This window comes from Muricoccus vinaceus (assembly GCF_042433125.1).
GTDB lineage: Bacteria > Pseudomonadota > Alphaproteobacteria > Acetobacterales > Acetobacteraceae > Roseomonas > Roseomonas vinacea.
On the sequence record NZ_JBHLVZ010000084.1, the window covers coordinates 115,009 to 169,869 of the forward strand.

The following is a 54,861-nucleotide window of genomic DNA, read 5'->3' on the forward strand; positions in this document are numbered from 1 at the left end:
CTGCTCGCGGGACGGGCTGGTGCTCTGCCCTTCCCTGCACCGCGACCACACGGTTGCCGAGGTGGCGGAGCTGCTGGAGCGCATGCGCGCCGCCGCCCTGATCGCCGAGCCCGGCCACGGCGCCGATGCCGACCGCCACGACATCTTCGCGGCGGCCCGGGGCCTGCCCGCGATCAGGCGCGTGATCCGCCTGGAAAAGGCGTCGGGCGACGGCCTCTGGCCGGAAGAAGGCGCGCCGAACGACGCACCGCCCGTTCCCGATCCGGACGGCGTGGTCTACCTCGCCTTCACCTCGGGCACGACAGGCCGGCCCAAGGGCGTCCTGCACAGCGACAACACCCTGCTCGGCAACGCCCGCGCAATCGTTGCCGACTGGCACCTCGGCGGAGAGGACGTGATCGCCACGCTCTCCCCCCTCTCCCACAATCTCGGCTTCGGCTCGATGGTCATCGCCCTGCTCTGCGGCGCGGAGCTGGTGATCCACGACCTGCCGCGCGGCCGATCCCTGCTCGACCGCCTGGTCGAGACCGACACCAGCTACCTTGTCGGCGTGCCGACCCACGCCATCGATCTGCTGGCCGAGTTGCGTGCGCGCGGAATGACGGCCCTCGGCCGCGTCCGCGGCTTTCGCGTTTCCGGCGCCGCCGTGCCGCGCGCGGTTGTGGCGGGGCTGCTGGAGCACGGCGTCACCCCGCAAAGCGGCTACGGCATGACCGAGGCCTCCTCCCATCACTACACCCTGCCCGGCGACCCCCCGGAGCGCATGGCCGAAACCTCAGGCCGCTGCTGCCCCGGCTATGAGGTGCGCGTCTTCTCCCCGGACAACCCGGAGCAGGCGCTGGCCCCGGGCGAGGTCGGCCAGATCGGCGGGCGCGGCTCCTCCCTGATGCTCGGCTACTTCGACGAGCAGGGCGCAACCGAGGACAGCTTCAACGCCCAGGGCTGGTTCATGACCGGCGATCTCGGCTGGGTGGACGAGGCGGGCTATATCCGCATCACCGGCCGCAAGAAGGACGTGATCATCCGCGGGGGACACAACATCTTTCCCGCGAAGATCGAGACGCTCGCCATGCAGCACCCCGCCGTGCTGCGTGCCGTCGCGCTGCCGGTGCCGGACGAGCGCCTGGGCGAGAAGGTCTGCCTGGCCGTGCAGCTTCGCCCCGGAATGGCGGCGGAGGCGGAGGAGATCCTGCTGCACCTGGACGCCGCCGGCCTCTCGAAATACGACCAGCCCGAATACTTCCTGGCCCTGCCGGAGATACCGCTGACCCCCGGCGGCAAGGTGCTCAAACGGGCTGTCGCCGCCTGGCTCGAGGCCGGCGAGCTTCACCCCCGCCCCGTGCGCCTGCCCGCGCGCGCCTGAGGAGAGGATGCCCATGCAGGCCGCGGTGGTGAGGGAGTTCGGCCCGATCGACAACGTCGCCGTGGAGGAGCGGCCGGACCCTGTGCCCGGCCCGGGCGAGGTGCTGGTGCGCGTCGGCGCCGTGGCCGTGAACTTCGTGGACACGCTGGTCATCGGTGGCACCTACCAGTTCCTGCCAGACCGCCCGTTCACGCCGGGCAAGGGCCCCGCCGGAACGGTCGTGGCGCTCGGCGCGGGCGTGACGGCGCTCGCCGTCGGCGACCGCGTGCTCGCCATGGCGGAGATCGGCGGCTACGCGGAACTGGCCGTGGCGCCCGCGGCCCAGTGTTACCGCCTGCCCGACCGCATGGGCTTCGAGGAGGCGGCGGCCCTGTCGCTCGCCGCCGACACCGCCTGGTTCGGCCTGCGCGAGCGCGGACGCGTGCAGGCCGGCGAAAGCGTGCTGGTGCTCGGCGCGACGGGCGCGGTGGGGATCGCGGCCATCCAGCTCGCCAAGGCCTTCGGCGCGCGGGTGCTGGCGGGCGTGTCCTCGATGGCGAAGGCCGAACTGGTGCGGGAGGCCGGCGCGGAGGCGGTGATCGACCTGTCCCGCGCGAACCTCCGCGACTCCCTGCGCGAGCAGGTGCGGGAGGCAACGGGCGGCGCGGGCGCCGACGTGGTGCTGGACATGCTCGGCGGCGATCCCTTCGACGCCGCGTTGCGTGCACTGGCCTGGCGCGGGCGGCTGGTGGTGATCGGCTTCGCCGCCGGGCGCATCCCCTCGGTCAAGGCGAACTACCTGCTGGTGAAGAACATCGAGGTCTCCGGGTTGCAGATCAGCGATTACCGCAAGCGCATGCCGGAACTGGCACGGCGCTGCTTCGAGGAAATCTTCAGCCTGCACGAGGCCGGGCAGCTGCACGCACCGGCCTACCGCACCTACCCCCTCCCGCGCGCACGCGAGGCACTGGGCGCGCTGCTGGACCGCACGGTGAAGGAACGGATCGTGATGACGGTGCTTGGCGGCTAGTCGAGCGCGCGGCGGATGCGGTGGCCGGGGCGGACGAGTCCGCAGGCGCCTTTGGCTGCATCTCGACAGTGGCAAAGCGGACCTTTCTCCCCTGCGCGGCAACCGCCCTCGCGGGGAATAGGCCTCAGACAGCGCGGGCGAAGCAAACGCCCCGGCGCGACTTCTCGCGGCGGCACCCACCTCCGGGCCGGCGCGGTGCAACCGCTCGGAAAGGCGATCCATGAAGCTTCCGGTACAGCAACGCTACGGCCACAGTGCCCTGCCGCAGCGGCCGACCTATGACTGGCCGGGCGGCAAGCGCCTCGCGCTCCTGGTGTGCAACAACATCGAGCACTTCGCGTTCCGCGCCGGGCTGGGCAGCGACAGCGCCACGGTCGGCGCGCCGCAGAACCAGCGCAACTACGCCTGGCGCGACTACGGCAACCGCGTCGGCCTCTGGTACCTGCTGGACCTGCTCGATGAGCTCGGCCTGCCCTGCGCGCACAACGTGAACACGGCCGCCCTCGACGCCTGCCCGGAGATCGCACCGGCCCTGCTGCGGCGCGGGGACGAGTTCGTCGGGCATGGCCGCACGAACTCGGAGCGCCAGGACGGATTGTGGGAGGAGGACGAGCGCCGCCTCATCGCCGAAAGCGCCGAGGGCATCCGTCGCCACGCCGGCAATGCTCCGAAAGGCTGGATGGGCCCCTGGCTCGCGGAAAGCAACGTCACCCCCGACCTCCTGGTGGAGGAGGGTTTTGAATACGTGATGGAGTGGCCGGCGGACGACCAGCCCTTCTGGATGCGCACCCGCTCCGGCCCGCTTCTCTCCGTTCCCTATTCCATCGAGATCAACGACAGCCCGGTCCAGGTCTACCGGCAGCATTCCGGCCGCGAGTTCGCGGACATGATCACCGACCAGTTCGACGAGCTGCTGCACCAGTCCGCGAAGTACCCGCTGGTATGCAGCATCGTTCTGCATCCTTTCGTGGTCGGGCAGCCCTACCGCCTGCGGCAGCTGCGCCGGGCTCTGGAGCATGTGCTGAAGCAGCGCGACAGGCTTTGGATCACCCGCCCGGCCGAGTTGGCCGCCTTTATCCGCAGCCTGCCGAAGGGCGTGGTGCCCGGGAGCGAGGAGTTGCCCTGAGCCGCGGGCGTGCCGGGATCGGCGGCGGGCCGAGGCGCTCGCACAGCGTCGCCGCCCTGCAGGCTGTGCGGAACAGACCTCGGCTTCGCCGTTCTGGAACCACGTACCCCACGAAGGCGTCGGTGTTTCACGGCGGCTCCGCCAGCAGGATGCGGAGCCCGTCACCGCGCCTTCGGTAAAGGCACTGCCTCATCATCCCGGCGATTTCCGTGGCCGGCCTCACGACCTCCTCGTGCACGCCGTTGACGAAGGCATGCTCGAAAGGGCTGCCGGATCGAGCAGCTCATGCACGGCGTTCGCTCGGGATAAAGGCCGCTCCGCCCCCGGCCCGAAATCAGCCTCGCCTCGTCGGGAAGCGGGCCGCCGAAGCCGTCGTTCGGAAGATCGCCGAGGTCTTGGCCGGGCCGCGTCAGGCCGACGAGAGAACCCAGTTCTCTCTGCAAGCCTTATGGCTGCGCCAAGCTCTCCGACCGTGGCCATGTACGGCGTGCCGTACATGGCGTGAGCGCTTGCCGCGTGGCACTGGCTGAGTTCTGGAAGTGCGGCAGGACGAGGGCGTCTCCCACATCCTGCCCAACATCAGACCTTGCCGATTCACCCGAACGCGCAACCGGAACCAGTGCCCCGATCGCGGGACTCCCGCGATCGCACAGGTGTTCGCGATCAGGAAGACACAGCTGACCGGCGGCGGCCGGTGGGATGGACCACCGTCTTCCGTCGCCTTAATCAATCCTCGGCCGCGGCGCACGCCTGCGCGGATCACACAGGGAGGCCAGAGCCGTTGCAACCCAATCCCCCCGTGCCGTCCGACGATGATCCCGTCGGCTTGTGCTTGGCAGGCGCCATCTCGCCCGAGGTGGCGCTGAGCCGCCTGCTGCTCGGCCACGTCACCGGAGCCGGCATCGCGGCGATGCTGGAGCAGCGGCGCTCCGAGCCGCCGGCGCCACGCTGGCAGGCGCTCGCCGACCTGATCAGGGCGCGGCGCCCGGAACTGGAGCGACTCTCGGCCGAGGTCGTGCGAGCGGGCAGCAATCACGCACGTCCGGCAACCGACCCACTGGCCGGCGCGGCCGAGATCGCCGGCTTCTTCGACCGCGCGGTGGCGAACTCGCCCGAAGCCAGCGTGGCGCTCTACTCGCTGGGCGACCCCGCGATCCTCGCCACCGCCACCGCGGAGATCCTCGACTGGCTCGACGCGCGCGGGTTGCTGCGCGCTGGCGCCGACGTGCTCGACCTGGGCTGCGGCATCGGCCGCCTCTCCGCCGCGCTGGCGCCGCGCGTGCGCTCCGTGCTGGGCCTGGACGTCTCGGAAGGCATGCTGGCCGAGGCGCGGACGCGCTGCGCGCCCTGGCCTCACGTGCATCTGGCGCACACCTCCGGCCAGGACCTCGACGGCCTGGCGGCCAGCAGCCTCGACCTCGTGCTGGCCGTCGACAGCTTTCCCTACATCGTGCGGCTGGGCCCGGCGGTGGTCGCGCGGCACGTCGCGGGCGCCGTGCGGGCGCTTCGGCCAGGCGGCGCGCTGGTGGTGCTGAACCTGTCCTACGGGCGCGATTCGGCGGCCGACGCGGCGGATGCGCGCGCTTGGGCGGCGGCGCACGGCCTGGCCCTGGAAGTGGCGGGCGAGCGGCCTTTCGCGCTGTGGGACGGCACCGCCTACGTGCTGCGCCGCCCCGGCTGAACCAACCGCGCACCGGACGCGATTGCCCAAAAAGAACCGCAACCAGCAAGGACTGCATGACGCGGTCCCGCCTCCTCACGCAGCATCCCCAGGGGCAGCCGCGCTCATGCGTTGCGATCGTTCCCGGGCTGCCCGCGCAAGGATGCGGATGGGCACTGCGGCGGCGCCGGTCAGTTCGGTGGCGCGTGCCCCCGAGAGCCACCCGAGGCTCCCTCGGCCCCGGAGACCCGGCTCAGCCGGGAGCGGCTTCTCTCTCATGCCAGCCTCCCCGCCTGCTCGGAACGCTTCCCAAGGAACAGGCGCAGGCTCCCGGCCGCGCCGCGAAGCCCCTGCCCTACTCCGGCAAGCTCAGGAGCCAGGGGCCCGGCGCGCAGCCCTGCAACGCGGGCGCGCGGTCAGCACTGCCAGGGGGATGGCGAAGAGCAACCCCATCAGCGCAGGCAGAGCCACCAGTGCCGCAAAGCCGCCGGCCAGGCTGAAGCCGGTAAGAATCACGACTCCCGCGGCGGTGTGCCAGCCGAACCGCTGCGCTGCCGCCGCCCAGGTGACCTCCCGCGCTGCCCGGGGCTGCACGGTCCAGCCGGCAAAGCGTCCGCGCGCCAGTTGCAGCAGGGTCAGCGAACGCTCCAGGGCCTCCAGCGTATCGAGCATCAGGCCAAGCACCATCTCCTGCGCCATGCCGCGCAACAGCGCAGCGCGCCGGAAGCGGCCGGGCCGCAACAGCACTTCGCCGTAGCCGGCCAGCTTCGGCAGGTTCGACACGACGAAGCCGAACAGGAGCAGGAGCAGGAGCGCGCCGCGCGGAGTGCCCTCCCCGCCTCCGGTCGCTGCGTTCAGCGCGGCAAGCGGCAGCAAGGCGAAGCGGAGTGGCGCCAGCGCGTAATGCAGGATGGCCTCGAGCATCTGGAAACGGCCCAGCCTGCCGAAGTCCGTCCGGAGCAGCAGGTGACGGTACTGCAGGTTTCCCGCGGCCCAGCGCAGGTCCCGGGCGAAGAGCGCCGGCAGGTCCGGCGGGTGGCGCTCCCAGGAGCCGGCATTCTCCGGCAGCACCCGCACGGCCCAGCCGCCCGCGTGAAGCCGCGCTGATTCAGCGTAGTCGTGGCTGAGGATGTGGGTGCCGTCCGGTAGTGCCGGCAGCCTCGCATCGCGGCGGAAAGCGGCGATGCGGATAAGCGCGTTATGCCCCCAGTAGAGCTGCGAGGGCCCCTGCCACCAGGCCTGCCCCGTGACCCAGGCCCCCGTGCCATGCCGCAGCCCGAGGCCGAAGAGCCGCGCAAACCGCGTTTCCGCGCCGCGGCCGGAGATCGTCGTCTGCAGGATCGCCAGGCCCGGATCAGCCTGCATGGCGCAAACCAGCCGCGCGACGGTTTCCGCCGACATCGTGGAGTCCGCATCGAGCACCAGGGCATGATCGAAGCCGACGGCCTGGTGGTCGAGGAAGTCCATCAGGTTGCCCGCCTTGAACCCGGCATTCTCGACGCGGCACCGGTAGCGCACCGCGCCGGCCGGAAACCGCGCGGCAAGCACGGCGACCGCTTCCGCTTCTGCCTCCGCCGCGCGTCCGGGCGGCGTGTCCGAAAGAATGCCCAGGACGAAGCGGTCGCCATGCCTCGCCCTCAACTCCCGCAGCAAGCGGCCCGAGGGCGGAAGAACCGCATCCATGTCCTCCGACCGCACGCACAGCGCGAGCAGGGTCCGGTCGTGGACCACGGCATCCACCCGCTGCAGCGCCGGAAAGACAAACGCCGAAGGATCGCGCACACAGAGCCGGATGGCGAAACCGGCCAAGCCGGTTGCGGCGGTGAGGCCGAGCCAGGGGGCATTCGCGGCGAGGCTGCCCATCATGAGAGCCTCCCACAGCGTCCAGCCGCCGGCCGCCAGCACATTCCAGCCAAGCACGGCAAGCGCGAGCGCGATCCCGCCAGCCAGGGCCGCAACGACGGCGCGGCGTGCGCCGAACCACTCGGCCGCGGAGGTCGCAACCACCACCGGACGTTCGATCCAGCGAGCCCCCGTGGCCTGGCCACCATCCGCGGAGGAGGCTCCGATCCTTGCGTCCTGGTCTATCAAAGCCCCGTCCTGCCACGCCTGCGGTGACTGCAAGCTTAGAGGCCTGCAACGCACCACAAGCCACCGTTACGTCACGAATGTGTTTGCAAGCACGGCCTGGAGCGCAAGATGCAAACTCGGTCACCATGGGCATATGCTACGTGCGGGGATGGGGGAGCAATGGGCATGCCGGCAGATGGGCGCGTCAGGGGTGAGCCGGCGGACCTGGGGCAGCCCTACGATGCGGTGAGCCGCGCCTTCCACTGGCTCGTGGTCGCGCTGGTGCTGGCCCAGATCACCATCGCTCTCGTGCTACCCGCCGTCCTGCCCAAGTCGGCCGAGGACAGCATCACGGCCTGGCACCTCGCCACCGGCTCGACCATCCTCCTCGTGATGCTGCTGCGTCTCGGCTGGCGGCTGTCCCATCCCATGCCTCCGGCACCGACAGACCTTCCGGCCGCCTTGCGCATACTCGCGCGTGGAACGCACTGGGCCTTCTATGTCGTACTCATCCTTCTGCCCCTGCTCGGCTGGATGGCAGCGAACGCCTATGGCGCGACGCCGCGGCTGCTCGGGCTCCTTCCCTTGCCGAGGCTCCTCGCCCCCGATCAGGCGACCGCGGAGACGATAGGGGGCGTGCACAAGGCCACGGCGACCCTCCTGTTTGTGCTCATCGTGCTGCACGTCTCGGGCGCGCTCTATCATGCGCTGGTCAGGCGGGACGGCGTGATCCGGCGCATGCTCCCCGGATAAGGGCTTGACGACAATCAGGGTGAAGCGACAAGGCCGGCCGCAAGGTCGACGGCCGCGCGGAGGCCGGCCTTCGTTCCACTGCCCCGGATCGCGACGGCGCCGGGCGGTCCGCGCTGCATCGGCGGCGTTCGGCGACGCATCCTCGGCGGCACGGATCGCATCCGGCTTCAAGGTGAGACGGCCAGCCTCTAATCCGGCTTGATGCCGGCCTGCCGGATCAACTGTCCCCACATCTCCGTGTCCTCGGCCAGCAAGCGGCGCAGTGCGGCAGAGTCGCCCGCTTCGGCCGCAACGCCCTGCGCGGCCATGGCAGCCCGCAGGTCGGGATCCTCGGTCGCGGTGCGGAGGGCCTCCGTGAGCCGCGCAACGACCTGTTCAGGCGTACCGACCGGCACGAAGAGGCCCTGCCAGAACACCGCATCGAATCCTGCCAGGGTTTCGGCGACCGCCGGCACATCCGGCAGAAGCGCGAGGCGTGCGGCGGAGGAAACGGCGAGTGGTCGCGTCCTGCCGTCGCGGATCACCGGGATCGCCTCGAGCGCCGCCTGGAACATCGCCTGGATGCGTCCCGCCTGGAGGTCGATGAGCGCCGGTGCGCCACCGCGATAGGGGATATGCACCACCTCCATTCCGGCGCGGCTGCGGAACAGCTCAAGGCAAAGATGGTTGACCGCCCCTGTGCCGGAGCTGCCGAAGTTCACCTTGCCCGGGTTCGCCTTCGCATAGGCGATGAACTCCGCCGTCGTCTGCGCGGGCACGGCGGGATGGACATGCAGCACGAAGGCGCTGCGATAGGCCATGCCAACCGGCAGCAGCTCCTTCAGCGGCTCGCGCGGCGTCAGGCCAGGCTGCAGGGTCGGGTTGATCGCGAGCGATGAAGCCCCCATCAGCGTGACATAGCCGTCCGGCGCGGCACGAGCCACAGCCGTGGAGGCCACGGAGGTCGCGCCACCCACTCGGTTCTCGACCACCAATGGCTGGCCCAGTTCCCTCGACATGCGTGCGGCGATCAACCGTGTCATCACATCCGTCAGGCCGCCCGGAGCGTAGCCCGTCATCATGGTGACCGGCCGGGCAGGCCAGTTCTCCTGCGCGCGGACCATGGCGGGAGCGGCGAGCAGAAGGGAAAGTGCGGTGCGGCGGCCGGCTGGCATGGTGCTTTGTTCCTCCCTGGATGCCAAAGCGATACAGCATCCAGCCCCAGCACTGAACATGGCGGCATGCCGCAGCCGTGCCGGTGGGTCGCGCGGCCAAGCCAAGGACGTCTCCAGGCCGATGAAACAGAACGGCGTGCACCGAGCCCGGGCGAGCACCTTGCTATGGGCAAGTTCCAGCCCGGCATTCAGGATGCTGGCGAGGGCTGCCCGGCGGTGAAACGGTTGGGGTGGGTGACGCGGCGGCGCGAATGCTAATTAAAAAAAAGCGCCACGAAATCCAAACTCTCGCGGCGCCTGATACAGGGGAAATGGCGGAGGGGATGGGATTCGAACCCACGATAGGACTTGACATCCTATAACGGTTTAGCAAACCGCCGCCTTCGGCCACTCGGCCACCCCTCCGCAGGAGTGGAAGTCACACGGCGTTGCAGGCGCCGCTTCTAACCGCCCCTCGCTCCCCCGTCAAACCGTCCCTCCACCGCTTCCAGCAAAAATCCGCATCAGGAAAGCGCCACCTCGAAGCCCCGCTGCACCCCCGGCCGCGCCATCATCCGCTCGTACCAGGCTCCCACGTTCGGCAGGTCGTCGAAGGGCACCAGATGGCGCTCGTGCCGCCAGGCCCAGCCCAGGATCGCGAAGTCGGCGATGCTCGGCTCCCCCCCGGTCGCGACGAAGTCCCGCCCGGCCAGGCGCTTGTCCAGCACCCCGTAAAGCCGCCGCGTCTCCTTGCCGTAGCGCGCCATCCCGTACTCCCTGGCAGGCCCCTCCGGCTGCATCAGGAAATGGTGCACCTGCCCGGGCATGGGCCCGAAGCCGCCCATCTGCCACATCAGCCACTCCATCACCGGCATCCGCTCGCGCAGCCCCCGCGGCATGAACCGCCCCGTCTTCTCCGCCAGGTAGATCAGGATCGCCCCGGACTCGAAAACGCTGATGGGCTGCCCGCCGGGCCCGTCCTCATCCACGATCGCGGGAATCCGGTTGTTCGGGCTGATTGCCAGGAACTCCGGACGGAACTGCTCGTCCTTGCCGATGTTCACCGTCTTCACGGTGTAGGGCAGACCCATCTCCTCCAGCGCCACGCTGATCTTGCGGCCGTTCGGGGTGTTCCAGCTATGCAGGGTGATCATCGGCTTTCTCCTTGCCGCCACCATCGCCGTCCCTGCCCCGGAGGAAAAGGCCAGCCCCCGGAACATCCACGCAGCTTGCCCCATGTAACAGACGCCGCAACCGGCCCACCCTAAGCCCAGCGCGAAGCACCCAGCAGGAACACCCATCCATGGCCGAACCCGGCCCCCTCGACTGCCTGATCATCGGCGCCGGCCCGGCCGGCCTCACCGCCGCCCTCTACCTGGCCCGCTTCAACCGCCGCATCGCCGTGCTGGACGGCCGGGAAAGCCGCGCCGCCTGGATTCCCACCACCCACAACTTTCCCCTCTTCGCCGAGGGAATCGCCGGCCCCGCCCTCCTGGACCGCCAGCGGGAGAACCTCGCGCAGTACGGCATCACCCCCCGCCACGCCCGCGTCACCGCCCTTCACCGCAAGGACGGCGGCTTCGAGGCCGTGCTGGAGGATGATCCCACCCCCCTCCGCGCCCGCCGCATCCTGCTGGCCACCGGCGCCGTGGACGTGGAGCCCGCCCTGCCCGACCACCCGGACGCCCTGAAGCGCGGCCTCATCCGCTACTGCCCGATCTGCGACGGCTTCGAGGCCCGCGGCAAGCGCGTCGCCGTCCTCGGCCACGGCGCCCGCGGCCTCGGCGAGGCCGTCTTCCTGGCCCGCTCCTACACGAAGGACGTCACCCTCCTCACCCTCGGCCAGGCCCTCTCCGAGGAGGACGAAGCCCGCGCCCGCGAGCACGGCATCCAGCTTCTCACCGCGCCCATCGAGGCCCTGGAGGTGGAAGGCGACCGCATCGCCGCCATCCGCGCCGGCGGCGCCGAGCACCGTTTCGAAACCCTCTACTCGGCGCTCGGCCTCAAGGTCCGCTCCGACCTCGCCCTCGCCCTCGGCGCCGGGCACGACGAGGCCGGCGCCCTCATCGTGGACGATCACAACCGCACCACCATCCCCGGCCTCTACGCGGCCGGGGACGTGGTGCGCGGCCTCAACCAGGTCGTCGTGGCCATGGGCCATGCCGCGGTCGCCGCCACCGACATCCACAACCACTGCGAACTGCCCACGGAGGACGAGCCGGGCGGTCCCGGCCGCCCCGTCAGGCGTCCAGCTTCGCCTTGAGCACCTCGTTCACCAGGGCCGGGTTCCCCTGCCCCTTCATCGCCTTCATCACCTGGCCCACGAACCACCCGAACAGGGTCGGCTTCTCCCGGTACTGCGCGATCTTGTCGGGATTGGCCGCCAGGATCGCGTCCACCGCCGCCTCGATGGCGCCGGTATCCGTCACCTGCCGCAGACCGCGCTCCTCGACGATGGTGCCGGGCGCCTTGCCCGTCTCGCCCATCGCCTCCAGCACCTCCTTGGCCATCTTCCCCGACAGAGTCCGGTCGGAAATCAGGTCCAGCAGCGCGCCCAGGTGCTTCGCCGAAACCGGGCTGTCCTCGATCCCCTTCCCCATGCGGTTCAGCATGGCGAAGAAGTCCCCCATCACCCAGTTCGCGGCCACCTTCGGATCGCGCCCTGCCGCCACCTCCTCGTAGAAGGCCGCCGTCTCCTTCTCCGCCACCAGCACCGAGGCGTCATAGGCGGAGAGCCCGAACTCGTTGACGTAGCGCGCCCGCCGCGCATCCGGCAGCTCCGGCAACCCCGCCCGCAGCTCCTCGATCCAGGCGGGATCGATCACCAGCGGCGGCAGGTCCGGATCGGGGAAGTACCGGTAGTCATGCGCGTCCTCCTTGGACCGCATGGAGCGCGTCTCCCCGCGCACCGTGTCGAACAGCCGCGTCTCCTGCTCCACCGTGCCGCCGGACTCCCAGACCTCGACCTGGCGCCGCGCCTCCGCCTCCACCGCCTGCATCACGAAGCGGATCGAGTTGACGTTCTTCACCTCGCAGCGCGTCCGGAACTCCTCGCCGCTCTTGCGCACGGAAACGTTCACGTCCGCGCGCAGCGAACCCTCCTCCATGTTCCCGTCGCAGGTCCCGAGATAACGCAGGATCTGCCGGAGCTTCGTCAGGTAGGCCCCCGCCTCCTCCGGCGAGCGCATGTCCGGCTCCGACACGATCTCCATCAGCGCCACGCCCGAGCGGTTGAGATCGATATACGACTTGGACGGATGCTGGTCGTGCAGCGACTTCCCCGCATCCTGTTCGAGGTGCAGCCGCGTGATCCCGATCTCCTTCACGCTCCCGTCCGACAGCTCCACCGGGATCACCCCCGTGCCCACGATCGGATGCGCGAACTGGCTGATCTGGTATCCCTGCGGCAGGTCCGCATAGAAGTAGTTCTTCCGGTCAAACCGCGACCACGGGTTCACCTGGGCATTCAGCCCCAGCCCCGTGCGAACCGCCTGCGCCACGCATTCCCGGTTGATCACCGGCAGCATGCCCGGAAACCCCGCATCCACGAAGCTCACCTGGCTGTTCGGCTCCGCCCCGAACTCGGTGGCGGCGCCGCTGAACAGCTTGGCCCGGCTGGTCACCTGGGCATGCACCTCCAGCCCGACCACCAGCTCCCAGGGGCCCGTCTCGCCCTCGATGGTAAAGCTCATGCGAAAGCCCTCACCTGCGGCAGCGCGGTCAGCTTCGCCGCGTGCTCGATCGCCGTCCCCACCGCGAACACCGTTTCCTCGTCGAAGTCCCGCCCCAGCACCTGCAACCCAAGGGGCAACCCCTGCCGGTCGAACCCCGCCGGCACGGCCAGCCCCGGTATGCCCGCCAGGTTGGCCGTCACCGTGAACACGTCGTTCAGGTACATCGCCACCGGATCGTCCTGCTTCTCCCCCGCCGCAAATGCCGCGGATGGCGTCGCCGGCGTCACGATCGCATCCACATCGCGGAACGCCTCGTCGAAGTCCCGCTTGATCAGCGCCCGCACCCGCTGCGCGCGCACATAATAGGCATCGTAGTACCCGGCACTCAGCACATAGGTGCCGATCATGATCCGCCGCTTCACCTCGGCGCCGAACCCCGCCGCCCGCGTGCGCTCGTACAGGTCCTTCAGGTCCGCGCCATCCACCCGCTGCCCGAACCGCACGCCGTCATACCGCGCGAGGTTCGAGGACGCCTCCGCCGGCGCCACGATGTAATAGGTCGGCAGCGCGTACTTCGTGTGCGGCAGCGAGATATCGACGATCTCCGCACCCTCCGCCCGCAGCCAGTCCAACCCCTGGCTCCACAGCGCCTCGATCTCGTCCGGCATCCCCTCCAGCCGGTATTCCCGGGGAACCCCGATCCGCAGCCCCTTCACGCCCCGCGCGCAGGCCGCCGCGAAATCCGGCACGGCCACCTTCGCGCTCGTTGCATCGCGCGGATCATGCCCCGCCATGCTCTCCAGCAGGAGCGCGCAATCCTCCACCGTCCGTGCCACCGGCCCCGGCGTGTCCAGCGAGGAGGCGAAGGCCACCACCCCGAAGCGCGAGCACCGCCCATAGGTCGGCTTCATCCCGGCAATGCCGCAGAAGGCCGCCGGCTGCCGGATGGACCCGCCCGTGTCCGTCGCCGTCGCCCCCATCGCCAGCCGCGCCGCGACCGCCGCCGCCGACCCGCCGGAGGACCCACCCGGCACCAGCCGCGTCCCGTCGTCGTTCCCCCGCTTCCACGGGTTCTCCACCTCGCCGAAGGCCGAGGTCGCGTTGGACGACCCCATCGCGAACTCGTCGAGGTTCGCCTTGCCCAGGAACACCGCCCCGTCCCGCAGCAGGTTGGCGGTCACGGTGCTCTCATAGGGCGGCACGAACTCGCCGAGGATCCGGCTCGCAGCCGTGGTCCTCACCCCCTCCGTGCAGAACAGGTCCTTGATCGCCAGCGGCACGCCCTCGAGCCTGCCGGCGATCCCATTGGCCCGCCGCGCGTCGGACGCCCGCGCCGCCTCCATCGCCCGCTCCGCCGTCACGGTGACAAAGACGTTCAACCGCGGGTTCAGCGCCGCGATCGCCTCCAGATGCGCCGCCGTCAGCGCCTCGGAGGAAACGATCCCCTCGGACAGCGCCTCGAGCGCGCCGCGGATGGTGAAATCGGTCGGATGCATCACTCAACCACCTTCGGAACGGCAAAAAAGGCACCCGCGCGGTCCGGCGCATTGCCCAGCACCGCCTCCGCCCGCCCGCCATCGGTCACGACGTCCTCGCGCATCGGCATCGCCGTTCCTCCCCCGCCGGAGAGCGGCTCCACCCCCGAGACATCCACCGCCTGCAACTGCTCGATCCAGCCGAGGATGCCGTTCAGCTCCGCCTGCAACCGCGCATCCTCCCCCTCCTCCAGGTGCAGCCGGGCGAGGGAGGCCACGCGCCTCACGGTCTTCAGGTCGAGCGACATGGTCGGGCGAAATCCCAGGTTTGTCCGGACGCGGCCAGGAAGCCGCCGCGCCCGCCCAAGTCAAGCCCGCCGGACGCCGCCTTGGAACTGGAAACCACAGGTCCCGTCCGCGCACGCGGAGCCCCGCCCATTCCGCTATATTACGCCTGACAGAACACCTACTCAGGCCCGCCCATGCCGAACCGACGATCCCGGCCCAACCGCAGGCAACCCGCCAACCACCGCGCGGCGGCGCTGATCGCCTTGCAGCCGGACCGGATCGACTGGATCGACACCGTCAAAGGCATCGTCCTGCTGGTCATCTGCCACTCCACCCACAGCACGATCCAGGGCCTGATCTACCTCTACCACATGCCCCTCTTCTTCGTGGCCGCTGGCATGCTCTTCCGCCCGGCCCCACCCCCGCCTATGTGCTGAGGCGGGCGCGCAGCCTGCTGGTCCCCTACACCACCTTTCTCGTGGCCCTGAGCCTGTTCGAGGTCCTCCTCCAGGTGCCATCCCGCCTTCACCCGCGTCCTCGTTCCCCTTCGGGCAGGCCTCCCTCGCCATCCTCTTCCTGCACCGCTTCTTCGTGCTTCGCCTGCTGAACAAGCTGCCCGTGCCGGCGGTGGTGGCCATCGCCACCACCCCTCCCTTTCGCGCCTGGCTGATCCTCCACCGTCTCAGCCCCCTGGGCCGCTTCCTCTTTCCCGGAGATCAGCCACCCCCGCAGCGCCGCGCCGCCTTCGCCTGATCCCCATCGCCAGAGGCGACCGGCCGAGGCAAGCGAACCGGCCGCGCCGCTCCCGGCCACGCACCCCTGCGCCATCCGCGCTACAAGGCACCGGCCATGCCCATCACCCCCCTCCCCGCCCTGCGCGCCGCCCTCCCCCGCCACGCCCGCCTGATCGGACTGGACCCCGGCCGGGTGACCATCGGGATCGCCCTCTCCGACGTCCTGCTGATGCTCGCCTCTCCCTACGCCGCCCTCCCCCGTGCCAAGCTCGCTCCCAACGCCGCCGAGATCCGCCGCATCGCCGAAAAGGAGGGCGCCGCCGGCCTCGTCTGCGGCCTTCCCCTGAACATGGACGGCTCCTTCGGCCCCGCCGCCCAGGCCGCCAAGGACTGGGCCATGGCCATCTCCGACGCCACCCAGCTCCCCGTCGCGCTCTGGGACGAACGCCTCTCCTCCTCGGCGGTGAACCGCATGATGATCGAGGCCGACCTCAGCCGGGCGAAGCGCGCCAGGGCCGTGGACGCCGCCGCCGCCGCCTACATGCTCCAGGCCGCGCTGGACGCCACCCGCCCCCCGCCGGATGCCCTCTCCATGTAGCGCGCGCGCGGGTCATACCCCCGCAGCAGCGCCTCCAGCGCCGGGTCCGCCACCGCCCGGAAGCCCTGCCGCCGCCAGAACGCCTCCGTGCCCCCCACCGCCACCAGGGCCAGCGGCAGCCCGCCGGCCAGGCCGGCCACGCGCCGCACCGCCTCCCGCCCGGCCCCGAGCCCCCGTGCCCCCGGCAGCAGGGCCAGGTCGTGCAGCAGCATCGCTCCAGGCCCGGCGGGCAGCGCCCCCAGCAGCGTGTCCAGCGCGGGCGGCGCCGCGCGCACCCAGGGATGCGCCACCGCGTAGCCCAGCACCGCCCCATCCCCCTCCAGCACCAGGCACCCCGCCGGAAACAGCCGCAGCCGTTCCGCGAACACCGCGTCCGACTCGGGATAGGCCGGGTGAACCACCGCCGCCACCGCCGAAACCGCGCCCAGGTCCCCCGCCGCCATGGGCCGCCACCCAACCATCTTCCCCGCCACTCCGGCCTCCCCTAAACAACACCAACCGGCCCACGCCTTCCTTCGGCCCCGCAGCCCCGAGGTCCCATGCCCCTCTACCCGCACCGGCACCTCCTCGCGCTGCAAGGGCTGGAACCTCCCTACATCGCCGAGCTCCTGGACCTCGCGGAGTCCTACGCGCTCCTCAACCGCGGCGGCAAAGCCCAGCGCGACCTGCTGCGCGGCCGCACCCTGATCAACCTCTTCTTCGAGGACAGCACCCGCACCCGCACGAGCTTCGAGCTGGCCGGCAAGCGCCTGGGCGCCGACGTCATCAACATGTCCGTCAGCACGAGCAGCGTGAACAAGGGCGAAACCCTGCTGGACACCGCCGCGACGCTGAACGCCATGCAGACGGACCTCCTGGTGATCCGCCATTCCCAGTCCGGCGCCCCGGCCCTGCTCTCGCAGAAGGTGGATGCCGGCGTCATCAACGCCGGCGACGGCACCCACGAGCACCCGACCCAGGCCCTGCTCGATGCCCTCACCATCCGCCGCCGCAAGGGCACGCTGGAGAACCTCACCGTCGCCATCTGCGGCGACGTGCTGCACTCCCGCGTCGCGCGCTCCAACATCCACCTGCTGCTCGCCATGAACTGCCGCGTCCGCATCGTCGGCCCGCCCACCCTCATCCCCGCCGAGGCCGAGGCGCTGGGCGTCGAGGTCTTCCACGACATGCGCGCCGGCCTGAAGGATGCCGACGTCGTCATGATGCTCCGCCTGCAAAAGGAACGGATGCAGGGCGGCCTCGTCCCCTCGGCCCGCGAGTTCTTCCGCTTCTACGGCCTCGACGCCGCCAAGCTGCGCCACGCCAAGCCCGACGCCATCGTCATGCACCCCGGCCCCATGAACCGCGGCGTGGAGATCGACAGCGCCGTCGCCGACGACCCCGCCCGCTCCGTGATCGGGGAGCAGGTCGAGATGGGCGTCGCCGTCCGCATGGCCGTGCTCGACGTCCTTTCCCAGAACCAGCGGCGGAACGCCCGATGAGCCCCGCTCCCCAGACCGTCCTCCGCGCCCGCCTGGTCTGCCCCGCGACCGGCCGCGACGCACCCGGCAGCCTCCTCATCCAGGCCGGCCGCATCGCCTCCGTCAGCGGCCCCAACGAGCCCGCGCCCGAGGGCGCCACGGTGATCGACAAGCAGGGCCTGGACGGCCAGGGCGCCATCCTCGCCCCCGGCCTCATCGACCTCCGCGCCTCCCTCGGCGAGCCCGGCCACGAGCACCGCGAAACCATCGAGACCGCGGCCGAAGCGGCGGCCGCCGGCGGCATCACCACCCTCTGCGCCCTGCCCGACAGCACCCCCGCGCTGGACGACCCCGCCCTGGTCGGCTTCATCCTCCGCCGCGGCGAATCCACCGGCAGCCTCTCCATCCTCCCCTACGGCGCCGCCACCCGCGGCTGCGAGGGCGCGGACCTCACCGAGTTCGGCCTCCTGCGCGAGGCCGGCGCCATCGCCTTCACCGACGGGGCGCGGGCCATCGCAAGCGCCCGCACCATGCGCCTCGCCCTGTCCTACGCCCGCGCCTTCGGCAGCTTCATCGTCCAGCACCCCGAGGAACCCTCCCTCGCCCGCAACGCCAGCGCCACCGAGGGCGAGATGGCGACCCGCATGGGCCTCCCCTCCAGTCCCGCCGCCGCGGAAGCCATGATGGTCGCGCGCGACATCGCCCTCGCGCGCCTGACCAGAGGCCACGTCCACTTCGCCCATGTCTCCACCGCGGCCGCGCTGGACCTCATCCGGGCCGCGAAGCAGGAAGGCCTCGGCGTCACCTGCGACACCGCGCCGCCCTATTTCGACCTGAACGAAACCGCCATCGGCGACTTCCGCACCTACGCCAAGCTGTCCCCGCCCCTCCGGCGGGAGGAGGACCGCCGCGCCGTGGTGGCGGCGCTCGCCGACGGCACGATCGACGCCATCGCCTCCGACCACCAGCCGCGCGACGCCGACGACAAGCGCGTCCCCTTCGCCCAGGCCGAGCCCGGCGGCGCCGGCCTCGCCACCCTGCTCGGCATCACCCTGGCCCGCCACCACGCCGGCGACCTGCCGCTGCTGCGCGCCCTCGAACTCCTCACCGCCGCCCCCGCGGAACTGCTCGGCCTGGAAAGCGGCCGCCTCGCCCGCGGCGCCCCCGCCGACCTCGTCCTGATCGACCTGGACCGCGCCTGGAAGGTCGAGGCCGGCCGCCTGCCCGGAAAGGCCCAGAACTCCCCCTTCGACGGCCGCGCGCTCGAGGGCCGCGTGCTCGGCACCTGGAAGGCCGGCCAAAGGGTCTTCGGATGAACGATCCCACCACCGCCCTCCTCTCCGCCGCCATCGGCTTCCTGCTGGGTTCGGTTCCCTTCGGCCTTCTTCTCACCCGCGCCGCCGGGCTGGGCGACATCCGCGCCATCGGCTCCGGCAACATCGGCGCCACCAACGTCCTGCGCACCGGCAACAAGAAGCTCGCCGCCGCCACCCTCGCGCTCGATTTCGGGAAGGGCGCGGCCGCCATCTGGATCGCCCGCGCCCTGCTCGGCCCTGAGGCAGCGGGCATCGCCGCCGTCGCCGCCGTGCTCGGCCACTGCCATCCGCCCTGGCTCGGCTTCCGCGGCGGCAAGGGCGTGGCCACCGCCCTCGGCGTCTTCCTCGGCCTCGCCTGGCCGGTCTTCGTCGCCGCCGCCCTCACCTGGCTCGCCATGGCGAAGCTGGTGAAGATCTCCTCCGCCAGCGCCCTCGCCGGCCTGGCCGTGGCGACGGCCGTCGCGGCCGCCTGGGGCGGCTGGCCCCTCTTCTGGCCGGTGGCCCTGATCACCGCCTATGTCTACGCCCGCCACCACGCCAACATCCGCCGGCTTCTCGCCGGCACGGAACCCCGGATCGGCGAGGGGAAGTGATGTGCCGCAGGTGATCCACCGCGCGTGACGCCCGCCGACTGCCTCGCCCGGCTCCGCCTCGCCCGCACCGAGGGCGTCGGCCCCCAGAACTTCCGGCGCCTCCTGCTTCAGCACGGCACCGCCGGGGCTGCCCTGCGGGCCCTGGCCGCCGACCCCGCGAACCGCTTCGCCCCGCCCGGCACCGGCGCGGTCGAGCGCGAGCACGACGCCGTGCTCGCCATGGGCGGCACCTGGCTCCATCTCGGCACGCCCTCCTACCCACCCCTCCTCGCCCAGCTCGAGGACGCGCCCCCCATCCTCGCCGCGCTCGGCAACCTCGCCCTCCTCCCCTCCCGCCAGGTCGCCGTCGTCGGCGCCCGCAACGCCTCCGCGACCGGCCGGCGGATCGCCGAGGACATGGCCGAGGCCCTCGCCGCGGAGGGCGTCACCGTCACCTCCGGCCTGGCCCGCGGCATCGATGCCGCCGCCCACGCCGGCGCGCTCCGCCACGGCCGGACCGTTGCCGCCGTCGCCGGCGGCATCGACATCGCCTATCCCCCGGAGAACCGCGAACTTCAGGACCGGATCGCCGAGACCGGCCTTCTCCTGGCCGAGGCGCCCCTGGGCACCGCGCCGCTGGCCCGCCACTTTCCCCGCCGCAACCGCATCGTCGCCGGCCTGTCGCTGGGCATCGTGGTGGTCGAGGCCGCCCCCCGCTCGGGCACGCTGATCACCGCCCGCCTCGGCGCCGAGGCGGGGCGCGAGATCTTCGCCGTCCCCGGCTCCCCGCTCGATCCCCGCTGCCGCGGCTCCAACGACCTTCTGCGCCAGGGCGCCCATTTCTGCGAAACGGCGCAGGACGTTCTCGAGGTCCTGCCCGCCACCGCCGAGGCGATCCCGGTCTTCACCCCGCCCCGGCCCTCGCGCACGCCCGTGCGTCCCCCCGCCGCCCCCGGGGAATCAAGCCCTTCCGGCCTTCTGTCCCTGATCGGCCAAACACCCGTCACGGTTGACGAGGTGCTCCGCCGCTGCCACCTCTCGTCGTCAACCGCCCGCGCCGCGCTCCTGGAACTGGAGCTGGAGGGCCTGATCGAAGCGCTTCCCGGAAACCGCGTGGTGCGCTCCGGCATTCAGCGCACACAGGAACCGGAGGGCTAATAGGCCCCATATGACAGACGTCGTCGTCGTCGAATCGCCCGCAAAGGCGAAGACCATCAACAAGTACCTGGGCGACGGCTACACCGTCCTCGCCTCCTTCGGCCATGTCCGCGACCTTCCCGCCAAGGACGGCTCCGTCCGCCCGGAGGAGGATTTCGCGATGGACTGGTCCTCGGAGGAGCGGGGCGAGAAGCAGGTCCGCGAGATCGTCCAGGCCCTCAAGTCCGGCCACTCCAAGCGCCTCTACCTCGCCACCGACCCGGATCGCGAGGGCGAGGCCATCTCCTGGCACGTCCGCCAGATGCTGGAGGGCCGCAAGGCGCTCAAGGGCATCGAAGTCCACCGCATCACCTTCAACGAGATCACCAAGCGCGCCATCCAGCACGCCATCGAGCACCCGCGCGACCTCGACATCCCCCTGATCGACGCCTACCTGGCCCGCCGCGCGCTCGACTACCTCGTGGGCTTCACCCTCTCCCCCGTGCTCTGGCGCAAGCTCCCCGGCTCCCGCTCCGCCGGCCGCGTCCAGTCGGTCGCGCTGCGCCTCATCACCGACCGCGAATCCGAGATCGAGGTCTTCAAGCCCCGCGAGTACTGGTCGATCGAGGCCGCCTTCCGCACCCCCACCGGCGCCCCCTTCACCGCCCGCCTGACCCATCTCGACGGCAAGCGCCTCGACCAGTTCGACCTTTCCGACGAAGCGGCGGCGACCCGCGCCAAGCAGACCGTCGAGGCCGGCACCTTCACCGTCTCCGCGGTCGAGAAGAAGCGCACCCGCCGCAATCCGCCGCCGCCCTTCACCACCTCCACCCTCCAGCAGGAAAGCAGCCGCAAGCTCGGCTTCGGCGCCCAGGCCACCATGCGCCTGGCCCAGCAGCTGTATGAGGGCGTGGACATCGGCGGCGAAACCGTCGGCCTCATCACCTACATGCGGACCGACGGCGTGCAGATGTCGCGGGAAGCGATCGGCGAGATCCGCACCCACGTGCAGTCCGCCTTCGGCGACCCCTACCTCCCCTCCGCCCCCCGCGAATACGCGACCAAGGCCAAGAACGCCCAGGAGGCCCACGAGGCCATCCGCCCCACCGACGTCACCCGCACCCCGCAGGACGTCGCCCGCTACCTCAACCCCGAGCAGCGCCGCCTCTACGACCTCGTCTGGAAGCGCGCCGTCGCCTCCCAGATGCAGTCCGCCGAGATGGACCAGACCGCGGTGGACATCGACGACAAGGCCGGCCGCGCCCGCCTCCGCGCCACCGGCCAGGTCATCGCCTTCGACGGCTACCTCAAGCTCTACCGCGAGGACATCGACGACCCCAAGCAGGCCGCCGACGACGAGAACCGCACCCTCCCCCCCATGGCCCAGGGCGAGGAGCCGAGGCGCGACACCGTCACCGCCGCCCAGCACTTCACCCAGCCCCCGCCCCGCTACTCCGAGGCGTCGCTGGTGAAGAAGATGGAGGAGCTCGGCATCGGCCGCCCCTCCACCTATGCCTCCATCCTGCAAACCCTGCAGGATCGCGAATACGTCCGCATCGACGCCCGGCGCTTCATCCCCGAGGATCGCGGCCGCCTCGTCACCGCCTTCCTCGTTTCCTTCTTCGAGCGCTACGTCGACAGCAACTTCACCGCGGCGCTCGAAGAAAAGCTCGACGACATCTCCGGCGGCCGCGCCGACTGGCGCGCCGTGATGCACGAGTTCTGGGACCAGTTCCGCCAGGCCGTGGACGCCACCAAGGACCTCAAGATCAGCGACGTCATCGACGCGCTGGACGAGGACCTCGGCCCCCACTTCTTCCCGGCGCGCGAGGGCGGCACCGACCCCCGCGCCTGCCCCACCTGCGTGAACGAGCACCGCGCCAACGGCCGCCTGGGCCTCCGCCTCGGCCGCACCGGCGCCTTCATCGGCTGCTCCAACTACCCGGAATGCCGCTACACCCGGCCCCTCGTCGTCCCCTCCGCGGATGGCGAGGACAGCGGCAACGAGGGCCCGCGCAACATCGGCACGGACCCCGGCACGGGCCAGGAGATCTCCCTCCGGCGAGGTCCCTATGGCCTCTATGTCCAGCTCGGCGAGCCCGGCACCGATGCCAAGGGCAAGCCGACCAAGCCCCGCCGCGCCTCCCTCCCCCGCGGCATGGACCCGGAGACGCTGACGCTCGACCGCGCCGTCACCCTCCTCAACATGCCCCGCGTGGTGGGCCTCCACCCGGAAACGGGGGAGGAGATTACCGCCAATCTCGGCCGCTTCGGCCCCTACCTGAAGATGGGCGCCCTTTCGCAGAGCGTGCAGGCCGACGACGACATCCTCTCCCTCGGCATGAACCGCGCGATGGAGCTGCTCGCCAACGCCAAGCCCCGCGGCTATCTCCTCGGCAACCATCCCAAGGACGGCACGCCGGTCGAGGTCAAGCGCGGCCGCTTCGGCCCCTACGCCCAGCACGGCACCACCGTCGCCTCCCTTCCGCGCGGCGTGGAGATGGAGAGCTTCACCCTCGACCAGGCCGTCGCCCTGCTGGCCGAGAAGGGCAAGCCCCTTCCGCCCAAGAAGGGCCCCGGTGGCCGCAAGGCCCCGCCGAAGAAGGCCGCGCCGAAGGCGAAGGAAGCCGCCGAGGCCACCGCGCCCCCGGCCCCCGCGGCCAAACCCGCCGCGAAGAAGGCGGCGGCCAAGAAGCCGGCCGCCAAGAAGGCTGCGCCGAACAAAGCCGCCAAGCCGCCGGCCGCCAGGAAGGCCGCCGCGAAGGGCACGGCCTGACATGGCCGCGCCCCCCGACCCCGAGGACTCCCCGGAGGCGGAGGGCGCCCCCGTCACGCCCAACCCCCTCCCCACCCGCGAAGCCCTCCTCGCCTTTCTCCGCGCCGCCTCCGGCCGCGTGGGCAAGACCGAGATCAGCCGCCACTTCGGCCTCACCAGCGACCAGCGCCCCGCGCTGCGCAACCTCATGGCCGCCCTGAAGGACGAGGGCACGGCCGCCCCCGTCGGGCGCCGCACCATCCGCCACAGCGCCACCCTGCCCGACATGGCCGCGCTGGAAGTCACCGGCACCGACCCCGACGGCGACCCCATCGCCCGCCCCATCACCTGGGACGGCCCCGAGAAGCCGGTCGTCTACATGCGCCCCGAGCGCCCGGGCCAGGCCGCCCTCGCCCCGGGAGACCGCGTGCTGGCCCGCATCACCCGCATCGGCGGCAACAAGTACGAGGGCCGCACCTTCAAGCGCATCGGCACCGGCTCCCCCTCCCGCGTGCTCGGCATCTACAGCAACGGTCTGGTGGAACCCGTGGACCGCCGCTCCCGCGCCAGCTGGATCATCCCCGCCGGCGAAGCCAACGGCGCCCAGGAAAACGAACTCGTCCAGGCAGAGCCCATCCCCGGCGCCGGCCGCGACCGCCTGATGGGCCCCCGCCCCGCCCGCATCGTCGAGCGCCTCGGGCCCATGGACGACGCCCGCGCCGTCTCCCGTCTCTGCATCGCCGCCCACGGAATCCCCGACGAGTTCCCCGAGGAGGTCACCCAGGCCGCCGCCCGCGCCCAGCCCATCCCGCTGGGCACCCGCGACGACCTCCGCGACACCCCCCTCGTCACCATCGACGGCGAGGACGCCCGCGACTTCGACGACGCCGTCTTCGCGGAACCGCACGAGGGCGGCTGGCGCGTCATCGTCGCCATCGCCGACGTCGCCCATTACGTCCGCCCCAACGCCCCGCTCGACCGCGAGGCGAAGCACCGCGGCAACTCCGTCTACTTCCCCGACCACGTCGTGCCGATGCTGCCCGAGGCCCTGTCCAACGGCTGGTGCAGCCTCAAGCCCGAGGAAGACCGCGGCTGCCTCTACGTCGAGATGCTCTTCGACGCCGCCGGCACCAAGACCTCCCACCGCTTCGGCCGCGCCCTCATGCGCAGCGCCGCCCGCCTCACCTACGAAAAGGTCCAGGCCGCCCGCGACGCGAACGAGGATGCCGGCCTGTCGGAAGGCCACGTCGCCCGCCTCTACGGCGCCTTCGAGGCCCTGCTCGCCGCCCGCCTCCGCCGCGGCACGCTGGATCTCGACCTCCCCGAGCGCCGCGTCATCCTCGACGAGAACGGCAAGGTCCTCTCCGTCGCCCCCCGCCCCCGCCTCGACAGCCACCGCCTGATCGAGGAGTTCATGGTCGCCGCCAATGTCTGCGCGGCCGAGGAGCTGGAACGCCTCCACCTCCCCTGCATGTACCGCGTCCACGACCGCCCCTCGGACGAGAAGATGGAGAACCTCCGCTCCTTCCTCTCCGGCCTCGGCATCACCCTCCCGGCCTCCGACCAGGTCAAGCCCCGCGACTTCGCCCACATCCTGGAGACCGTGAAGGACCGCCCCGAGTCCCGCCTGGTCAGCGAGACCATCCTCCGCGGCCAGTCCCAGGCCGAGTACAACCCGGAGAACATCGGCCATTTCGGCCTCGCCCTGCCGCGCTACGCCCATTTCACCAGCCCCATCCGCCGCTACGCCGACCTGCTGGTCCACCGCGCCCTGATCCGCGGCCTCGGTCTCGGTGACGACGGCCTGACGGACCCCGAGGTCACCGCGCTGGCCGAAACCGGCGAGCACATCACGAAAACCGAGCGCCGCGCCGCGCTCGCCGAGCGCGACGCCGTGGAGCGCTACCTCGCCGCCTTCATGGCCGACCGCGTCGGCGCCACCTTCCCCGCGCGCGTTTCGGGGGTGACACGCTTCGGCCTCTTCGTGACACTGGAGGAGAACGGCGCCAACGGAATCGTCCCGATGGCGGCCCTGCCGGACGACCAATGGTTCCACGAGGAAGCGGCGATGCGCCTGATCGGCCGCCGCACGGGCCTGTTCTTCACCCTGGGCCAGGAGGTCGAGGTGCGGCTGGCCGAGGCCGTGCCCCGCACGGGCAGCCTGACCTTCCAGCTCCTTCAGGGCGATCCCCGCGCCGCCCAGAGCCGCCCCCGCCCCCCCTCGGGCGGCACGCCCCCGCGCGGCCGCCAGAAGATCACCGACCGCCGGCAGAAGCCCGCGCGCGACGCCCAGCCGAAGCGCCGGCGCTGAGCCCGCGCCGCACCACTCCCCGCCCGGCCCTCCTTGCCGCCCCCCTCCTGTTCCTCGCCCTGCTCGCTGCCCTTCCCCGGGCGGCCCGCGCCCAGGAATACGCCGCCACCCTCCGCACCGCCTTCACCGCCATCGCCGAGCGCCACATCGAGCCCACGGACCCCCCGATGGTCGGCCTCTGGGCGTTGCGCGGCCTGGAGGCGATCGACGCCACCCTCTCTTCCGCCCGCCGCGGCCCGGCCCTCGTGCTCGGCCTCTCCGAAACCCTGACGGCCGACCGGCTGGCGGGCAACACACCCGCTTCCGTCGCCGAGGCCGTCGGCGCCCTGCTGGACGAGGCCGAGCGCCAGTCCCCGGCGCTGCGCCGGGCCGGCCGCCAGGCCGTCCTCCAGGCCGTCTTCGAGGAAATCTTCAACCACCTCGACCCCTACAGCCGCTACATGACCCCCGCCGAGGCGCGGGAGGGACGCGAGCGCCGCCTGGGCATCGGCGACCTCGGGCTGGTCCTGGCCGCCAATCCCGGCCGCGCCGCCCGCCGCGCCCTTACCGTGACCCAGGTCGTGCCCGGCAGCGCCGCCGCCCGCGCAGGCCTCCGCCCCGGCGACCGCCTGCTGGAAGCCGACGGCATCGCGCTCCTGGGCGACGACATCCCCCAGGCAATGGCCCTGCTGGAGGGTCAGGCCGGCAGCACCGTCGTCCTCACCCTCCAGCGCGGGGGCCGCCGCCTTGCGGTCGCCATGACCCGCAGCGCCGCCCCGCCGCTGACCGTCTCCGCCGAGGTGCGCGACGGCATCCTCTGGCTCCGCGTCCCCTTCTTCGCCACCACCACCCCGGAGCAGCTCGACACCGCCCTGGCCCGCATCCCCGCGGCCAGTGCACCGCTCGGCGTGGTGCTGGACCTGCGCGGCAACCGCGGCGGCCTGCTGCAGCAGGCCCTTCAGGTCACGGATTCCTTTCTCGATGGCGGCCGGCTCATCGCCGCGACAGAGGGCCGCCACCCGGACTCCCGCCGTCGCCTCCTCGCGGCCGGTCCCGACCTCGCCGCCGGCCGCCGCCTGGTGGTGCTCGTCGACGGCCGCACCGCCTCCGCCGCGGAAGTGGTGGCAGCAAGCCTCGGCGATCTCGGGCGCGGCGTGGTCCTGGGCAGCGCCACGCTCGGCAAGGGCCTCATCCAGATCCTCGTTCCCCTTCCCGGCGGCGGGGAGCTCGCCCTCTCCTGGTCGCGCATCCTCGCCCCGCGCGGCTGGCCGCTGCAGATGCTGGGCGTCCTCCCGGCGCTCTGCACCAGCCTCGGCGCCGAGGAAACGGCACGCGGCCTCGCCACCCTCGGCACCGCCGACAGCCCCATGGCCATTCCGCTCGCCCGCGCCCGCGCCGCCCGCGCGCCGGTTCCCACCAGCGAGATCGCGGCGCTGCGCAACGCCTGCCCGCCGGCCGAGGGCCGCGACGCCGACCTCGCCACCGCCCGCACCGTGCTGGAACGCCCCGACCTCTACGAGGCAGCCATCCGCGACTGAGCGCACTCAGTGCTTGACGCCAGCGCCCCGCCCGCTAGGTTGCGGCCCCTTCGCGACCCGGCCCCGGCCGGCGCCGCCAACCCGGCACCCGCCCACCTGGAATCGAGTCCCGAGCCCCAACATGGCCAAGTCCAACACCATCCAGATCCGCCTCGTCTCCTCCGCGGACACCGGCTACTTCTACGTGACCAAGAAGAACACGCGGAATGCCACCGGCAAGATGGAGAAGAAGAAGTACGACCCCGTGGCGCGCAAGCACGTCACCTTCCGCGAGGCCAAGATCAAGTAGCCCTTGACGGGCGCAGCCGCCCGTCATAGGAATATCGTCAGAAAACGCCCGAGGACCCCTGGTCCGTCGGGCGTTTCGCCGTTCCGGCCCTGTGCCCCAGCCAGGGCACCGGCCCGGTAAGATAGTAAGATGGTAAGGCGGCCCTCAGGCCGCCTCTGCCCGCAGCACCACCCGCCCTGTCACCTTGCCGTCGCGCAGCCGCTCCAGCACGGTCCCCGCTTGCGCCATCGGCGCGGTGGAAACCGGAAGTGCCGTCAGCTTGCCCGCCTTGGCCAGCGCCATCACCGCCCGGAGGTCGGCGGGCGAGCCCACATAGGACCCCTGCAGCGTCAGCGCCCGGATGGCCATGATCGGCAGCGGCACCGTGATCTCGCCCCCGAACAGCCCGACCTGTACCAGCACGCCGCCCTTGCCCAGCGCGTCGAAGGCGAAGCGCGCGGTGGCGCTGCCGTTCACCAGGTCGATCACCGCCATCGCCGGACCGCCGCAGGCCGCAACGATCGCTGCCGTCGCCTCCGCGCCCCCGCCGGGCGCCGCCAGCACCGTCTCCGTCGCCCCCGCCGCCCGGGCCGCCGCCAGCTTCTCGTCGGACACGTCCACCGACACGATCCGGTGGTGGCCAAGGGCCTTCAGCATGTGGATGGCCGCCAGCCCCAGCCCGCCCGCGCCCACCAGCACCACGGCCCGGTCAGGCGGCATGTCGCCGAGCTTGCGGATCGCCGAGTAGACGGTGATCCCGGAGCAGGCATAGGTCGCCGCGACCGCCGGGTCCGTCCCCTCCACCGGCACGAGGTACTTCGCGTCCGGCACCAGCACATGCGTGGCATAGCCGCCCTGCCGGTAGATCCCCAGCGTGCGCGCCGCGTTCGGGCACATGTTGTCCTCGCCCGCCGCGCAGCGCTCGCAGCGGCCGCAGCCGATCCAGGGATAGACGACCTTCGCCTCCCCCACCGCGACGCCCTTCGCCTCGGGCCCCATCGCCGCCACCCGCCCGGCGATCTCGTGCCCCATCGCGAGCGGCAGCACCACGCCGCGGTCCTGCAGGGAAAGCCTGCCCCGGCTCCCCAGGTCATACCCGCCTTCCCAGATGTGCAGGTCCGAATGGCAGACGCCGCAATGCGTCACCTCGATCAGCACCTCGCCGCCCTGCGGCTCCGGCGTCGGCCAGTCCATGGCCTGCAACGGCTGCCCCGTTTCCACCACTGCCCAGGCGCGCATGAACATCCTCCCGCTTTGATCGGCGGATGGCACACCCGCCGCCCGCGCCGGTCAAGCAGCCCCTCGCCTCGCGGAGCGGATCGCAGTAAGGCCGACGCAACGAACGGAGAGAACGCCATGGACCGCCGTGCCCTCATCGGCCGCGCCGCGCAGGCCGCCACCCTCACCGCGGCGGCAAGCCCCGCGCTCGCCCAGCCCGCCGTCACCCAGACCGCCCAGCCGACGCTCCGCTGGCGCCTGACCTCCTCCTACCCGCGCTCGCTCGACTGCATCTACGGCGCCGGAGAGGTCTTCGCCCGCGTCGTCTCCGAACTCACCGACGACCGCTTTCAGATCCGCGTCTTCTCCGCCGGCGAGATCGCCCCCCCGCTTCAGGCGCTGGACGCCGTGCAGTCCGGCAGCGTCGAGTGCTGCCACACCACCAGCTTCCTCTACACCGGCAAGAACGACGCCTTCGCCTTCGCCACCGGCCTCCCCTTCGGCCTGAACACGCGCCAGCAGAACGCCTGGATGTACGAGGGCGGCGGCATCGACCTGCTGAACGAGGTCCACCGCAAGTTCAACGTCCTGGGCATGCCGCTCGGCGCCACCGGCGCGCAGATGGGCGGCTGGTTCCGCCGCGCGCTCGGCCCGGCCACGGACCTGAACGGCCTGAAGATGCGCATCGGCGGCCTCGCCGGGCAGGTGCTGTCCCGCCTGGGCGGCGTCCCCCAGCAGCTCGGCGCCGGCGACCTCTACCCCTCGCTCGAGCGCGGCACGATCGACGCCGCCGAATGGCTCGGCCCCTATGACGACGAGAAGCTCGGCTTCGTCCGCGTCGCCCCCTTCTACCACTACCCCGCCTGGTGGGAGGGCGGCGCCTCCACCTACTTCTACGTCAACCTCGACCAGTGGAACGCGCTGCCCAAGTCCTACCAGGCCGCCTTCCGCGCCGGCTGCGCCGAGGCCACGCACTGGATGGTCGCGCGCTACGACATCCGCAACCCCGACAGCCTGCGCCGCCTCGTCGCGCAAGGGGCGAAGCTCACCCCCTTCTCGCGCGACATGATGGACACCTGCCTGCGCACCTGGCTGGACCTGGAGCGCGACCTCGTCGCGAAGAACCCGGACTTCGCCAAGATCCACGAAAGCTGGTCCAAGCACCGCGACGACATGCGCATCTGGCACCGCGTCTCGGAGCTCTCCTTCGACAACTACGTCGCGCAGGCCACCGCGCGGCGGTGAAGATGCCGGGGGAGAAGGCATTCTCCCCCGCCCTCCGGGAAGGACGAAGCCCTCCTCAGCCCCGCTTCGGGGCCGGCGCGCGCGCCGCTGTCAGCGCCCGCCGGATCTCGGACTCCGCCTCGCCCAGGGCCTTGGTCGCGGCGATCCGCCGCTCGCGCCCTTCCTGGGCGATGCGCAGCGAGTCCTCGATGGTCGAGACCAGCGCCACATTGGCCTTCTGCACGGCTTCGAGGTCCACGACGCCCCGCTCGATCTCCGTCCGCACCTCCACATTGGCGCGGCGCAGCCCCTCGGCATTGGCCGTCAGCAGCTCGTTCGTCAGGTCGGTCGCGGCCTTCACCGCCGCGCCCGCCTCGCGCATCCGCTGAAGCGCCAGCGCCTGCGCCAGCTGCGTCCGCCACAGCGGCACCGTGTTGGCCAGCACCGAGTGGATGCGCCCCGCCAGCGCCTTGTCGTTCTCCTGGATCAGCCGGATCGAGGGCAGCGCCTGCATCGCCACCTGCCGCGTCAGCCGCAGGTCGTGCACGCGCCGGTCCAGGTCCTCCCGCGCAGCCCGCAGGTCGCGCAGCCGCTGCGGCGCGATGGGGTCGGACGGGTCCATCGCCGCGCGCTCGGCGACCGGGATCGCCTCCTGGTCGGTCCGCGCCAGCACGGCCTCGCCCGCCGCCACATGGTCCGCCAGGGCGTGGAACCAGGTCAGCGTCGCCTCGTAGAGCCGCTCCAGCCGCTCCACATCCTCCATCAGCCGGGTGCGGTGGGTGTCCAGCTTGTCGCCGATCGCCTCCACCTGTCCGCGCACGCTCTCGTAGCGCTGCAGGATCGCGGTGGTCTCGCTGCCAGCCCGGCCGATCAGCCGCGCCAGAAGCCCGGGCTTGGTGTCCAGCTTGGTCACGTCGAAGCCGCGGAGCGTGCCCAGCAGGCGGGACAGCGAGTCCCCCGCCTCGCCCACCGCATCGCTCCGCGCGGCGCCCAGCATGGCATCGGCCGCCGCGGCCGCGCGCCCCTGCGCCTCCTGGCCGAAACGGGTGATGCTGCCGGGATCGTTCAGGTTGATCCGGGCCGCCAGCTCCTGCACGCCCGGCGGCGCCGGCTCCCCGGCGTTGCGCTCCAAGGTGTTGTCGCTCACGAAATGCCCTCCTGGTGCAGCCGGTCCTGCAACACCTTCACCTGGATCGCCAGCGCCTCGGTCTCGGCGCCGCGCAGATCCTGCGCCGACTGCCGCGCGGCGCGCGCCAGGTCGTCCACCAGCACGGGCAGCGTTTCCGGCGGCGTCGCCCCCTGGGAAAGCCGCAGGCCGATCCGCTCCAGCCCGTCGATGCCAACCACCAGCACCCGCCGCGCCTGCCCGGCCGCGTCGGGCCGCTGCGCCAGCTCGTCGAGCAGCCCGCCCAGCTCCTGCGCCGCGGGCAGGAGGCGCGGGTCGCCGCTGCGCAGGGCCGCCAGCCGCGCGCGCATCGGGTCCAGAGCGTCCGGGGGCGGCGCTGGCCTGGGCGGCGGCGGCGGCGCGACCTCCACCACCCCGTCATAGAGAAGCCGCGCGCCGCCCCAGGCCATCAGCCCGAGCACCACCGCCCCGATCGGCGCCGTGCCGCCGGCAAAATGCGCGGCCAATCCGACCCCGATGCCCAGCAGCACGCCCGCCCGCCGCGCATCGCCCCGCCGCGCGCGCGCCAGGCGCGACATAGCGAGCCCGACCCCGGCCAGCGCGGCGATGCAGCCACCCACCAGCCGCCCCTCGCCGCTGATCAGCGCAAGAAAGAAGGCCGGCACGAATGGCAGTGCGAAGAGAGCGAGCGGCACGCCGCGCAGCCCCGTCCACCAGCCCGGCAACTTATCCTGCCCGTGAAAGGGGCCGCGGGTGCGGTTGAATCCCGACGGGCTCAATCGAACAGCTCCACCAGGACATGGACGAAGGACATCAGCCCCGTGAAGCCGATCCCGGCCGCGAGGAGGGCGAAACCCGCGATCCGGCGGACCGGGGCGGAGAGGGTGACCGAAGGAGGGTTGCGATTCATGCCGCGCCGAAGATCGTCCCGCCCTGCCCCCGCTTCAAGCGCCTGGCGGACGGACTACAGCTTCACCCGCAACAGGCGCGCCAGCTCCCCGACGATGCCGGCCCGGAAGGCCAGCACGCAGGCCACGAAGATCACGCCCTGGCTGATCGTCACCCAGGCGCCGAAGGGGGCGAGGTAGGTCTCCATGGTCATCACCACCCCGGCGCCCACCACCGGCCCGAACAGCGTGCCGAGGCCGCCGAGCAGGGTCATCAGCACCACCTCGCCGGACATGGGCCAGTTCACGTCGATCAGGGTGGCGATGTGCACGGTCAGCGCCTTGGTCGCCCCCGCCACCCCGGCGAGGCCGGCCGAGAGCACGAAGGCCAGCAGCTTGTAGTCGTCCACCCGGTAGCCGAGCGAGGTGGCGCGGGGCTCGTTCTCGCGGATCGCGGTCAGCACCTGGCCGAAGGGGGAATGGATGATCCGGTGGATCAGCAGGAAGCCGAGCAGGAAGACCCCCGCCACGAACCAGTACATGTTCATGTCCGGGCCGAGGTCCACCAGGCCCAGGAGCCGGTTGCGCGGGATGCCCTGGATGCCGTCCTCGCCCCGGGTGAAGGGCACCTGAACGCAGAAGAAGTAGACCATCTGGGCGAGGGCTAGGGTGATCATGGCGAAGTAGATGCCGGCACGCCGGATGGCGATCCAGCCGAAGACCAGGCCGAGCCCCGCCCCCACCGCGCCGCCGATCAGCACGCAGAGCTCCGGCGAGAGCCCCCAGCTCTGGCTGGCATAGGCCGAGACGTAGCTGCCCATGCCGAAATAGGCCGCATGGCCGAAGGAAAGCAGGCCGACATAGCCGATCAGCAGGTTGAAGGCGCAGGCAAACAGGGCGAAGCAGAGCAGCTTCATCAGGAATTGCGGATAGACGAAGAAGGGCAGCGCCACGATGGCCGCCACCATCACCAGCAGCGCCAGCCCCTGGGCCCGGGTGAAGCCGAACAGGCCCGATTGCGGGGTGGCGGGCGGCAGGGTGTCGACCGGGGCGGTGGTCGCGGAAGCCATGATGTCAGGCCCTCCCGAAGAGGCCGGCGGGGCGTGCCACCAGCACGATCGCCATGATGACGAAGATCACGGTGGCCGAGGCCTCCGGATAGACCACGCGGGTCAGCCCCTCCACGAGGCCGAGCGCGAAGCCGGTGATCACCGAGCCGAGGATGGAGCCCATGCCGCCGATCACCACCACGGCGAAGACGGTGATGATGAAGTTGGACCCCATCGCCGGGTTCACCGAATAGATCGGCGCCGCCAGGACGCCCGCCAGCGCCGCGAGGCCGACGCCCGCCGCATAGGTCAGCGTCACCATCCGCGGCACGTTCACGCCGAAGGCCTGGACCAGCGGCGCATTCTCCGTGGCGGCGCGGAGATAGGCGCCGAGGCGCGTCTTCTCGATCACCAGCCAGGTCGCGATGCAGACCACGAAGGCGGCCACCACCACCCAGAGCCGGTACTTCGGCAACAGCATGAAGCCGAGATCCACCGGCGCGCCCGTGAGCGCCGCGGGCGGCGAATAGGGCAGGCCCGAGGAGCCGAAGGTGTTGCGGAACACGCCCTCGATGATCAGCGCCAGCCCGAAGGTCAGCAGCAGGCCGTAAAGGTGATCCATCTTGTAGAGGCGCGAGATCATCAGCCGTTCAAGCACCACGCCGAAGGCGCCCACGATCAGCGGCGAGAGGATCAGCGCCCCCCAATAGGGGATGCCCGCCCAGTTCAGCAGCATCCAGGCCACGAAGGCGCCCATCATGAACTGGGCGCCATGGGCGAAGTTGATGACGTTCAGCATGCCGAAGATCACCGCGAGCCCGAGCGAGAGCAGCGCATAGAAGGCGCCGTTCACCAGCCCGAGCACGATCTGCGGCGCGGCCATCTCAAGCTGGAAAAGGAGTTCCTCGAACAAGGCGGGTCACCCGTGATGGGCGGGAGGGGACAGGCCCCTCCCGCATGTGGTGGTTCAGGTCCGGACGAGCGGGCAGCCGCCGTCGGCGATCGGGCGGAAGGCTTCCTCCACCGGGACGGTGCGGACCAGCTTGTAGTAGTCCCAGGGGCCCTTGCTCTCGGCGGGGGTCTTCACCTCGAACAGGTAGGAGGGGTGGAGCTTGCGGCCGTCCTGGCGGATGGAGCCGGCGCCGAAGGCGTCGTCGTCCGTCGGCATGGCCTTCATGCGCACCACCGTCTCGGCGCCGCCGGCCTTGGCCTGCGCGACCCCCATGTCGGCCACGGCCTTGAGGTAGTGCAGCGCCGCGCTGTAGCAGCCGGCCTGCCACATGGTCGGCATGGCCCCGCCCATGTCGCCCTTCACCTTGTTGGCCAGGCGCCGGGTGCGGTCGTTGAGGTCCCAGTAGTAGGTCTCGGAAAGCGAGAGGCCCTGGGCGGTCTGCAGGCCCAGGCTGTGGACGTCGCTCGCGATCATCAGCAGCACCGCCAGCTTCTGGCGGCGGGTCAGCCCGAACTCGGCCGCCTGCTTCACGCAGTTGATGGTGTCCACGCCGGCATTGGCCAGCCCCACCACCTTGGCGCGAGACTGCTGCGCCTGGAGCAGGAAGGAGGAGAAGTCCGTGGTGCCCGGGAAGGGATGCTTCACCGAGCCCAGCACGCGCCCGCCCTGCTTGCCGATCAGCCCCGTGGTGTCGCGCTCCAGCGCATGGCCGAAGGCATAGTCGGCCGTGATGAAGAACCAGGTGTCCCCGCCCGCCTTCACCATGGCGCCGCCGGTGGAGTTGGCAAGCATCCAGGTGTCGTAGGTCCAGTGGATGGTATTGGGGTTGCAGGCCGAGCCCGTGAGGTCCGCCGTGGCGCCCGTGGAGTTCAGCATGATGGAGTTCTTCTCCTTCACCACGCCGTGAACGGCGAGGGCGCAGGAGGAGGTGGCGACGTCGATGATGACGTTCACGCCGTCGCGGTCGATCCACTGGCGGGCGATGGTGGAGGCGAGGTCGGGCTTGTTCTGGTGGTCGCCCTGGACGACCTCGACGTTGATGCCGCGCGCGGCGACGCCGCTGTCCTGCACCGCCTGGCGCACGCAGGTGACGGAGCCCGGGCCGCAGCCGTCGCGGTAGGTGCCGGACATGTCCGTCAGCACGCCGATCTTGATCGTGTTGTTGGCCTGGGCGCGGGCGCCGTTGAAGGGCAGGCCGGCAAGCAGCGGCACGGCGGCGGCGCCACCGAGAAGGGCACGGCGGTCAATGGTCATTTCGTTTCGGACTCCCGAGCTTTGCTGATGGTTGTTCAGACGCCGAGATAGGCGTGCAGCCGGTCCAGGCTGCTCGCCATCTCGTGGTTGGCCACCGCGTCGACGACGCGGCCGTGCTCCATCACGTAGTGACGGTCGGCCACAGTCTGCGCGAAGCGGAAGTTTTGTTCCACTAAAAGAACGGTGTAGCCGCGTTGCTTGATCTCGCGGATCATGCGGCCGATCTGCTGCACGATCACCGGGGCCAGGCCCTCGGTGGGCTCGTCCAGCAGCAGCAGCGGCGCGCCAGTGCGCAGGATCCGGGCAATGGCCAGCATCTGCTGCTCGCCGCCGGACAGCTTGGTTCCCGGACTGCGGGCGCGCTCCTTCAGGTTCGGGAACAGGGCGTGGATGGTCGGGATGTCGAGCCCGCCATCCCGCACCCGGGGCGGCAGCATGAGGTTCTCGGTCACGTCGAGGCTGGCAAAGATGCCCCGCTCCTCCGGGCAGTAGCCGATGCCGGCGCGGCCAATCTGGTCGGGGCTCATGCGGATGGTCTCGCGCCCCTCGAACATGATGGAGCCGGCTCGGCGGCCGGTGAGGCCCATGATGGCGCGCAGGGTGCTGGTCTTGCCGGCGCCGTTGCGGCCGAGCAGCGTCACCACCTCTCCCGGGCGCACGTCGATGGACACGCCGTGCAAGACGTGGCTCTCGCCGTACCAGGCCTGGAGGTCGCGGATCGCCAGCATGGAACCGGCGGCGACGGACGCCACGGGAGCTTGCGCTTCAAGCATGGGCGGCCTCCGCCGCGCCGGACATGCCCGGATCGGTTCCGAGATAGGCGGCGATCACCTCGGGGTTGCGGGACACCTCCGCATAGGGGCCTTCCGCCAGCACCCGGCCGCGGGTGAGCACCGTGATTGCGTCGCAGAGGCCCTCCACCACCTTGAGGTTGTGCTCCACCATCAGCACCGTGCGGCCCTGGGCCACGCGGCGGACCAGGGCGACGATGCGGTCGACGTCCTCGTGGGTCATGCCGGCGGTCGGCTCGTCCAGCAGCATCAGGGTGGGGTCGAGCGCGAGTGTGGTGGCGATTTCCAGCGCGCGCTTGCGGCCATAGGGCAGCGTCCCGGCGGCGGCCTCCGCATAGGTGGTCAGGCCGACATCGGCCAGCAGCTCCCGCGCGCGGTCGTCGAAGCGGCGGAGGACGGCGTCGCTCCGCCAGAAGTCGTAGGAACCGCCGCGCTGGCGCTGGAGCGCCACCCGGACATTCTCCAGCACCGTCAGGTGTGGAAACACCGCCGAGATCTGGAAAGAGCGCACAAGGCCGAGCCGGGCGACCTCCGCCGGCTTCATCTGCGTGATCTCCCGCCCGTCGTAGCGGATGGTGCCCCGCGTGGGCTGGAGGAACTTGGTGAGCAGGTTGAAGCAGGTGGTCTTGCCGGCGCCGTTCGGGCCGATCAGCCCGTGAATGGAGCCCCGCCGGATTCGCAGCGCCACGCCGGACACCGCGACGAAGCCGCGGAACTCCTTGGTCAAACCCTCTGTTTCCAGGATGTAATCCTGCACCCGGCGCATCCCATTCCCTGATTCGCCGTCTGTCGCGGCTCGGGCCCGAGAATGGAGACGCGGACGTTGCGGCGCAAGCGCCTTGCGGGATGCCGGACGCGCGGCCTCGGCTCGCCGGTCCCGTCCCGACGGGTATTCAGGGCGGGCAGCGGGCCAGGGTAGCCCGGGCTGGCCGCCGCCAGATGCGGAGCGGGGTCTGGGGAGTGCCCACCGCCGCGCAGGAACGTTGCCGGAGCTGAAGCGCCAATGGGTTGTTGCTTCGCGGCGTGTGAGGCCCGGGCCGATCGCTGGAGGCCGGTGGTGACCCGCAGCACCTCGTTTCGTCGCACAGACCAGAAGGCCTCATGAAGCGGCAGCAAGGTGGAGAAGCCAGAGGGTGTGACGAGGGGTTCCGGCCCGGCCAAGCGGTCTTACCGGCGGCGCACGGCCGGATCCAGCGGGTTACGTTCCGTCATCGCATGGACCATTTTTAAGTACGGCGGCGCGCCATGATACTTCAAGGTACGAACGTAAACTCTCCTATGCTGGCTGTTTGCGCCATGATTTACACAACAGTGTCGAATTTCGCTTCACCTGATTCGCCTTCTTCTTCGACATCTTCTTGCCTCGACGGGGTTTGTGCCTGCGCAGCCGGCAGCGAGATGTCCGAGCGGATTCCGGGACACCGATCTGTGTTCAGCACGACGATCGCGGAAGCAGCCAATCTTTCGGAGTCGCGGAAAGCCCACCTCATCAGCTGTTCCGCATCCTCCCCAATCAGGCCTTGGTCGGCGAGCACAAGATGCAGGTCGGGAACGCGCCAGCCGGCTGTCCGGTGACGCAAAGCGGTTTTCCCTGCGGCTTCGCCGCCCGCGGTGGGCCGCTCCCGCCAGCGGCACAGGCTTCGGGGGAGATCGAGGGGCGGGCGGCGTTGCGCGGGCGCCTCAGGGCAGCGGCAGCCGAACGGCGATGGACCAATCGTGATCCGGCACGCATCGCCGCAACGCACAATCGGGGTGGCGGAGCGGAAGACGCGGCGCTAACGGTTGGAAGAACAATACGGCTCGTTTCTGCGCCAATCTCGTTGCGGGAAACCACCTTTGTGGTGGATGGCGGACCGAGGCGAGAAGGCAGGTGTCCCATCGAACGCCCAGAGCTTTCGCTCGTCGTGCCCCTGCACAACGAGGAAGATAACGTCCTGCCCCTCTACGAGGCGGTGGTGGGCGCGCTCGATCCCGCCGCGATCCGCTTCGAGCTGGTTCTCGTGGATGACGGCAGCCGAGACCGCACGCACGAGCTTGCGGCCGGGCTCGCAAGCCGCGATCCCCGCGTCTCAGTGATCCGTTTCCGTCGCAACTTCGGCCAGACCGCGGCCATGGCCACGGGCATCCGCCTCTCCACCGGCGAGATCGTGGCCACAATGGACGGCGACCTGCAGAACGATCCACTCGACATCGTGGACATGCTGGACGTGCTGCACCAGGGCTACGACATCGTGGTGGGCTGGCGGCACAAGCGGCAGGACGCCACGCTTCGCGTCCTGCCCTCCAAGGTCGCGAACTGGATGATCCGGCGGCTGATGAGGACCGAGGTAAAGGACAGCGGTTGCTCGCTGAAGCTCTACCGCGGCGACCTGATCCGCAACGTCCCCCTCTACGCCGACATGCACCGCTTCATCCCGGCGCTGGCGAGCCTGGCGGGCGCGCGGCTCGCGCAGATCCGGGTACGCCACCACCCCCGGAAGTTCGGGCAGTCCAAGTACGGCTATTCGCGGATCTTCAAGGTGTTTCTCGACCTGATCTCGATCCGCTTCCTGTTGAGCTTCAACCGCCGGCCCTACGCCTGGGTGCTCGGCGCCGCGGTGCCGGCGTCGGTGATGACGCTGTTGATCCTTGGCTACACCATTTGGGAAAGCGCGGTAGGCCAGAGCGTCATCGTGCCGCTCGGCGTCACGCTGCTGATGCTTTCCCTTTCCGTGTTCATCGTGACCTGGGGGCTGCTGGGTCTCCTTATTGCAGAAACAGGGGGTCTGAACTTGCAGAACTTCGCGAGTGTCGCGGCGCGCCTCCGCGATGCCGGCGCCCAGCCGGAACGCGGGCCGTGGGGGCGCGCGGCATGACCGTCGCACCCGCCCTGCGGCCCGAGGCCGGGCCAGAGCAGTCCACCCGGCAGGCGCTGCCCTCCGTCACGGTGGTGATCCCGGTCACCGATCGCTTCGACGACACGACCAGCGTGCACACCTCCTACCGGGACGGCATCGCGTCCGTCGCCCCCGACGCGGAGTTCATCTACGTGCTGGACGGTCCGCATCCGGCCGTCAGCGGGCAGCTTGAAACCCTGCGCCGGGCGGGGGAGCCGATTCGGATCATCACCCTGCCCCGCCCATTCGGCGAGGCGGCGGCGCTAAGCGTCGGCTTCCAGAACGCGAGCGCGCCACTGATCCTGACGCTGCCCGCCTATCTCCAGATCGAGCCCTCCGCGCTGCCCGCCCTGTTCGAGGGCATCGAGCACGCGGACCTCGTCGTCGCCGCGCGCGACCGGCGGGAGGACCTGCTGCTGAACCGGCTGCAGGGACGGCTGTTCGGAGGCCTCGCGCGCTTCACGGGTGCCCGGTTCAGCGATCTCGGCTGCGGCGTGCGGCTGGTCCGCACGGGAACCGCGCGTTCGGTCAACCTGTATGGGGAGCAGCACCGCTTCCTGCCGGTGCTGGCCGAGAGCCGCGGCTTCCGCGTGCTTCAGCTCGTGCTCCCGCAGCACGGCAACGACCAGCGGATGCGGCCGCGCCGGCCCTCCACCTTCGTGGAACGGCTGCTGGACCTCGGCACGCTCTACTTCCTGCTGCGCTTCACGCTGAAGCCCTTCCGGTTCTTCGGCACGCTTGGGCTGATCATCGCGGTGCTCGGCGTGCTGGTCGGCCTGGCGGTCAGCTTCCAGAAGTTCGCCTATGACCTGCCGCTGGCGGACCGGCCCGCGCTGATCCTCTGCGTGCTGCTGCTGGTGCTGGGCGTGCAGGTGACGGCAGTGGGGCTGATCGGGGAGATCGTGGTGTTCACCCGTTCCAAGAGCAGCGACGACCTGCTGATCGAGGCGATCATCCGCACCGAGCCGCAGCCCGGCGAAGACCAGCCGCGGCAGACCGTGACCACGGGCTGACCATGCCGCGGGAGAATGGCGAAGGCTTCGATGCCGTTGTGGTCGGCGGCGGCATACAGGGCCTGACCTTTGCCCTGGAGGCCGGGCGCCAGGGCCGGCGCGTGCTGCTGCTGGAAGCCGGCGCGTTCGGCGGCGGCAGCACCGCCGCCAGCTACGGCATCGTGCATGGCGGCTTTCGCTACTGGCAGAGCATGGACCTTCCGCGCCTGATCCGTTCCCGCTTGGAGCAGGCCTGGTTCCTTCGGCACTTCCCCGGGCTTGTCCGGCCGCTGCGTTGCGTGATGCCGTTCTACGGGCACGAGCGGAGCAAGCCGGGCCTTTTCGCCACGGCTGCCGTGCTCGACCGGCTGGGCAGCGCGCTCGCGCGGAACGCGGCCCCGGAGCTGCCGGTGCCGCGCCTGCTCCGGCGCGCGGAGGTGCTGGAGACGGCGCCCTGGCTGAGTGGCGACGGCGTGCGCGGCGGCGGGTGCTGGCACGACGTGGAAATCGCGGATTATCCAGGCCTCCTGGCCGCGCTGGTGGCGCAGGCGCGGGCGGCCGGCGCGGTGCTGATCGACAACATGGCGGTCCGGCGCGTGCTGCCCGACCCACGCGGCGGAGTCGGGGGCGTGGAGGCCGCCGACGCCGCCTCCGGCGAGAGCCGGCGGTTCGAGGCGCCCGTGGTGGTGAACTGCGCCGGGGCCGGGCTGGATGCGGTCGCCCGCGGGGCACATGCTGCGGCGCCGCGCTTCTTCCAGCCGGTTCCGGCCTTCAACCTGCATCTGGAAGCCGCGGCGACGCTTGGCGCAGCCTTCGCGGTGGGGCGCGGCAAGCGCTTCTTCGTGCGGCCCTCCGCGGAGGGGATCTTCGCGGGCACCTTCTACGGCGCGCGCGACGTGAAAGGATGGGTCGGTGCTTTGGATACGGCGGCGCCCGGGCTCGGCCTCGGCTCCGCGCGCGTGCTGCGCGTGGTGGAGGGCGTGGTGCCGCAAGGGCGGGAGGCGCTGGAACCGGCGAGCCGCGACGTGATCCTGGACCACGGCGCATCGGGCGGGCCACGTGGTCTGTTCAGCGTGTCCGGCGTGAAGCTGACAACCGCGCGCTGGCTGTCCGCCCGCGCGATCGGGCGCATCTGGGGCGGCGGCGCGGCGCGGGTCTCGCGCCCGGCCGGCGCCCTCGTCGATGCAAAGGCATGAGCGGTTCCGTCACCCCGGTGGACTGGCATGTTCACGCACACCGGCCCGGCGAAATGGGCGCGGTGCTGGACAGCGCGGCCGCGGCGTTCGCGCGCGTGAACCCGCGGCCGGCGAGCGTGCTGGGCGTGCTGATGCTGACGGAGATGCCGGGCGCCACGGCTTTCGCGGAGCTTGCCGCCCCCGGCGGAGAGCCCGCTGGATGGTCCGTGCGCGCCACGGAGGAGGATGTTTCCGTGGTCGCCTCGCGCGGGAGCGACGAGATCGTGGTGATCGGCGGCTTCCAGGTCACCAGCGCCGAGCGGTTGGAGGTGCTCGCGCTCGGGACGCGCGTCCGCCCGGAGGACGGGCAGCCGGCGGAGCGCGTGATCGCGGAGGTGGCCGGGCACGGCGCGCTGGCGGTGCTGCCCTGGGGCGTCGGCAAGTGGCTGGGCGCACGCGGCGCCGCCGTGGCCGACCTGGTGAAGCGCCTGCCGCCGCGCGCGGTGTTCCTGGGCGACAATGCGGCGCGGCCGGTGTTCTGGCCGGAGCCCGCGGTGTTCCGCGTCGCGGCCGAGCAGGGCATCGCGGTGCTGCCGGGCACCGACACCCTGCCCGGGGCACCGCCGGCCGCCGGGGCGTTCGGTGGCCTGGTGCCGGGCGCGGTGGATCCGCGCCGTCCGCGAGAGGCGTTGCGGCGCGTGCTGATGGACCCGGCGGTGTCGGTCACGCCCTACGGCTCGCTGGCCTCCCCGCTGGGGTTCGTGCGGGACCAGGCGATGCTGCGCCTGCGGCGGCTGGGAGGGCGCCGGTGAGGCACCCCATGCGCGTGCTGCTGCTGGCGCCGCAGCCTTTCTTCGTGGACCGCGGCACCCCGATCGCGGTGCGTGCGGTGGTGGAAGCCTTGTGCGAGGCCGGGCATTCCGTCGACCTCGTGACGTTCCATGGTGGGCGGGACATCGCGATCCCGGGGATGCGGCATTTCCGCGCGCCGCGGCCGCCGCTGGTCGGCACCGTGCCGGTGGGATTGTCCTGGCAGAAGCTGCTTTGCAACCTTTCGCTGCTGGTCCTGGCCTTCCGGCTGGTCCGGCGCGGCGGCTACGACTGCATTCACGCGGTGGAGGACAGCGTCTTCCTGGCCATGGGGCTGCGGCTGATGGGCCGCCTGCCGCTGGTCTTCGACATGGATTCCATCATGTCGGACCAGATCATCGAGAAATGGCCGGCAATGCGACCGGTGGGTGCGCTGATGCGGCGCTTCGAGCGCGCGGCGATGCGGGCGAGCGACGTGGTCCTGGCCGTGTGCCCCGCGCTTGCGGAGCGCGCGGCCGAGGACGCGCCGGGCACGCCGCGTCACGTCCTGCACGACTTCCCCCTCGAGGGATCCGGGGCCGAGGCACCGGCCATCCGCGACCCCGCCCGGCCGGACCGGCTGCTCGCGCTCTATGTGGGCAACCTCCAGCACTACCAGGGGGTGGACCTGTTCCTGGAAGCCGTGCGCAGGCTTCCCGGCGATGCCGGGGTGGATGTGGTGATCGTGGGCGGACTGCCGGAGGATGCGGCGGCGCGCGGCGAGGAAACCGCGGGTGCGCGGGTGCGCTTCCTGGGCCCGATGCCCCTGTCCTGCCTGCCGGGGCTGCTGGCCCAGGCGGACGTGCTGGTTTCCCCCCGGCTTCGCGGGGTGAACACGCCGATGAAGATCTATTCCTACATGATGGCGGAGCGCGCGATCCTGGCCACGTCGATCCTGTCCCACACCCAGGTGCTGGACGAGAGCTGCGCGCTGCTGGTGCCGCCCGAAGCCGGGGCCATGGCGGCGGGGCTGATGCGGCTGGCAGGCGATGCGGCGCTGCGCGCGCGCCTGGGCGCCGCGGCGCGGGAGCGCGCGGCCACGCGCTACAGCAAGGCGCGCTTCGAGGAGATCCTGCTCAGCGCCTATGACGCGCTGCCGGCGCCGCGCAGCGGCGCGCGCCGGATGGACGGGCAAGGGCCGGCACCGGCACTGGGTTCGCCACGATGACGAGCAAGGGGTCCTCCGCCGCGCTGGCGGCAAAGCCTGGCGCCTTCCGGCGGCTTGGGCGCGGGGCGGGGCAGCTGGCGGCACGGTTTTCCGCGGTGCGGGCCTCCGCGGTCTACGGGCTGTCGGGCGCGGCCTTCGCGGCGGGCAACCTGCTGCTGGCGCGGTCCATGCCCGTGGCGGAGTTCGGGCGCTTCGCCCTGGGCCTGGCGCTGTTCAACATCTTCGCGGTGATCGCGCCGATCGGGCTGGACCAGGTGCTGCTGCGCCACCGGCTTTCGCTCGGCCCGCGCATCGGCGGGCTGCTGCTGCTGGCGGGCGCCCTGGTGGGCGGCGCGGTGGGGCTGGGCGCGGCGGCGATCGCGGACTTCCCCCCCGCCGAAGCGGCGGTGCTGGCAACCTGCATCCTGGCGGGCGGGCTGGTCTTCGTCGTGGGCGCCGGGCTGCGGGCGTCGGGGAAGGAGCCGGGCGCCCTGCTGGCCGCGACCGCCGCGAGCTGGGTTCTGTTGCTGATCGGGCTGCTGGCGCTTCTCGTGCCCATGGCGACCTCGCTGCCGCCGCTGGCGCTCTTCGCCGCCGGGAACGTGCTGGCGGCCGCCATCGGCTGGGCAGCGCTGCGGCCGGCTTGGCCAGCGGGTACGACGGTGCGCATCCCCTGGGCGGAGGCGGTTTCGCTGCTCAGCATCGCCGCGATCGGCACCATCATGCTTCAGCTGGAGCGATTGCTGGTGCCCTTCGCCCTCGGGCTGGAGGAGCTGGCGGTGTTCAGCGTGCTGGCTTCCGTGGCCCTGTTTCCCTTCCGCATGGCGGTGTCGGGCGCGGGCTTCGGGCTGGTGCCGAAGCTGCGCGCCACCGGCGACCTCGCGCGGCGCCGGCGGCTGGTGCGGGACGAGTTGGTCTCGGTGGGGGCTCTCGTGGTCGGCGCGGCCTTCTGCGTCGCGCTGCTGGCACCCTCGGTGACGCATTGGCTGACCAACGGCCGCTACGAGATCGGCACCGCGCTGGTGCTGGCCGCCTGCGCCAATGGCGCGGCCAAGGTGTTCCAGGCCATTCCACGCGCCATCCTGACGGGCTGCGGCAGCGAGCGCGATATCGCCCTGCTCAGCCGCTGGGGCTGGTTCGGGCTCGCGGTCGGCGCGCTCTGCGGCTTCGCCGCGGCGGGCTGGGGGCTGGCCGGGCTGCTCTACGGGGTGGCGCTGGGCAGTCTCGTCGGAACCATTCCCGCCGGACTGCTGGCGGCGCGCCGGCTGCGCGGACAGCGTTGAGAGGGCAGCATGGATAACGCAACGGATCTGGCGGCGAAGATCCCCGCGGGCAGCGGGCTCTCCGCCTTCGTGGCGCTGCGCGACGAGCTTCGCGCAACCGATCTCTCCACCCTGGACGGGCCCGGCTACCGGGCCATCAACCGCCGCCTGCGCGCCCTGAAGGAGCCCGCGGGGGTGCGGATCGCCTTTCTCGGCAACGTCACGCTGGACCTGCTGCCGCCCTTCGCGGCCGCGCATTGCGCGCGGGCCGGATGGCTGGCGCGGTCGCATGTGGGCGGCATCGGGCAGGAGATGCAGGCGCTGATGTCGCCGGCGCTGGAAGACTTCCAGCCGGACGTCATTCTGCTGGTGCTCTCGCCACGCCTGCTGCGGCCCGATGCCATGGCCGGCTTCTCCGCGCTCCCGGACGAAGCCCGCCGGGCCCTGCGGGACGACCTGCTGGACCATGTCGAGCAATGGGTGGCGCTGGCGGAGGAGCGCACGCGGGCGACCCTGGTGGTGGCCAACTTCCCGATGCCGGCGGTGCCCGCGCTCGGCGTCGCCGACACCGCCGCCGGCTATGGCGAGACGGAGTTCCACCTGGAGCTGAACCTCGAGCTGCTGCGGCGGATGCGGCCGCACCGGCGCGTGCAGCTGCTCGACATCGACCGCATCGCCTCCAGCATCGGGCGCGCGCGGGCCTTCGACGAGCGGCTGTTCCACTTGGCCAAGATGGACTGGTCGGCGGCGCTCATGGCGGCGGCGGGGGAGGTCCTGGCGCGGCACGTGGTGGCCGCGAAGGGCGCCGCGCGGAAATGCCTGGCACTCGACCTCGACAACACCCTCTGGGGGGGCGTGGTGGGAGAGGAAGGGCCGGGCGGCGTGCTGGTGGGCCAGGGCGACGGAACCAGCGAGGCCTTCCTGGCCTTCCAGCAGCGCATCCGCGCGCTGAAGCAGCGCGGCATCCTCCTGGCCCTGTGCAGCAAGAACAACCCGGCCGACGTGGAGGAGGCCTTCGCCATGCGGACGGAGATGCCGCTGCGGCTGGAGGATTTTTCGGCAACCGCGATCGGCTGGGGCCCCAAGCACGAGGGGCTGCGGTCCATCGCGGAGCAGCTCAACATCGGCGTGGATTCGCTGGTCTTCATCGACGACAATCCGGCCGAGATCGCGCTGATCCGCGAGCTGCTCCCCGAGGTGGAGGCGGTGCAGCTTCCCGAGGATCCCTCGCGCTTCACCGCCGTGCTGGACGGCTTGGTTTCCTTCGAGAAGGCCGTTGTGCTGGCCGAGGACGCGGGAAAGGCGGAGCAGTACGTGCAGGCCGCGGCGCGCAACCGCTTCTCCGCCTCGGCAGGGGACTTCCAGGAATACCTGACGGGGCTGCAGACGGTGGTGACGCTGCGGCCGGCCACCGCGGCGGACCTGCCGCGCGTGGCCCAGCTCTGCGCCAAGACCAACCAGTTCAACGTGTCGGGCCGGCGCTATGCGCTGGGGGAGCTGGAGGCGATGATGGCCTCCCCCGCGCACGACATCGGCTGCGTGCGGGTTGCGGACCGCTTCGGCGATCTCGGCCTGGTCGGGCTGTTCATCCTCGCCGAGCGCGGTGCCGCGTTGCACGCGGACACCGTGCTGATGAGTTGCCGCGCGATGGGGCGCGGGGTGGAGACGGCGATGATGAACGGCATCAAGGCGCGCATGATGGCGCGACCGGGCATGCGGGCGCTGACGGCCGAGTTCATCCCCACCGCGAAGAACCACCCGGCCGCCGCTTACTTCGCGGAGCAGGGACTCGCCGCCCGGGAGACGCAGGAGGACGGGACGATCCCCTTCGCCGTTTCCCGCGAGGAGGCGCAACCCCTGCCCTGCCCCTGGCTTACCGTGGTGGAGGACGTTGCATGGATGTGATGGAACGATTGAAGCTGCTGGTCAGCGACGTACTGGAACTGGAGCCGGATGCGGTGGACGCCTCAGCGGGCAAGGAAACGCTGCCCGAGTGGGACTCGCTGGCCCATCTGCGCATCGTGGGCGCCGTGGAGGAGGAGTTCGGCGTCAAGCTGACCATGCAGGAGATTGGCGAAATGACGTCGCTCGCCGCGATCGGAAAGCTGGTCGAGCGGCACAGCGCGTGAGCCGGGGCCGATGAAGGCCGGTGTCGCCGCCCCGCGCTGGGTGCAAACGCTGCGCTTCATGGCCCGCGGCGGCGCCCTGGTCAGCCCGCGCGCCGCGCTGGAGCTGGGCGAGCCTCTGGGCCTCGGCCGCAAGACCAGCATCAGCGCCTTCTCGCTGATCAGCACGCGCGAGGGAGAGGTCCGGATCGGCGCGCGCACGGATGTGGGCACGGGCTGCTGCATCAGCGGCCATCCCGGCGGCGTCAGCATCGGAGATGACTGCCTGATCAGCCCCAACGTGGTGATCGGCGGGCCGCCGCAGGCTTCGGCGGAGGATGCGCCCGAAGGGCGCGCCACCTTGGTCGGGAACAACGTGTGGATCGGGGCGGGCGCGGTGATCCTGCCTGGCGCGGAGATCGCCGATGGCGTGATCGTCTCGCCGAATTCCGTGGTGTCGGGCATGGTCGCGGCCAACGCGATCGTGCAGGGCAACCCCGCCAAGACCATTTTCACGCGGCGCTGAAGGGCGGCACAGGTTCGACATGGAAGCATCGGCAGCGCGCGAGACCCCGGATATCGAGACCTCCTCCGACAACTACGCCTCCCGCTTCGCTGGGCCGGCGGGGCGGTACATGCTGGCCGTGCAGGAAGAGGGCGTGCTGTCGCTGCTGGGGCGTGCGCCCTCCATGCTCGGAAGGCGCGTCCTGGACGTGGGCGGCGGGCACATGCAGCTCGCGGCCCCGCTGGCGGAGCGGGGCTGCGAGGTGACGGTGTTCGGAAGCGACGAGCTTTGCGGCGCCCGGCTGCGGGCAGGGCCGTTCGCCGGACAGGTGCGCTTCGCGTCGGGGGACCTGCTCGCCCTGCCCTATCCGGATCAGGCCTTCGACGCGGTGGTCAGCGTGCGGCTGATCTCGCACATGGAGGACTGGCCGGGGCTTGTTGCGGAACTCTGCCGGGTGGCCAGGCAGTCCGTGGTCATCGACTACCCGACGCTTGCGAGCCTCAACGCCTTGTCCCTGGTCACCTTCCCACTGAAGCGGGCGATCGAGAAGAACACGCGCACCTATCGCAGCTTCCGCCCGGCCGAGCTGGAAGCGGAGTTCGCGCGGCGTGGGTTCAGGCCAGCCGAGAGCGTCAAGCAGTTCGTGGTGCCGATGGCGGCCCACCGCCTGCTGGGCAAGACCGGGATCGTGCGCGGCGTGGAGAGCGGGCTGCGCGCGGCGGGCGTGACGCGCATGATCGGCAACCCCGTTCTGCTGCGGCTGGACCGGGTGGCGGCATGACGAACAAGCCGACCGTCGCCGTCACGGGCGTATCGGGCTTCACCGGTGGCGCGCTGGCGGCGCGCCTCGCCGCCGAGGGTCACGTGGTGCGCGGCCTGGCGCGCGCGCCCCTGCCCGCACCGGGGATCGAGCTGGTGCAGGGAGACCTGTCGGACCGGACGGCCCTCGCGCGGCTGGTGGAGGGTGCCGACACGGTGTTCCACGTCGCCGCCATGTACCGCACGGAGGGCTCGGCCGAGGAGTTCATGGCGGTGAACCGCGACGGCACGCGCATGTTGCTGGAACTGGCGGAGGCCGCGGGCGTGCGGCGCTTCGTCTACTGCTCCAGCATCGGCGTCCACGGCAGCGTCGCGGTGACGCCCGGGGACGAGAACGCCCCCATGGACCCGCGCGACCCCTACCAGGACAGCAAGCTCGCGGCCGAGGAAGTCTGCCACGAGGCCACGGCGCGGGGACGGATGGAGGTGGTGATCATCCGCCCCTGCGGCATCTACGGGCCCGGCGACACGCGCATGCTCAAGATGTTCCGCATGCTCCAGCGCGGCGCCTTCGTGTTCGTGGGCGACGGCAGCCCGAACTTCCACCCGGTCTTCATCGACGACCTCGTGCAGGGCTTCATGCTGGCCATGACGGTGCCCGCGGCCGCCGGCGAGACCTTCATCATCGGGGGCGATTACCTGCCCCTGCGCGACTACGTGGCGACCGCCGCGCGGGCGATCGGGGTGGAGCCGCCGCGGCGGCGGCTGCCCTACGGCCTGATGAACGCGGCCGCGCGCGTCTGCGAGGCGCTCTGCGCGCCGCTCGGCATCCAGCCGCCGCTGCATCGCCGGCGCCTGACCTTCTTCAAGCACAACCGCGCCTTCTCGACCGAGAAGGCGCGGCGGCTGCTGGGCTACCGTCCGGCGGTTCCGCTGCCCGAGGGCTTCCGCCGGACAGTCGCCTGGTACCGCGAAACGGGGCTCCTACCGCCGGGGCGAGGGTGAGCCGGCGGCACGCGCGCCACCGCCGCTCGCGCGGGGCTCCGCCTCTTCCGTCGCATCCTATCGGCGGGCGATCGGCATGACCTCGGAGAGCAGTCGATGAAGATCGGAACGGCCATCCGGCGCTTCCTGGCACCGGGCTGGCTGGTGGCGCTGCATTACCGTCGCCGCTTCGGCGCCGTGGCAAGCCCCCGGGCGGAGGTGGAGATCAGTCCGCTGCTTGAACTCGGGTTGGGGACGCGCATCGGCCCCTTCACCAAGGTGAAGGCGACCAGCGGCCTCGTGCGGGTGGGCGCGGGGACGGAGATCGGGGCGCATTGCATGATCGCGGGGGCGGAGACCGGGATCGAGATCGGGAGGAACTGCCGCATCGGGCCGCATGTGGCGATCGTAGGCGTGAACTACCGCTACGAGCGGATCGACATGACCTTCCGCGCGCAGGGCACGACCTCGAAGGGCACCACGCGCATTGGTGACAACGTGGTGATCGGGGCCGGCGCGGCGATCCTGGACGGGGCCGACATCGCCGCCGGCGCGGTGATCCGCCCGCGGGCCGTGGTGTCGGGTAAGGTGGCGGCCAGGGCGCGCAAGCCCGGGCCGGCTTGAGGCCTTCCCGCGGTGCTCAGCCCGGCAGGTCGCGGAAGTCGCGCCGGGCGGTGCGGCGAGAGCCCGGCGGCAGCACCGCTGCAGGTTCGGAAGGACGTTGGATCCAGCCGGGCCCCTGGGCGCGGTCCTGGTCGATGCGGCGAGCGGTGGCCGCGAATTCAGGCGTGAGCAGACTGTAATCGGCGGAGTCGCGCACGCGGGCGAAAGCGTTGGCGGGGCCTGCCGCGGCCGGCAGGCTGCCGTAGCGAGCCGAGCCCGGCCAGATATTCATCACCTTCCGCGCATAGGCGATGCCGAGTTCCGCCGTGCGGGAATGGTAGCCGGCGGCGGCGAGCGGCCAGGTTCCCGTGGCACGCCGCAGCTCGTTGAGGAAGCGCGCGGCATAGCTCGCATTGGTCTGCGGATCGAAGGCGCTCTCGAGTGAGTCGAAGGCCGTGGCGTGGTGCATCAGGTTGACTTGCGCGCAGCCCACGTCGATCGAGCGGATGCCGCGTGCCTGGAATCCTTGCACGGCCGCGATAGCGGCGGCCTTGCTGTCGTAGAAATACCCGGTGCCGGCGACGTTGATGGCCCAGGGCCACGGCACGGCACGGCCGGTGGCGGGGTCGATCCGGCCGCTCTCCACGAAGGCGATGCTGCGGAGAAGATGGGTGGGCAGGTTGCCCGTGCGTTCCGCAGCCGCGATGGCCGGCAGGCAAAGCTCGCCGCCGGCACCTCCCGGCACGGCCGGACGGTCAGCCCTCGCAAGCGCGGGAGAGAGCAGAAGCGTAGCCAGGAGAGCAGCCGGAAGGCGGCGCCGGGCGTATCGTGAGCGGGGAAGCGTCTGAAGATCGGGCAACTCTGGTCCCTTCGGCCGGGGACCGCCCTGGTATCAGTCCCGATATGCGGGACTCCAATCAAGTTCGGGTGGGGACGCCTCACGGAACGAGCCGAGGTCTCGTTTCCGGAAGAAAAAGGAAGAGAATGGTCGGAGCGGCGGGATTCGAACCCACGACCCCTTGTCCCCCAGACAAGTGCGCTACCAGACTGCGCCACGCTCCGTTGCGGCGGGGTCTAGCACCCGCTTGCCGGTCCCTCAACCCCGCCTGAATGGCAATCGGCGCTTAACGCCGGGAGCCGAGCGCCTTGAGGGCCAGGACGATGGCGTCCAGCTCATCGAGGCAGGCGCGCAGCTCGCCACCCTCCGGGGTATCGGTCCCCTCCCCGGCGTCATTTCCTTCGGACAGCTCCTCGGCAGCCACGGCCGCCTCCACGCCCTCCAGCCCGCCCTCCCGAAGCAGGCGTTGCACGCCCTTGATGGTATAGCCCTGGGTGTAGAGAAGGTCGCCGATGCGGCGGAGGAGGTTGATGTCCTCGGGCCGGTAGTAGCGCCGGCCGCCGCCGCGCTTCAGGGGCTTGAGCTGGGGAAACTTGGTTTCCCAGAAGCGGAGGACGTGCTGCGGGATGTGCAGGTCCTCGGCCACCTCGCTGATGGTGCGGAAGGCGTTGGGCGACTTGCGCGGGCGCGGCGCGGAGTCGGGCCCGCCGCCCGAAGCGGCGCCACCCGCCTCTCCGCTGATCCCGCCAGGCGGGGTCGGAGTGATGCCGCCAAGCACGCTCATGCCGCTCATCGCGCTCCTGCTCAGTCCTCGCCTCGCGGCGGGGTTTCGCCGTTGATGCGAGCCTTCAGCACCTGGCTGGCACGGAAGGATAGGACGCGGCGCGGGGTGATCGGCACCTCCACGCCCGTTTTCGGGTTCCGCCCGATCCGCTGGGCCTTCTGGCGCACGGAGAACGTCCCGAACGCCGAGAGCTTCACCGCCTCGCCCGATTCCAGCGTCGCCGAAAGCCGGTTCAGCACATCTTCCAGGAGGGCCGCGCTCTCATTTCTTGAGAGCCCGACCTGCATGTAGATTGCCTCGGCCAACTGCGCGCGGGTGATGGTGTTCACGTGTCCATACCCCCTCTCGCCCCGTCTTGCCGGGCTGGGGGATTGGACCGCCGGGGCGGGGCCCCGTCAATTGACAGGGGCGCAAAGTGTGGACTCCGGCACGCAGTGTTGCACAAATGCCTAAGCGAGTCGGGCGAGCCAAGTGCCCCTCAGAACCGCGCCAGCGCCGCTCCCCAGGTCAGGCCGCCGCCGATCGCCTCCATCAGCACGAGGTCGCCCTGCCGGATGCGGCCGTCCCGCACGGCTTCGGCCAGGGCCAGCGGGATGGAGGCGGCGGATGTGTTGGCGTGGCGATCCACGGTCACCACCACGCGCTCCGCCGGCAGGCCAAGCTTGCGGCCCATGGCGTCAATGATGCGGAGATTGGCCTGGTGGGGCACCAGCCACTGCACGTCGGCCTTGGCCAGGCTGTTGGCGGCCAGGGCCTCGTCCACGGCGGAGGCGAGCTTGGAGACGGCGTGCCGGAAGACCTCGCGCCCGGCCATGCGCACCATGCCGCCTTCCACCTGCAGGATGTCGCCGTGGCGGCCGTCCGAGTGCAGGTGGGTGGAGAGGATGCCGCGCTCGCCCGGTTCGTCCTCGGCGCGCAGGAGCACGGCGCCGGCGCCATCCCCGAACAGCACGCAGGTGCCGCGATCGGTCCAGTCCAGGATCCGGGTGAAGGCCTCGGCCCCGATCACCAGCGCGCAGCGACAGGCGCCGGAGCGCAGCATCGAATCGGCCACCCCCACCGCGTAGATGAATCCGGTGCAGGCCGCGGAGATGTCGAAGGAAAAGCCGCGGTGGATGCCCAGCTTCTCCTGCACGCGGGTGGCCGTGGAGGGGAAGGCCGAGTCGGGGGTGGCGGTGGCCAGGATGATGGCATCCACCTCGGAAGCATCGGCACCCGCCTGGGCAAGGGCCTCCCGGCAGGCGGCCGCAGCCATGTCGGCGGTGGATTCGCCGGGCGCGGCCATGTGGCGGCGGCGGATGCCCGTGCGCTCGCTGATCCAGGCGTCGGAGGTGTCGAGGTTGTAGGCCTCGGCCAGCTGGTCGTTGGTGAGGACGCGCGCGGGCAGGTAGCCGCCCGTGCCGGCGATGACGGAACGCAACATCAGCCCGCCACGGCCTGCGGGTTCTGCCCGAGCCGGTCCGCCTTCTCGGCGGCCTTCTGTCCCAGCAGCGCCACGCCCGTCCGGATGCGCTCGTTGAAGCCGTGCGTCACCATGTCCATCGCGACGTCCAGCGCATGGGCGAAGCCGAGCGCATCCGTACCGCCATGGCTCTTCACCACCACGCCGTTCAGGCCGATCAGCACGGCACCGTTGTAGCGGCGCGGGTCCATCCATTCGCGCAGGCGGTCCAGCGCGGGCCGCGCGAGAAGATAGCCGAGGCGCGCGGGAATGGATGAGTTGAAGACCTGGCGGAGCAAGGTGCCGACGAGCTTGAGCGCGCCCTCCCCGGTCTTCAGGGCGACGTTGCCGGTGAAGCCGTCGGTCACCACCACGTCCACGGTGCCCGCGGTGATGTCATGGCCTTCCACGAAGCCGTGGAAGTTCGCGCCCACATGGCTGTCGCGCAGGATTTCGGCGGCCTGGCGAATGCGCTCGTCTCCCTTCAGTTCCTCCGAGCCGACGTTGAGCAGGCCGATGGAGGGGGCGGTCAGGCCCAGCACCGCGCGGGCGAAGGCGTCGCCCATCACGGCGAATTCCACGAGGTTGCGGGCCTCGTAGGTGATGTTGGCACCGAGATCGAGCAGCACGACATCGCCGCGCGCCGAGGGGCCGATGGCGGCGAGCGCCGGGCGGTCGATCTCGGGCATGGTGCGAAGCACGATCTTGGCCAGCGCCATCAGGGCGCCGGTGTTGCCGGCCGAAATTACGCCCTCGGCCTCTCCCGCTGCCACGGCGTCGATGGCCATGCGCATGGAGGCGCGGCGCAGGCGCAACGCCGCCGTCGGCTTCATGTCGCCCGGAATGGCGTCCGGCGCGTGACGAACCGTGCAGATGGCCGCGGCCTTCGGACGGGTGGAAAGACCCGCCTTCAGGCGCGCCTCATCCCCCACCAGCAGGAAACGGACGTTGCGGTGGCGGTCCGCAGCGCGCTCGATGCCGTCCAGCACCACGTCCGGGGCGTGGTCGCCCCCCATGGCATCGATGGCCAGGGAGAAACGCTCCACCCCCGCCGCTTCCGTCCCCCGCCCGAAGGACCGGGAGGCGCCGGGCTGGGGAGAGTCCGGCACGGAGGCGCCGGACAAAGAGGCCCCGGATGCGGCCAATGCCGGCGCTCCTCAACAGTCGCTAAAGATGTCTGAACGCAGAGCGCGGGGCCGGCTCAGGCCCGCACGGCGCCCTTCAGGGGCTTGCCGGCCGCAACGACCTCACGGCCGTCATAGAAGCCGCAGGACACGCAGATGTTGTGCGGACGGCGCAGCTCGCCGCAGTTCGGGCAGTCGGCATGCGCCTCCTTCGGGAGGGCGTGGTGGCTGCGGCGCATCCCGCGGCGGGACGGCGAAACTTTTCTCTTCGGAACGGCCATCGGTGCCGGGCCTTTCTATATTGCAACACGTCACGCGAACGGACGGGATTCTCGGGAGGGGCGCGCCATACCACCCGGGCCAGCCCGGAGCAAGCACGCAGGTGTCAAAGCGGCGTCAGCCGGGCTTCTGGATGGCCCCCAGGGCGCGCAGGGCGGCAAAGGGCGATGAGCCTCCCTCCTTCGCCTCGGCTGGAAGTTCCGCACCGGGAGCACGCGGATAGGGATCGAGGGAGAGGGCCAGCTCCTGCACCAGGGCTTCCCCGATATCGGTCGTTCCATCGGGATTGGACTCGATTTCGTCCGGGCCCTCCTCAAGGTCGTCGGAGGGTTCCTCGCCGGGCGGCAGGATGCGCCAGTCGATCGCGGCCTTCACCGGCTGATGCACCGGTTCGAGCGTGACCACGCATTCCTGCACCACCTGGGCGCTGAGCGTGCCGCGGGCTCGGATCGCCTGGCCCGGGGCGGGAGTCAGGTGAATTTCTGCCGAGAAGGCTTCCAGGCTCAGCAGGCCGAGGCGCCGGGCGAGAGCCTCGCGCTCCTCCGGCGTGGCCTCCAGCCGCTCCTGGCGCCCTTGCGGGCTGACGGACACGTGGCGGAGGGAGCGGTGGAACTCGGCGGTCATGCGGGGATCCCGAATTCGGCCCGGCCTTCCGCGAAGTTCCCGAACGCCTGGCCGGCCAGGGTGGCGTCCAGTGCCATGGCATGGGCGGCGAGCCCGGACACGGCGCCTTCCGGCGCGCCCTCGGGCCAGATGTTGCGGGAAAGCGCCGCCTCCAGCGCCGGGCGGTCGCCTGCCGCGAGCGCGCCCTCATAGGCCAGGGCGCGGCCATGGAAGGCCTCCCACATGCGGCGCACGCGCTTGCCGATGGACATGTCGCCCACGCCCATCTCGCGCAGGTTCAGGTCCATGTCGGCGAACATCGCGTCGAACACCGCCTGGGCCAGGGCAGGGCCACGCGGGTCGGGGTCGCGGTGGAGGCGCCGCACAAGCAGTGCCGCGTGCAGGGCGACAAGGTCGAAACGGCCTTCCAGCGTGTCCGGCACGCGGTCCTCCCCGAACAGGCCGGGATCCCGCGCGGCCTCGACCGCGGCGGTGTAGAGGGCGAAGCCGGAGCGCTCATGCGGGCGGCGGCGGAAAAGGCCGAACAGGGCCATGGGGCTCCCACGGTTTCTTGCCGGCAACCCTCGCGGGCGGGGCGGCGGTGCCGCTCTGTTGACCGGGCGGCGGGGCGGTGGCAATCGAACCCGCGAGATGGCCCTCCCTCCCCTCCCCGTCAATCCACTCGTCCACCGCCCTTCGGGCGATCCCCGTGCGCGAGGACGGACGGCGCCCTGGCGCGCGGCGCTGATGGCGTCCGCGCTCGTGCTGGCCGTGCCGGTGGCAGGCTGCGGGGTTTTCGCGGCGCCGGAGCAGCT

At 71.3% G+C, this 54,861-nt stretch carries 55 protein-coding genes, 2 tRNA genes and 1 pseudogene (2 of these 58 cut by a window edge); 31 read left to right on the top strand and 27 right to left on the bottom strand.

Features of this window, described 5'->3' with window-relative positions; translation table 11 throughout:
- The 4 genes from ACFFIC_RS23645 to ACFFIC_RS23660 form a co-directional block, all read left to right on the top strand.
- Positions 1-1,363: the 3' portion of a class I adenylate-forming enzyme family protein gene (locus ACFFIC_RS23645; RefSeq protein WP_377054994.1), read on the top strand. It extends 284 nt beyond the left edge of the window; the window shows 1,363 of its 1,647 coding nt (coding positions 285-1,647); its start codon lies off the left edge, out of view; the stop codon is at positions 1,361-1,363.
- Positions 1,364-1,376: 13 nt separating this feature from the next.
- Positions 1,377-2,372, top strand: coding sequence for an NADPH:quinone oxidoreductase family protein (locus ACFFIC_RS23650; RefSeq protein ID WP_377054996.1), 996 nt, complete (start codon positions 1,377-1,379; stop codon positions 2,370-2,372).
- Positions 2,373-2,592: 220 nt separating this feature from the next.
- Positions 2,593-3,498 carry a polysaccharide deacetylase family protein gene (locus ACFFIC_RS23655; RefSeq protein ID WP_377054998.1) on the top strand — a complete coding sequence of 302 codons (906 nt, stop codon included), beginning with the start codon at positions 2,593-2,595 and terminating at the stop codon, positions 3,496-3,498.
- A 781-nt stretch (positions 3,499-4,279) separates the two neighbouring features.
- Positions 4,280-5,179 carry a class I SAM-dependent DNA methyltransferase gene (locus ACFFIC_RS23660; RefSeq protein ID WP_377055000.1) on the top strand — a complete coding sequence of 300 codons (900 nt, stop codon included), beginning with the start codon at positions 4,280-4,282 and terminating at the stop codon, positions 5,177-5,179.
- A gap of 348 nt (positions 5,180-5,527) precedes the next feature.
- Here the strand turns inward: ACFFIC_RS23660 and mdoH are convergent, their stop codons facing one another.
- Entirely contained in the window at positions 5,528-7,165 is a 1,638-nt protein-coding gene (gene mdoH, locus ACFFIC_RS23665; RefSeq protein WP_377055002.1) for a glucans biosynthesis glucosyltransferase MdoH, read from the bottom strand.
- Positions 7,166-7,414: 249 nt separating this feature from the next.
- On the opposite strand from mdoH, the gene ACFFIC_RS23670 reads away from it, so the two are divergent.
- Entirely contained in the window at positions 7,415-7,981 is a 567-nt protein-coding gene (locus ACFFIC_RS23670) for a cytochrome b (protein WP_377055004.1), read from the top strand.
- A gap of 188 nt (positions 7,982-8,169) precedes the next feature.
- Here the strand turns inward: ACFFIC_RS23670 and ACFFIC_RS23675 are convergent, their stop codons facing one another.
- The 3 genes from ACFFIC_RS23675 to ACFFIC_RS23685 all read right to left on the bottom strand — a co-directional run bounded on the left by ACFFIC_RS23675 (position 8,170) and on the right by ACFFIC_RS23685 (position 10,268).
- Entirely contained in the window at positions 8,170-9,135 is a 966-nt protein-coding gene (locus tag ACFFIC_RS23675) for a Bug family tripartite tricarboxylate transporter substrate binding protein (RefSeq protein ID WP_377055006.1), read from the bottom strand.
- 312 nt (positions 9,136-9,447) lie between these two features.
- Positions 9,448-9,540 (bottom strand) — tRNA-Ser (locus tag ACFFIC_RS23680).
- Positions 9,541-9,638: 98 nt separating this feature from the next.
- Positions 9,639-10,268, bottom strand: coding sequence for a glutathione S-transferase family protein (locus tag ACFFIC_RS23685; RefSeq protein WP_377055008.1), 630 nt, complete (start codon positions 10,266-10,268; stop codon positions 9,639-9,641).
- A gap of 149 nt (positions 10,269-10,417) precedes the next feature.
- Between ACFFIC_RS23685 and ACFFIC_RS23690 the strand changes: the two genes are divergently transcribed.
- Entirely contained in the window at positions 10,418-11,377 is a 960-nt protein-coding gene (locus ACFFIC_RS23690) for an NAD(P)/FAD-dependent oxidoreductase (RefSeq protein ID WP_377055010.1), read from the top strand.
- On the opposite strand, the gene gatB is transcribed toward ACFFIC_RS23690, so the two are convergent.
- Genes gatB through gatC form a run of 3 tightly spaced genes read right to left on the bottom strand, consistent with a single transcriptional unit; the run spans position 11,355 to position 14,571 of the window.
- Entirely contained in the window at positions 11,355-12,806 is a 1,452-nt protein-coding gene (gene gatB, locus ACFFIC_RS23695; protein WP_377055012.1) for an Asp-tRNA(Asn)/Glu-tRNA(Gln) amidotransferase subunit GatB, read from the bottom strand. The genes ACFFIC_RS23690 and gatB overlap by 23 nt on opposite strands.
- Entirely contained in the window at positions 12,803-14,284 is a 1,482-nt protein-coding gene (gene gatA / locus ACFFIC_RS23700; RefSeq protein ID WP_377055014.1) for an Asp-tRNA(Asn)/Glu-tRNA(Gln) amidotransferase subunit GatA, read from the bottom strand. Before gatA ends, gatB begins: the two co-directional genes overlap by 4 nt.
- Positions 14,284-14,571 carry an Asp-tRNA(Asn)/Glu-tRNA(Gln) amidotransferase subunit GatC gene (gene gatC / locus ACFFIC_RS23705; RefSeq protein ID WP_377055016.1) on the bottom strand — a complete coding sequence of 96 codons (288 nt, stop codon included), beginning with the start codon at positions 14,569-14,571 and terminating at the stop codon, positions 14,284-14,286. Before gatC ends, gatA begins: the two co-directional genes overlap by 1 nt.
- A 174-nt stretch (positions 14,572-14,745) precedes the next feature.
- Between gatC and ACFFIC_RS23710 the strand changes: the two genes are divergently transcribed.
- From ACFFIC_RS23710 to ruvX, 3 genes are all read left to right on the top strand, one after another.
- Positions 14,746-14,988, top strand: coding sequence for a hypothetical protein (locus ACFFIC_RS23710; RefSeq protein ID WP_377055019.1), 243 nt, complete (start codon positions 14,746-14,748; stop codon positions 14,986-14,988).
- Positions 14,989-15,142: 154 nt separating this feature from the next.
- Entirely contained in the window at positions 15,143-15,304 is a 162-nt protein-coding gene (locus ACFFIC_RS23715) for a hypothetical protein (protein ID WP_377055021.1), read from the top strand.
- Between the two features lie 96 nt (positions 15,305-15,400).
- Entirely contained in the window at positions 15,401-15,883 is a 483-nt protein-coding gene (gene ruvX, locus ACFFIC_RS23720) for a Holliday junction resolvase RuvX (RefSeq protein ID WP_377055023.1), read from the top strand.
- On the opposite strand, the gene ACFFIC_RS23725 is transcribed toward ruvX, so the two are convergent.
- On the bottom strand, positions 15,823-16,356 hold the full coding sequence (locus tag ACFFIC_RS23725) for a GNAT family N-acetyltransferase (protein ID WP_377055025.1): 534 nt from the start codon (positions 16,354-16,356) through the stop codon (positions 15,823-15,825). The genes ruvX and ACFFIC_RS23725 overlap by 61 nt on opposite strands.
- A 66-nt stretch (positions 16,357-16,422) precedes the next feature.
- Between ACFFIC_RS23725 and ACFFIC_RS23730 the strand changes: the two genes are divergently transcribed.
- The 8 genes from ACFFIC_RS23730 (at position 16,423) to rpmG (ending at position 27,240) form a co-directional block, all read left to right on the top strand.
- Positions 16,423-17,364, top strand: a complete 942-nt coding sequence (locus tag ACFFIC_RS23730) for an aspartate carbamoyltransferase catalytic subunit (RefSeq protein WP_377055027.1) — start codon at positions 16,423-16,425, stop codon at positions 17,362-17,364.
- Complete coding sequence (locus ACFFIC_RS23735) at positions 17,361-18,659, top strand: dihydroorotase (protein ID WP_377055029.1); 1,299 nt, start codon at positions 17,361-17,363, stop codon at positions 18,657-18,659. The genes ACFFIC_RS23730 and ACFFIC_RS23735 overlap by 4 nt, the downstream gene beginning before the upstream one ends.
- The gene (plsY, locus tag ACFFIC_RS23740) at positions 18,656-19,252 is read left to right on the top strand and encodes a glycerol-3-phosphate 1-O-acyltransferase PlsY (protein ID WP_377055031.1); all 597 of its coding nucleotides are present in this window, start codon (positions 18,656-18,658) and stop codon (positions 19,250-19,252) included. The genes ACFFIC_RS23735 and plsY overlap by 4 nt, the downstream gene beginning before the upstream one ends.
- Before the next feature lie 24 nt (positions 19,253-19,276).
- Positions 19,277-20,389: a DNA-processing protein DprA gene (dprA, locus tag ACFFIC_RS23745; RefSeq protein WP_377055033.1), complete on the top strand. Its 1,113-nt coding sequence runs from the start codon at positions 19,277-19,279 to the stop codon at positions 20,387-20,389.
- Positions 20,390-20,399: 10 nt separating this feature from the next.
- Complete coding sequence (gene topA, locus ACFFIC_RS23750; protein WP_377055035.1) at positions 20,400-23,144, top strand: type I DNA topoisomerase; 2,745 nt, start codon at positions 20,400-20,402, stop codon at positions 23,142-23,144.
- A gap of 1 nt (position 23,145) precedes the next feature.
- Positions 23,146-25,434 (top strand): ribonuclease R, encoded by a 2,289-nt coding sequence (gene rnr / locus ACFFIC_RS23755; protein ID WP_377055037.1) that lies wholly within the window; start codon positions 23,146-23,148, stop codon positions 25,432-25,434.
- Between the two features lie 167 nt (positions 25,435-25,601).
- Positions 25,602-26,951 (top strand): S41 family peptidase, encoded by a 1,350-nt coding sequence (locus ACFFIC_RS23760; RefSeq protein ID WP_377055039.1) that lies wholly within the window; start codon positions 25,602-25,604, stop codon positions 26,949-26,951.
- Between the two features lie 121 nt (positions 26,952-27,072).
- Positions 27,073-27,240, top strand: a complete 168-nt coding sequence (rpmG, locus tag ACFFIC_RS23765; RefSeq protein ID WP_140881882.1) for a 50S ribosomal protein L33 — start codon at positions 27,073-27,075, stop codon at positions 27,238-27,240.
- A gap of 144 nt (positions 27,241-27,384) precedes the next feature.
- Here rpmG and ACFFIC_RS23770 read toward each other — a convergent pair whose 3' ends face one another.
- Positions 27,385-28,458, bottom strand: coding sequence for an alcohol dehydrogenase (locus ACFFIC_RS23770; RefSeq protein ID WP_377055042.1), 1,074 nt, complete (start codon positions 28,456-28,458; stop codon positions 27,385-27,387).
- 117 nt (positions 28,459-28,575) lie between these two features.
- Between ACFFIC_RS23770 and ACFFIC_RS23775 the strand changes: the two genes are divergently transcribed.
- Positions 28,576-29,682 (top strand): TRAP transporter substrate-binding protein, encoded by a 1,107-nt coding sequence (locus ACFFIC_RS23775; protein ID WP_377055044.1) that lies wholly within the window; start codon positions 28,576-28,578, stop codon positions 29,680-29,682.
- Positions 29,683-29,737: 55 nt separating this feature from the next.
- On the opposite strand, the gene ACFFIC_RS23780 is transcribed toward ACFFIC_RS23775, so the two are convergent.
- The 9 genes from ACFFIC_RS23780 to ACFFIC_RS23820 form a co-directional block, all read right to left on the bottom strand.
- Positions 29,738-30,808, bottom strand: coding sequence for a toxic anion resistance protein (locus ACFFIC_RS23780; RefSeq protein WP_377055046.1), 1,071 nt, complete (start codon positions 30,806-30,808; stop codon positions 29,738-29,740).
- A complete protein-coding gene (locus ACFFIC_RS23785; protein ID WP_377055048.1) occupies positions 30,805-31,566 on the bottom strand; it encodes a hypothetical protein in 762 nt (253 codons plus the stop codon). Before ACFFIC_RS23785 ends, ACFFIC_RS23780 begins: the two co-directional genes overlap by 4 nt.
- Positions 31,563-31,697, bottom strand: a complete 135-nt coding sequence (locus tag ACFFIC_RS23790) for a hypothetical protein (protein ID WP_377055050.1) — start codon at positions 31,695-31,697, stop codon at positions 31,563-31,565. The genes ACFFIC_RS23785 and ACFFIC_RS23790 overlap by 4 nt, the downstream gene beginning before the upstream one ends.
- Before the next feature lie 54 nt (positions 31,698-31,751).
- Positions 31,752-32,744, bottom strand: coding sequence for a branched-chain amino acid ABC transporter permease (locus ACFFIC_RS23795; RefSeq protein WP_377055052.1), 993 nt, complete (start codon positions 32,742-32,744; stop codon positions 31,752-31,754).
- Positions 32,745-32,748: 4 nt separating this feature from the next.
- Complete coding sequence (locus ACFFIC_RS23800; protein ID WP_456306966.1) at positions 32,749-33,636, bottom strand: branched-chain amino acid ABC transporter permease; 888 nt, start codon at positions 33,634-33,636, stop codon at positions 32,749-32,751.
- 54 nt (positions 33,637-33,690) lie between these two features.
- Complete coding sequence (locus ACFFIC_RS23805; protein WP_377055054.1) at positions 33,691-34,929, bottom strand: ABC transporter substrate-binding protein; 1,239 nt, start codon at positions 34,927-34,929, stop codon at positions 33,691-33,693.
- Between the two features lie 35 nt (positions 34,930-34,964).
- Positions 34,965-35,657, bottom strand: coding sequence for an ABC transporter ATP-binding protein (locus tag ACFFIC_RS23810; protein ID WP_377055724.1), 693 nt, complete (start codon positions 35,655-35,657; stop codon positions 34,965-34,967).
- Between the two features lie 37 nt (positions 35,658-35,694).
- Positions 35,695-36,477: an ABC transporter ATP-binding protein gene (locus tag ACFFIC_RS23815; RefSeq protein WP_377055056.1), complete on the bottom strand. Its 783-nt coding sequence runs from the start codon at positions 36,475-36,477 to the stop codon at positions 35,695-35,697.
- Positions 36,478-37,021: 544 nt separating this feature from the next.
- Positions 37,022-37,300 (bottom strand): hypothetical protein, encoded by a 279-nt coding sequence (locus tag ACFFIC_RS23820; protein WP_377055058.1) that lies wholly within the window; start codon positions 37,298-37,300, stop codon positions 37,022-37,024.
- An 87-nt stretch (positions 37,301-37,387) separates the two neighbouring features.
- Here ACFFIC_RS23820 and ACFFIC_RS23825 point away from each other — a divergent pair, with 87 nt between their 5' ends.
- The 12 genes from ACFFIC_RS23825 to ACFFIC_RS23880 all read left to right on the top strand — a co-directional run bounded on the left by ACFFIC_RS23825 (position 37,388) and on the right by ACFFIC_RS23880 (position 48,998).
- On the top strand, positions 37,388-38,575 hold the full coding sequence (locus tag ACFFIC_RS23825; RefSeq protein ID WP_377055060.1) for a glycosyltransferase family 2 protein: 1,188 nt from the start codon (positions 37,388-37,390) through the stop codon (positions 38,573-38,575).
- Positions 38,572-39,609, top strand: coding sequence for a glycosyltransferase (locus tag ACFFIC_RS23830; protein WP_377055062.1), 1,038 nt, complete (start codon positions 38,572-38,574; stop codon positions 39,607-39,609). The genes ACFFIC_RS23825 and ACFFIC_RS23830 overlap by 4 nt, the downstream gene beginning before the upstream one ends.
- A gap of 2 nt (positions 39,610-39,611) precedes the next feature.
- Positions 39,612-40,784, top strand: a complete 1,173-nt coding sequence (locus ACFFIC_RS23835) for an FAD-dependent oxidoreductase (protein WP_377055064.1) — start codon at positions 39,612-39,614, stop codon at positions 40,782-40,784.
- Positions 40,781-41,575: a hypothetical protein gene (locus tag ACFFIC_RS23840; protein WP_377055066.1), complete on the top strand. Its 795-nt coding sequence runs from the start codon at positions 40,781-40,783 to the stop codon at positions 41,573-41,575. The genes ACFFIC_RS23835 and ACFFIC_RS23840 overlap by 4 nt, the downstream gene beginning before the upstream one ends.
- Complete coding sequence (locus tag ACFFIC_RS23845; RefSeq protein WP_377055068.1) at positions 41,572-42,780, top strand: glycosyltransferase; 1,209 nt, start codon at positions 41,572-41,574, stop codon at positions 42,778-42,780. The genes ACFFIC_RS23840 and ACFFIC_RS23845 overlap by 4 nt, the downstream gene beginning before the upstream one ends.
- Positions 42,777-44,042: a lipopolysaccharide biosynthesis protein gene (locus ACFFIC_RS23850; protein ID WP_377055070.1), complete on the top strand. Its 1,266-nt coding sequence runs from the start codon at positions 42,777-42,779 to the stop codon at positions 44,040-44,042. Before ACFFIC_RS23845 ends, ACFFIC_RS23850 begins: the two co-directional genes overlap by 4 nt.
- Positions 44,043-44,051: 9 nt before the next feature.
- On the top strand, positions 44,052-45,926 hold the full coding sequence (locus ACFFIC_RS23855) for an HAD-IIIC family phosphatase (RefSeq protein ID WP_377055072.1): 1,875 nt from the start codon (positions 44,052-44,054) through the stop codon (positions 45,924-45,926).
- A complete protein-coding gene (locus ACFFIC_RS23860; RefSeq protein ID WP_377055074.1) occupies positions 45,917-46,150 on the top strand; it encodes an acyl carrier protein in 234 nt (77 codons plus the stop codon). The genes ACFFIC_RS23855 and ACFFIC_RS23860 overlap by 10 nt, the downstream gene beginning before the upstream one ends.
- 10 nt (positions 46,151-46,160) lie before the next feature.
- Positions 46,161-46,652 carry an acyltransferase gene (locus ACFFIC_RS23865; RefSeq protein ID WP_377055076.1) on the top strand — a complete coding sequence of 164 codons (492 nt, stop codon included), beginning with the start codon at positions 46,161-46,163 and terminating at the stop codon, positions 46,650-46,652.
- Between the two features lie 19 nt (positions 46,653-46,671).
- On the top strand, positions 46,672-47,412 hold the full coding sequence (locus ACFFIC_RS23870; RefSeq protein WP_377055078.1) for a class I SAM-dependent methyltransferase: 741 nt from the start codon (positions 46,672-46,674) through the stop codon (positions 47,410-47,412).
- Entirely contained in the window at positions 47,409-48,395 is a 987-nt protein-coding gene (locus ACFFIC_RS23875; RefSeq protein ID WP_377055080.1) for an NAD-dependent epimerase/dehydratase family protein, read from the top strand. The genes ACFFIC_RS23870 and ACFFIC_RS23875 overlap by 4 nt, the downstream gene beginning before the upstream one ends.
- Before the next feature lie 96 nt (positions 48,396-48,491).
- Positions 48,492-48,998 carry an acyltransferase gene (locus tag ACFFIC_RS23880; RefSeq protein ID WP_377055082.1) on the top strand — a complete coding sequence of 169 codons (507 nt, stop codon included), beginning with the start codon at positions 48,492-48,494 and terminating at the stop codon, positions 48,996-48,998.
- A 16-nt stretch (positions 48,999-49,014) separates the two neighbouring features.
- On the opposite strand, the gene ACFFIC_RS23885 is transcribed toward ACFFIC_RS23880, so the two are convergent.
- The 9 genes and pseudogenes from ACFFIC_RS23885 to ACFFIC_RS23925 all read right to left on the bottom strand — a co-directional run bounded on the left by ACFFIC_RS23885 (position 49,015) and on the right by ACFFIC_RS23925 (position 54,600).
- Positions 49,015-49,722 (bottom strand): transglycosylase SLT domain-containing protein, encoded by a 708-nt coding sequence (locus tag ACFFIC_RS23885; protein WP_377055084.1) that lies wholly within the window; start codon positions 49,720-49,722, stop codon positions 49,015-49,017.
- A gap of 240 nt (positions 49,723-49,962) precedes the next feature.
- Positions 49,963-50,039: transfer RNA gene (locus tag ACFFIC_RS23890), tRNA-Pro, on the bottom strand.
- 220 nt (positions 50,040-50,259) lie between these two features.
- A pseudogene (locus ACFFIC_RS23895) lies at positions 50,260-50,608 on the bottom strand (MerR family transcriptional regulator); the annotation flags it as partial.
- A gap of 11 nt (positions 50,609-50,619) precedes the next feature.
- Positions 50,620-50,928 (bottom strand): integration host factor subunit alpha, encoded by a 309-nt coding sequence (locus ACFFIC_RS23900; protein ID WP_377055088.1) that lies wholly within the window; start codon positions 50,926-50,928, stop codon positions 50,620-50,622.
- Between the two features lie 149 nt (positions 50,929-51,077).
- Entirely contained in the window at positions 51,078-52,022 is a 945-nt protein-coding gene (locus tag ACFFIC_RS23905) for a beta-ketoacyl-ACP synthase III (RefSeq protein ID WP_377055090.1), read from the bottom strand.
- Positions 52,022-53,056, bottom strand: a complete 1,035-nt coding sequence (gene plsX / locus ACFFIC_RS23910) for a phosphate acyltransferase PlsX (protein WP_377055726.1) — start codon at positions 53,054-53,056, stop codon at positions 52,022-52,024. Before plsX ends, ACFFIC_RS23905 begins: the two co-directional genes overlap by 1 nt.
- Before the next feature lie 185 nt (positions 53,057-53,241).
- Positions 53,242-53,445 (bottom strand): 50S ribosomal protein L32, encoded by a 204-nt coding sequence (gene rpmF, locus ACFFIC_RS23915; RefSeq protein WP_140881893.1) that lies wholly within the window; start codon positions 53,443-53,445, stop codon positions 53,242-53,244.
- A 115-nt stretch (positions 53,446-53,560) separates the two neighbouring features.
- Positions 53,561-54,067: a YceD family protein gene (locus tag ACFFIC_RS23920; RefSeq protein WP_377055092.1), complete on the bottom strand. Its 507-nt coding sequence runs from the start codon at positions 54,065-54,067 to the stop codon at positions 53,561-53,563.
- A complete protein-coding gene (locus ACFFIC_RS23925; RefSeq protein ID WP_377055094.1) occupies positions 54,064-54,600 on the bottom strand; it encodes a ubiquinol-cytochrome C chaperone family protein in 537 nt (178 codons plus the stop codon). Before ACFFIC_RS23925 ends, ACFFIC_RS23920 begins: the two co-directional genes overlap by 4 nt.
- Before the next feature lie 193 nt (positions 54,601-54,793).
- On the opposite strand from ACFFIC_RS23925, the gene ACFFIC_RS23930 reads away from it, so the two are divergent.
- On the top strand, positions 54,794-54,861 hold the 5' portion of the coding sequence (locus tag ACFFIC_RS23930; RefSeq protein ID WP_377055096.1) for an outer membrane protein assembly factor BamE. The gene runs 412 nt beyond the window's last position; the window shows 68 of its 480 coding nt (coding positions 1-68); its start codon is at positions 54,794-54,796; its stop codon lies off the right edge, out of view.

Excerpts from the sequence above, each read along its gene's own strand:
- ACFFIC_RS23650 (WP_377054996.1), top strand. The coding sequence starts at position 1,377 with ATGCAGGCCGCGGTGGTGAGGGAGTTCGGCCCGATCGACAACGTCGCC.
- ACFFIC_RS23655 (WP_377054998.1), top strand. The coding sequence starts at position 2,593 with ATGAAGCTTCCGGTACAGCAACGCTACGGCCACAGTGCCCTGCCGCAG.
- ACFFIC_RS23670 (WP_377055004.1), top strand. The coding sequence starts at position 7,415 with ATGCCGGCAGATGGGCGCGTCAGGGGTGAGCCGGCGGACCTGGGGCAG.
- ACFFIC_RS23675 (WP_377055006.1), bottom strand. The coding sequence starts at position 9,135 with ATGCCAGCCGGCCGCCGCACCGCACTTTCCCTTCTGCTCGCCGCTCCC.
- ACFFIC_RS23685 (WP_377055008.1), bottom strand. The coding sequence starts at position 10,268 with ATGATCACCCTGCATAGCTGGAACACCCCGAACGGCCGCAAGATCAGC.
- ACFFIC_RS23690 (WP_377055010.1), top strand. The coding sequence starts at position 10,418 with ATGGCCGAACCCGGCCCCCTCGACTGCCTGATCATCGGCGCCGGCCCG.
- gatB (WP_377055012.1), bottom strand. The coding sequence starts at position 12,806 with ATGAGCTTTACCATCGAGGGCGAGACGGGCCCCTGGGAGCTGGTGGTC.
- gatA (WP_377055014.1), bottom strand. The coding sequence starts at position 14,284 with ATGCATCCGACCGATTTCACCATCCGCGGCGCGCTCGAGGCGCTGTCC.
- gatC (WP_377055016.1), bottom strand. The coding sequence starts at position 14,571 with ATGTCGCTCGACCTGAAGACCGTGAGGCGCGTGGCCTCCCTCGCCCGG.
- ACFFIC_RS23710 (WP_377055019.1), top strand. The coding sequence starts at position 14,746 with ATGCCGAACCGACGATCCCGGCCCAACCGCAGGCAACCCGCCAACCAC.
- ruvX (WP_377055023.1), top strand. The coding sequence starts at position 15,401 with ATGCCCATCACCCCCCTCCCCGCCCTGCGCGCCGCCCTCCCCCGCCAC.
- ACFFIC_RS23730 (WP_377055027.1), top strand. The coding sequence starts at position 16,423 with ATGCCCCTCTACCCGCACCGGCACCTCCTCGCGCTGCAAGGGCTGGAA.
- ACFFIC_RS23735 (WP_377055029.1), top strand. The coding sequence starts at position 17,361 with ATGAGCCCCGCTCCCCAGACCGTCCTCCGCGCCCGCCTGGTCTGCCCC.
- plsY (WP_377055031.1), top strand. The coding sequence starts at position 18,656 with ATGAACGATCCCACCACCGCCCTCCTCTCCGCCGCCATCGGCTTCCTG.
- topA (WP_377055035.1), top strand. The coding sequence starts at position 20,400 with ATGACAGACGTCGTCGTCGTCGAATCGCCCGCAAAGGCGAAGACCATC.
- rnr (WP_377055037.1), top strand. The coding sequence starts at position 23,146 with ATGGCCGCGCCCCCCGACCCCGAGGACTCCCCGGAGGCGGAGGGCGCC.
- ACFFIC_RS23760 (WP_377055039.1), top strand. The coding sequence starts at position 25,602 with ATGGTCGGCCTCTGGGCGTTGCGCGGCCTGGAGGCGATCGACGCCACC.
- rpmG (WP_140881882.1), top strand. The coding sequence starts at position 27,073 with ATGGCCAAGTCCAACACCATCCAGATCCGCCTCGTCTCCTCCGCGGAC.
- ACFFIC_RS23770 (WP_377055042.1), bottom strand. The coding sequence starts at position 28,458 with ATGCGCGCCTGGGCAGTGGTGGAAACGGGGCAGCCGTTGCAGGCCATG.
- ACFFIC_RS23775 (WP_377055044.1), top strand. The coding sequence starts at position 28,576 with ATGGACCGCCGTGCCCTCATCGGCCGCGCCGCGCAGGCCGCCACCCTC.
- ACFFIC_RS23790 (WP_377055050.1), bottom strand. The coding sequence starts at position 31,697 with ATGAATCGCAACCCTCCTTCGGTCACCCTCTCCGCCCCGGTCCGCCGG.
- ACFFIC_RS23795 (WP_377055052.1), bottom strand. The coding sequence starts at position 32,744 with ATGGCTTCCGCGACCACCGCCCCGGTCGACACCCTGCCGCCCGCCACC.
- ACFFIC_RS23805 (WP_377055054.1), bottom strand. The coding sequence starts at position 34,929 with ATGACCATTGACCGCCGTGCCCTTCTCGGTGGCGCCGCCGCCGTGCCG.
- ACFFIC_RS23810 (WP_377055724.1), bottom strand. The coding sequence starts at position 35,657 with ATGCTGGCGATCCGCGACCTCCAGGCCTGGTACGGCGAGAGCCACGTC.
- ACFFIC_RS23830 (WP_377055062.1), top strand. The coding sequence starts at position 38,572 with ATGACCGTCGCACCCGCCCTGCGGCCCGAGGCCGGGCCAGAGCAGTCC.
- ACFFIC_RS23835 (WP_377055064.1), top strand. The coding sequence starts at position 39,612 with ATGCCGCGGGAGAATGGCGAAGGCTTCGATGCCGTTGTGGTCGGCGGC.
- ACFFIC_RS23840 (WP_377055066.1), top strand. The coding sequence starts at position 40,781 with ATGAGCGGTTCCGTCACCCCGGTGGACTGGCATGTTCACGCACACCGG.
- ACFFIC_RS23850 (WP_377055070.1), top strand. The coding sequence starts at position 42,777 with ATGACGAGCAAGGGGTCCTCCGCCGCGCTGGCGGCAAAGCCTGGCGCC.
- ACFFIC_RS23855 (WP_377055072.1), top strand. The coding sequence starts at position 44,052 with ATGGATAACGCAACGGATCTGGCGGCGAAGATCCCCGCGGGCAGCGGG.
- ACFFIC_RS23860 (WP_377055074.1), top strand. The coding sequence starts at position 45,917 with ATGGATGTGATGGAACGATTGAAGCTGCTGGTCAGCGACGTACTGGAA.
- ACFFIC_RS23865 (WP_377055076.1), top strand. The coding sequence starts at position 46,161 with ATGAAGGCCGGTGTCGCCGCCCCGCGCTGGGTGCAAACGCTGCGCTTC.
- ACFFIC_RS23870 (WP_377055078.1), top strand. The coding sequence starts at position 46,672 with ATGGAAGCATCGGCAGCGCGCGAGACCCCGGATATCGAGACCTCCTCC.
- ACFFIC_RS23875 (WP_377055080.1), top strand. The coding sequence starts at position 47,409 with ATGACGAACAAGCCGACCGTCGCCGTCACGGGCGTATCGGGCTTCACC.
- ACFFIC_RS23880 (WP_377055082.1), top strand. The coding sequence starts at position 48,492 with ATGAAGATCGGAACGGCCATCCGGCGCTTCCTGGCACCGGGCTGGCTG.
- ACFFIC_RS23905 (WP_377055090.1), bottom strand. The coding sequence starts at position 52,022 with ATGTTGCGTTCCGTCATCGCCGGCACGGGCGGCTACCTGCCCGCGCGC.
- plsX (WP_377055726.1), bottom strand. The coding sequence starts at position 53,056 with ATGGGGGGCGACCACGCCCCGGACGTGGTGCTGGACGGCATCGAGCGC.
- rpmF (WP_140881893.1), bottom strand. The coding sequence starts at position 53,445 with ATGGCCGTTCCGAAGAGAAAAGTTTCGCCGTCCCGCCGCGGGATGCGC.
- ACFFIC_RS23920 (WP_377055092.1), bottom strand. The coding sequence starts at position 54,067 with ATGACCGCCGAGTTCCACCGCTCCCTCCGCCACGTGTCCGTCAGCCCG.
- ACFFIC_RS23925 (WP_377055094.1), bottom strand. The coding sequence starts at position 54,600 with ATGGCCCTGTTCGGCCTTTTCCGCCGCCGCCCGCATGAGCGCTCCGGC.